This is a genomic window from Aeromonas sp. Y318-3 (assembly GCF_027706185.1).
Taxonomy (GTDB): Bacteria; Pseudomonadota; Gammaproteobacteria; order Enterobacterales; family Aeromonadaceae; genus Aeromonas; species Aeromonas veronii.
In genome coordinates this window covers 226,695-282,889 of sequence record NZ_JAPDCN010000004.1, presented here as the reverse complement: position 1 = coordinate 282,889, position 56,195 = coordinate 226,695, and the positions used below count along the sequence as shown (strand labels likewise).

The following is a 56,195-nucleotide window of genomic DNA, read 5'->3' as shown; positions in this document are numbered from 1 at the left end:
GTCACGCGGTATTTCCTTCAAATGGGTCAAAGCCGGGCCAATTTAGCTTACAGTTGTTCGCTAAACAACTCCGATCACTTCATCAGCGGCCAAACAGGCGCCCCAGCAGGGATTGCAGCAGTCCGACTTTGGCAGTGGAGCCGTTCAACTCGTCCAACCGCTCCTGAATACGGCCAAACAGGGTATCGGGCATATCAGGCTCACCGGCGACACAGCCAGTGAGCAACTCGATGGCCTCTTCCACATGATCCACCGGGTGGATGTGGAACTGGCCCGCTTCAACCGCTGCAATCACCTCGTCAGAGAGGTTCAATTGCTGAATGTTGGTGCCCGGCAAAATGATCCCTTGCTTGCCGGTGATGCCGTGGATTTTGCACACCCGGAAGAAGCCTTCAATCTTCTCGTTCACGCCACCCACGGCCTGCACATTGCCAAACTGATCGACCGCACCGGTCACGGCGAAGTGCTGATAGATAGGCTGGCGGGCGAGGGCAGAGAGCAGGGCACACAAGCCGGTCAGTGAGGCACTGTCGCCATCAATTTCGTGGTAAGACTGCTCGAACACCAGATTCGCCGACAGGGGGGAGGGGTTCTCTGCACCAAATTTGTTGGAGAGATAGCCGTGGATAATCATCATCGCTTTGGCGTGGATATGACCAGCCAGCTCCGCTTTGCGCTCGATATCCGCCACATCGCCATCGCCAAGGTGTACGGTAGCGGTGAGGCGCACCGGTTCACCGAAGTCATAGGGGTGACCGGAGACCTGAATGACCGACAGGCCGTTGATCTGGCCAATCTCTTCGCCATCGGTTTGCAGCAGGATCTGGCCGTCGATAACACCCTGATCGGACTGCTCAACCAGATAGTTGAGGCGGTAATCCTGCTCCTCCAGTGCGCCGCGGATATGCTCGTCAGTGACCACCTCGGATCCCAGCTCCCGGGCCAGACTGTCAGCCATCCGCATGATGGCGGAGAGTTGCACTTCGGAGAGCGACAGCCACTCCTGATGGTCACAGAGGCGGCTGGCATGACGACAAAGGGCGGCGAGGGCGGCTGGCGTGAAGTCCAGCAGGCTCCAGCGCTGGCGCAGCCAGGCCAGGTACTGCAGAAATTCCTGCAGATCCTCTTCAATATTCACCTCTGACACCAGATCCGCGCGCAGGAAGATGCGCTCGGACATATCCCGATCCAGCATCTGGAACTCGGCCACGTCCAGTCGGTCACCGACCAGGATCAGCTTTAGCTTGATAGGGGTTGCTTCAGGCGCGAAGAAGGGGGTCAGGGTTTTCCCTTCCTGATAGGCGTTCCAGTCCAGCTCGCCTTTTTGCATGGCATTTTTCAGTTTGAACCAGAGGTGCGGCTGATCCAGCAGCTCGTCCAGTTGCAAAATGAGGTAGCCGCCGTTGGCTTCGCGCAGCAAGCCAGGCTCCAGCAGGTGCTGGTTAGCATACACAGAGCCTTGCTCGGTCTGGTAGTTGATGGAGCCAAACAGGGTATCCCAGTTGAGATCACGGCCATAAATTACCGGCGCTTCCTGCGCTTCGTGGTGGATCAGCAAGTTGATCAGAATGGGGTGCTGGAATTCCAGACCCAATGCCACGTGAGCCGCCAGATCGGAGAGGAAATCATCGATTTTCGGATCATTGTTCTGCTTGCGCATGATGCGGGTCACGATGCGTTCGGCATCGAGATGGTGGCTCAACAGCTTGAGCAGCTCGCCAACCATTTCGCAAAACTCAACGCCGGTGCCTGGTTGCAGGCGCAGCCAGATAGGCTTGTAGGGGTTGTTCAGATTCTCGGTGTAGCAGAGATCAAACAGGTCACCATCCTTGCCATTGGAGTCGGCAATCAACGTTTGGCAAACGCCTTCGTAATCTGCGCCGGGAAACCCGTTGAGCAGCATGACTGGACAGTCACCATCAAAACTGGCAAGACGTTTGATGCCGGAAATGGCTCTGGGTTGCAGCGCAGCAAAGGGGATAGGTTCAAGCTCGCTGAGCTTGGGGAACTGTTCAATCGCAAAAGCGGGTTTTAATTGTTCTGATGTTAATTCAGCCACTTAAGACATCCGGTCGAAGATAGGATCAATTGTTGCCATTATACACAGTTCAATAAGTGGTGACAGGAAACAAGATACTTAATTTAACATAATATACATTATGCGCAGTGTTGGCAGGCTCTAAATTAGCGCTTCCCATCATCACGCAAGCCACGGCTAGAGCGGTTCCCGTGCTTGCGCAATACTTTTTTAGGATGTCATACCAAGTCGCTTTCATCTCTGGCGTCTTCGCTCTGACGGCGTTTAGTGAAATTATGACTTCCAGAGGATCTAGTCCGGCACCAATAGCTAGAATTTTTGCAGTCTCGTCAGTGAATTGCGCTCTTCCTTTGTTGATGCCTGCGATATATGCACTGCTAAAACCGAGGTCTTGGCACACTTGCGCGTAACTGGTGTAGTTTTTGGCCCTCATGTAGGCCTCCATCAGCGTTTTAGAGTCCATTTTTCTATCCTCATGTGTTTGTCAAACAAATCTTACCACAGCAATTCTGCTCACATTCCATACGTTGTAATAAGTTAGCGCGTCACTTATAAATCACTCGAACTTACCACTTAGTGAGCGAGTGCCATGGAAGCGCAGACCCTACAGCAACAAACCCCGATTTACCACGTTTGCCAAGAGTGCGGCGGCGAAGGTTGCGCCGCTTGTTCTGACCTGCTGATTCTGGATGGTGACATTCAACTTGACCCCGAATGGTCTGACGAGCACACCGTACAAGAGCAACTTGACTGGCTCGACGCTTTCTCCGAGCGCGTCCAGCTGCTCACCGCCATGGCGCCGATAAATGGGGTTATCGGCACCACTCCAGATTACCCGTTTTCCACCGAGGCCCGTCTTGCCAGTGTAAACAAGCTTGTGGCCCGTATGCCGTATCGCTCCGTTCGTTCTGAGGACAACCGCTCCTACCTTGAGGGCTGCGGTATCTGGGGTGACCAATGAGCGACACCATCAAAGCCATGTTTGGCCTGCTGTTCATCTTCGCCCTCGCCTTTCTTGGCTCTCACCTCACCGCCCCTATTCTGGAGGCCATGAAATGATGACCTATCAGACCCAGCCGCAACAGCAAGTTGCCCTCCCCCGCTGGTTTAACGAGGCCCAAGAACGCCGCGCTGCTCGCCGTGCACCCCGCGAAATGCACCAGAACTTCGCGCCGGTCACCAGCACGTCATGGAACAGCATCGTTAACCTGCGCCGTTCCCAGCCGTTCTCGCCGGAAACTGTAGCCGACAAGTTCGCCGCCCTGCCAATCGGCACGGCTGCCTGTGCAGTCTTCCGCGAGAAGATTGCCCTGCGTCACCCTGCCCTAATCGGATGGTTCACCCATGTCTATCAATCGCTATATGAAGCTCGGGGTCTACAAGCTGCTAATTCGGCCATACGGACCTTGGACCAGACTCTCTCTGTCAGCGGTGAGCTGGGGGTTTTCCGTTACTCTGCTGACGATCACGCTGTCGATACCTTTGCCCAGCGGTTCGCTGACCATACCGGAAAGCTGGTTGCTACTCGAAGTCACGTGGTTGCTCTGCAACTCGCTGTTGATCTGGCTTTCCATTACGGTCTTCGTCCGGTGGATACGCTCACCGAGGAACAAGAACTCAACCCTTATCCACTCCTTAATCGCTTGGCCGATATGGCGTGGATTCGTCGCCGCATTCGTCGCGTTTCAGCTACTCGTCTATACAACGCCGCACGACAGTTCTCTCTTATCAGCGGAAGACTGGCGCCTTATACAACGGACTTGTCTGTTGCTCGCCGCGCCTTTCGTCGCGCTAGTAACGACGAGACTCTTTCTGCGCTTGTTGCGCACAATGCGGATGATGTCTTTGATGCGGTGAGCATGAAGGATGCGGTCGATGCAAGCGTCAGCAACCTGAAAAACCGCCGTGCCGAGCTGATGGCCCGCCTTGCTGGCTTCTCACGCTGCGCCAAGGCCCAAGGCCATCACGCCATCTTCCTGACGTTCACCTGCCCAAGCCGGTTCCACTCCGTTCACCGTAACGGAAATCAAAACGAGAAGTGGATCGAGGCTGGCAAGCCGACCGTTCGTGATGCCCAGCTCTGGCTGGTCAAGACCTTCAATAACATCCGCAAGAAGGCCGACAAAGAAGGGATCAAACCCTACGGGTTCCGTTTTGCAGAGCCGCACCATGACGGCACCCCGCACTGGCACGCCGTGCTGTTCATGACGCTGGAAGACATCAAGACCTATATCAAGATCTGCCGGCACTACATGCTGGCCGACTCCGGCACCGAAGCCGGCGCACGTCAACACCGCTTCAAGGTGGTCTTCATCGACCCCCGCAAAGGCGATGCGGTGGCGTACTGCTCCAAGTACGTGGCGAAGAACATAGACGGCTACTGTGTGGGCGCCGACCACGAAGCCGGTAAACGTGCCAAATCCATTGAAACCGCTGCCCGCGTTGACGCTTGGAAATCTGATAACAGAATTCGACAGTTCCAGCAGCTCGGCGGCCCCTCCGTACAAGCATGGCGTGAGCTGCGCACCGTTCGCGCTCCCTTCGAACAGGATGACCAGATGCTTCAAGACCTCACCCCCGAGCAGCATTTCGCGCTCGAAAACGTCCGTCTGGCCGCCAACGCCGGAGACTGGGAGGCCTTCTGCTGCGCCATGGGTGGCGTACAGGTGCGCCGCAATGACCAGACCGTGCGCGTCACCTACGGCGTCCCCGAAGCCATGCAAATGCTGTGCGACGAATACGGCGTTCTCAAGCACAAGCCAGCAGGCCGCACCCAGTACGGCGACCCAGCATCAGCCCGCCCCATGGGTGTGATGTTCTCGCAAGTGTTCATCCTGACCCGAGTCAAAGACTGGCTGATCACCTCGAAAGAGAAGTGGGAAGCCGCTTGTCAGAAAACCATGGAGGGCATCAACGAGCAGTTCGAGGTGCTCAAGGAAGAGAAGGCATATGCCTTCATGGAGTACGAAGAATACGAGCGTACCCGCCAGCTCGCCATTTGTGACCACGAGCTCCGTGTGTGGCGGCTCTATCCCGATGCTTCGCGCCTCGCGGGGTCCCCTCAGGGGTGCGAGCCGCGAAGCGGCGGCTTGGACCCGTGTCACTAAGTGTCGTGGCTTTTTAAATCCCTTATCAATCGGAGAAGCAAAAATGGAAATCACCGGAACCATCATGGACGAAGCCGACATCATCCTGAACACCCGCAAACGTAACGGGCAGGACGTCAGAGTCGGTACGTTCAAGTTCACCACCACCAAGCCCACCGCCGTCATTGACGTGGCCCTCAGTGAGGATCAGGTCGCAGGCAACCAGCACGTTGAACTGCGCGGCATGGTTGGCAGTCGCATCACCCTGCAGATCGAGTACGTCGACAACTCCTATGCGGGTGAAGGTGGTCAGCACAAGTCCTTCAACGGCTTCCGCCTGTTCGCCCTGCCGAACAACACCAAGAAGGCTTAACCAATGCGCTGCGTCCAGGTCACTGCCGAGGGGTTCCTGCAAGCCGTTGATACGTCTGTTGGACAGTGCCAAGGTACGTACTTGGTCGAGCCCCAAGACCTTGCCACCATGGCCGCATGGTTAGACCCTGCGACCATTGGAGGGCAAGCAACACTCGTCGCGCTTTGCGGCGGGACGTTCACGGCAATCATCACCGTCTACTTCATGGCGTGGGGATATGCCAAGGCGTCTTCAATCGTAAGAATGAGATAAGGAATATCACATGAAAAAAATGACCATTATTGCCGCCATGCTGATGTCTGCTGGCGTTGCTCAGGCTGCTGGTGAAGGCTTCGACATCAGCGGGGTTCAAACTGCCGTTCTGGCCATCATCACAGCGCTGGGCGTGTTCCTCGCCGCTGTGGGTCTGGGTAAGACCTCGTTGAACGGGGCTATCTGGGGATGGAAGAAGATCTCCAGCATGGTATCGAGCCGCTAAGGCGCTGCAACTGGGGGCGGCTTCGGTCGCCCCTTTCTCTATAGGGGGCTCCCATGATTTGGGCACCGATAATGGTCATTCTAGGGATGGTACTGGCTTATGCGGTCATTGAAGGATTTAAGGGTCGGTGATGTCTTCCGGTTCCTCCGGTATATCTTCAACCCGTTCCGCTTGGTGAAGTGGTTCTTCTACTTCCTGTTCTTCAGCGTCATCTTGTCTCTCATGACGCTCACCCTTGTCGATAGCGCCCATGCTGCTGAGTGGACTCCAGCAACAAAAGAAAGGGTTGTTCCGCCTACTACTCTAGGTTCTTGTTTTTTGAACAACAATGGCTCATGGGGTTCTAAGACAAAATCAGAATGTGAGAACTCTTCTGGCCATCCCGGCTGGAAAGCTCCTGCTATATCTCAAGGTTGTTGGGTTTCAGGTACTGTTTATAAGTGTCAGTATAAAAATAACGGTGGTTGGTTAGGTGATAATCTTAATTGGCAGACTGCCTTGACCAATGTTCCTGAAACCTACGTTTGTAAAGACCCTAATTTTCCTGTTGGTCCCGTTCTAACCGCTGATGGGAACGTCTGCCAGAAGAAGCCGTTGACCTGTCTGACCGGCTCCATCAAGGAGACCAACGTCATCACCGGCAAGGAGTTCTGCCGCCCATACTGTCACGGCGTCGCCGGTAATACACTCGGTGCGCCAGGCGCCCTCGTCACTTTCTTCTCGGGCACGATTGGCTCGACCACCATATCCTGTTACGGCCAATGCTCCGTTGTTTCTCAAGGCGTATCTCTCAACTCGACCCAGAACCCTAATGTCTATAACGGGATCATCAAGTTCACCGGTGCAAACTGCCCGCTGCAAGTCAACGGCGAAGACGGCAACGAAACTGTCTCTGGTAACGTAGACCAAGCAACTTCTTCAGAGGGCACCAACAACGCCCAGAACGACCTGAACAACGCTACCAACAACGCTACGAACAACCCTGTCTCCGGCGCAACCGGCACCGCTAATCTGAACACAGTGGTCGATAAGCTGGCCGAGACCAGCAACGCCGAGATCAAGGCCAGCTCCGAGCAGAACGCCGCCCTTGGCAAAGTGGTTGAGAACGTGGGTAAGGATATCCAGCAGGCAATCAAAGATGCTCAGGCCGTTGGCGGCTCGGGTGCCAGCATCGGCCATATGCAGACAGCCAACGCCATCAAAGAAGGCAATCAGGCCATAGCAGACGGCAACGCCCAGCTCGGCGGCAAACTGGATGCGATCAAGGACGCCATTGAGAAGCAGGACGACACCAACGAGCCGTTCCCGCAGGTGCCGACCAAGATTGATGCCGACCCAGCGACCATCAACCCGAACCCCAACAATTGGGCCGAGCACAACTATGCAACCGTGCTCCAGAACCATGCCAAAAAGTTGCAGGAGCTGCCCTTGTACTCCGGTATCAGCGGCTTCTTCAACGTCAATATCAATGGCGGCAAGTGCCCAGAGTTCACGGCTGATATTCCCTCCGTGAGCATGCCCGTTGTCGGCACGTTCGGCGGCGGTAAGGTCGAGTACTCGTTCTGCGAAACCAGCATGGACTTGGTGCTTAACATCATCAAAAGCGTGGTGATGGTCCTCTCAACCTTCTTCGCTGTGCGATACGCACTGGAGTAATCACTATGCTGGGCGACTTCACCAATTGGCTCAAAGACATCATCAACAGCTTTGCAGCGTGGATCCTCTCCATCGTTCTGGCGATCATCCAGTTCGTTAATGACTTCCTGCTTGCGCTGTTCGAGACCCTGCTGGCGGCCATGCGAGCGGCCATCAGCCTGATACCGATGCCCGATATCTTGGCCTATAGCCTCAATGACCTGTTCATCGGGCTACCTGACCAGATCGTCTACTTCCTCGACAAGACGGGCTTCTCGTATGCCATCGGCGTCTTCGCCTCTGCGCTGCTGTTTCGCATCGTCCGTAAGTTCGTGACGCTGTTCCAGTGGTAAGGTGACCGATCATGTTTATCTTCCACGAAGGGATGCCTGGATCAGGCAAGAGTTATGAGGCGGTGGTGTTCGTCATCATCCCCGCCCTCAAGACCGGCAGGCGCGTTATTGCGCGTATCAACGGCCTCAACCATGCCCAGATAGCCGACCTTGCCGAGATACCAGAGGAGGAGTGCAGGAGGCTCTTGATTGAGCTCACAGACGAAGAGGTCATGCGCATTCAGGAGGTCGCGCAAGACAAGGATTTGATAGTCGTTGACGAAATTCACAAGTACTGGCGAGCAGCACAGCGCAAACTGGGCGATGAGATCACCGACTTCGTATCCGAACACCGGCACCGCGGTATCGACATCATCGGCATGGGGCAGAACCTCAACGACCTGCACTCCATCTGGCGCTATCGCTGCAACCGTAAGCTCGTCTTCAAGAAGCTGGATGCTGTTGGTCAGGTCAACCGGTACACGTGGACCTCCTACAGCGGCGAACTGCTGGCCGCCGGTCGTCGCACTCAGGTCGAGTTCACCAAGGTGCAATCTGGTATCCGATCATACGAAACCAAGTACTTCGGCACCTACGCCTCGACCACTGCCGACGATAACAACATGGGGACGTATTCTGATGACCGGTCAAACGCTCTCAAGGGGTGGAAGATCAGGTTTGGCGTCCCGCTCTCCATCCTGTGCTTCTTGGCGTCCTGCTATGCGATCTACTACATCATCTCGGACTTCAACGCGCCGGTGAACGAGGTTGTTGAGCAACAAACACCCGCCCCCAGTGCAGCCACTGGCACCAGTGCACCGGCTCAGGCCGCCCCAGTTCCCAAGGCCAAGCCCAAGCTGGATGACTTCTTTCTCGACTCGGTGGGCGAGAACAGAACCGCGCTCACGTATCTCGTGACAGTCGATGGCAACTTGTTGGACTTCTGGGTTGATGTCTGGGATCAGAATGATGTCAGCCTCGCTACATGGCGCATGGCGGACTTGCAGGATTTGGGCTGGACTCTCACTCTCAAGTCTTACGGCGTAGTGGCCCAGAAGGGCGATACCAAGATGCTCTTTCGGGAGCAGACTGCCAAGCCGAAGGACACCCCGCCAGACCGTAGGGAAATTCCATCCGAGGTCGCCAAGGCCAGCACCTCCTCCATATTCTGATGCTGAGAAATTGCCGCAGACATTTGACGCTCTCCTGTTTGAATTCTGTTGACAGAAATCAGGTCTTTGCCTACACTGAATTATGTAAACATAAATCAATAAAAGGGGTTCGCGAAAATGGCTAAGGTAAATTTCGAGTACGCCAGCGGAATACTGGAGGGGTACTGCCCTAAGACAGGGTTTGAATTCTCTTGGTTCAAGGGAGACCGCCGTGTTGATGTCTGCCACGAAGGCGCAGATGTCGCTGAACTGCCAGTACCAGAAGGCTTGTCAGTGGTACAGGTCAAGGCCCTGATCAGGGAGTCACGCTATGTCTAGGGGCGGCGTTCGTGAAGGTGCCGGAAGGCCCAAGGGTGAAGAAACAACAATGGTCCGTGTCCCTAACGGATGTCTTGAAGCGGTGCGGGCATTGATAACCGATCACAGAAATGGTCTCCCTCCATCGCTTCAAGCTCAGGTCTACGACTGGCGGCCATTGACCGAGCGACCGGAGCCAGGTCGAAAGATTGTGGTCTGGCATGGTGACGACTACCAGTTCGCCGAACATGCGCTTAACTCCGAGTGGCTGTTGCATAATCTCGACAACAACAAGATCAGGCACATCAAAGCGTGGTGCTACCAGCACCCAATTACACCCCCTGATTTCGGTTAACGATCACCGTAATACTCGCCCTGTCATCCCCCGCCAGAGTCAGCCCCTCAAGGTCTCACCACCATAGAACAGGGGCGGTAGCCCCTATAAGGCGCCCGATTACGTCAAATTGAAATGACGTAGCCGAGCGCCGAAACGCGCCCATCTAGACCCGAGGCGCGATCCCCCTCCTCCCTGCAAAACAGGCTTTTAAGGCTTTCACTTGACTGAGGTCGTCGAACGCCGCAGCGCCGCACCGGCTCTCAAGGTTTGAAGGTCTTCTGACCCAAAGGATTCAATGATTTCGAGCCGCTGCCGTGACAAATAGGTGCCCGCAGGGGTGATCAGGTGATGGCCTGCCATGCGCCATCCATCCCAGTATCGTGTAAAAACGGTTGGCAGCTCCCGTCCAACTGCCATCCTCATGACTCTTTTGCATACAGGCGGTATCGCTTTCCCCTCGTCCCAGAGTGTGACCTCTGTCACGGAAACAAAACAAAGTTTTGCTGTTTCCTCTGGACTCAAACCGCACTCAAACCACCGAAATATAAAGTTTTTTGTTATGTTACGTTCCATTCCACTTGTACCGCTCGAATCTGGCAAAGTTGCCAAGCGGGGAAATGGGGGCGCTTTTAACGTAACCATTAATTATGCGCAATCACCCAGTTGTCCTGGCTGATGCCGATAAAGCTAGTTATCGGCGTTAATTCTGGTAACGGTTACCTAGTGACGGGTGCTGCGCACCTGGGCAAACAGCCAAGTGCCGGCGAGCAAAAACGAAGTGGATCCACCGAACAAGATGGCGTGGAATTAAAAAACCCGTCCACACCCCCTAAACGGGGGTATGAACGGGCTGTTCGAAACCACGCACCATAAGAGCATGGGGATACAGCAAAGTAAAACCAGTGCGGCCTTAGGTGGATGGCCAGAAGGAAGCGAACCGTTAGAGGTAACAGTTACCGATAAAGTCCGCTGGGCCTACTATCAGTGTGACTCGTCAGAGCTGGAAGGAATAGCCAGCAAGCTAAGACATTGAGTGATTTCTTCGGATTGGGAATACAGGGTCTCAAGCACATGAGAGAAGCTATCAAGCTGAAAACCATGCTGAGACATAGAAATTAAGCCCGAGAGCAATTCGGTATGAGACTCGACCCTATCTTTCATCATCTGAAGCAATTCAGAGATGCCTTCGGATGATTTTTTTTCATGCGAAACATGGGTAGCAATCAAGGCAACGATATCCTGAGTTTCTGAGGTGTTAGAATGTTCAAGCATTTGATTTTCTCCGTAGATGATAATGCAAGCCGGAGTTGCAGCTCCGGCATTTTTATAGGTAACAGTTACCCATAAATCGGGTTTTGAACCAGCTTGGGCTGGTTGCCAGGAAACATATCTTTCAAATCGAGCCCTGTCTTTTCGAGGATCTCTTTTTTGTGACGGTAATAGGTCGAGGGAGGAACTACATCAAAAAGCTGTATATCCCTATCCCAGCGGCGATTATCGGTAACAGTTGCTAAATAAAGACAGCTGTAATAAGTCGAACGAGCCCCAAAACTGAGCCCCCTTATTTGAGCTGGACTAAGAAACCAGTACTGTGACATGGCACCCCCTTAACTACCATAGTGAAACTTACAACTGCCAATATAGCAAAGAATGTAGCCATTGCAAGAGTGATTTATCTCACTATGGCAAACCCATACCAAAAGTCCGCCCCTAAAGAGTTGTTTTTAAAAGAAAAACAAAAAGGAAGTACGGGTTTCCATACCAAAGTCCGGGTGTTACTGGCCCCCGGACTCGACAGAGGGGCAAGCAGGAGTTCACCGAAACGAAAAGATGTTTCGCCTCACCCCTGCCCCATCAGCAAAGAAAAGAACCCTGCGAGAGCGGGGTTTTTTGTTGAGCAAAGAAAAGAGGTGCAAGACCTAGAGTGTCTTTTGTCTACGACACGCAGCGATATTTGTCACCACACGCGCTCTATGGCCTACAAGGTCTCGTCCTCGCTGCGCTCCTTCCTCAACCTTTCCGACCGAGCACTCTATCGTGGCCTTAAAGACAGGTTTTGCAGGAAGGGGGGGTTTTACAGCGGAAAGGCCCGCCGCTGATTAGCATTCGAGGGGGCAGATGCTTGGGGGGCATACGTCCTCGGGACGCAAGCGCCCTGCGGAAAAGAAGTTTTATCATGTTTCGCGCTGCTCAACATATGCAGGGAGGCAGCGCGGGGGGCGGATAGGTCGGGAACTACTTGAGCGCCGCATCAAACACAGATTTAGCCAGGCTGTCCAGTTCGCCGGAAGGCAAGCCGAGGGATTGGGGGGCATTGGCAAGCAAGGTCTTGAGTGTGGCCAAGTGAGCGCGATTAAAGGTAACAGTGACCGTTTTTTCAGCTTGGCGGGCGCGATAGCGGGCCTGCTTTTCAGCTGGGGAAAGAGCCTTGCCAGTTTTGGGGCGACCCACTGGGCGCTTTTTGGGGATTAGGTCAAGCTGGGTTTCGGTAACTGTTACCAGCCCAAAGGAGGGGCCATTCTTGGGGGCTCCAGCAAAAAGCCCAGTCGATTTAGTGACCTTCTTTTCCATCTGGCCGATGACGATCACCCAAGCAAGCTTGTTCTCTGAGAGAACGGGATACTGGGTGCCAGCTTCAATTCCAAGTCCTGATTTGGTGCAAGTGAGTTTCATGGTCATTCCCTTGTTTGTGGTAACTGTTACCGTATTTACATTATCGGTCACTGTTACCATAATTGCAAGGTTATTTCGGTCACTGTTACCATTATTTTCTGACTGCGCCAAATGCGGGTTATATTAAAAATCCTGCGGAGCCCCCTGCCCCGCTGGGATTTTCGCAGGGGGCCAAGTTTTCAACATAACCCCGAACATTATGCGCAATCACCCAGTTGTCCTGGCTGATGCCGATAAAGCTAGTTATCGGCGTTAATTCTGGTAACGGTTACCTAGTGACGGGTGCTGCGCACCTGGGCAAACAGCCAAGTGCCGGCGAGCAAAAACGAAGTGGATCCACCGAACAAGATGGCGTGGAATTAAAAAACCCGTCCACACCCCCTAAACGGGGGTATGAACGGGCTGTTCGAAACCACGCACCATAAGAGCATGGGGATACAGCAAAGTAAAACCAGTGCGGCCTTAGGTGGATGGCCAGAAGGAAGCGAACCGTTAGAGGTAACAGTTACCGATAAAGTCCGCTGGGCCTACTATCAGTGTGACTCGTCAGAGCTGGAAGGAATAGCCAGCAAGCTAAGACATTGAGTGATTTCTTCGGATTGGGAATACAGGGTCTCAAGCACATGAGAGAAGCTATCAAGCTGAAAACCATGCTGAGACATAGAAATTAAGCCCGAGAGCAATTCGGTATGAGACTCGACCCTATCTTTCATCATCTGAAGCAATTCAGAGATGCCTTCGGATGATTTTTTTTCATGCGAAACATGGGTAGCAATCAAGGCAACGATATCCTGAGTTTCTGAGGTGTTAGAATGTTCAAGCATTTGATTTTCTCCGTAGATGATAATGCAAGCCGGAGTTGCAGCTCCGGCATTTTTATAGGTAACAGTTACCCATAAATCGGGTTTTGAACCAGCTTGGGCTGGTTGCCAGGAAACATATCTTTCAAATCGAGCCCTGTCTTTTCGAGGATCTCTTTTTTGTGACGGTAATAGGTCGAGGGAGGAACTACATCAAAAAGCTGTATATCCCTATCCCAGCGGCGATTATCGGTAACAGTTGCTAAATAAAGACAGCTGTAATAAGTCGAACGAGCCCCAAAACTGAGCCCCCTTATTTGAGCTGGACTAAGAAACCAGTACTGTGACATGGCACCCCCTTAACTACCATAGTGAAACTTACAACTGCCAATATAGCAAAGAATGTAGCCATTGCAAGAGTGATTTATCTCACTATGGCAAACCCATACCAAAAGTCCGCCCCTAAAGAGTTGTTTTTAAAAGAAAAACAAAAAGGAAGTACGGGTTTCCATACCAAAGTCCGGGTGTTACTGGCCCCCGGACTCCGAGAGGCCCCAAAAGACCCCTGCCCCATGGCTGGGGTTTTTTAATGCCTAAAGAGGTGCAAGAAGTCGACAGTCTTTTGTCTACGACACGAGGACGCGAGGGTGGCCTACGTTCCCGGGCATTAAAGACCGGTTTAGCAGGAAGGGGGGTGTCCCAGTCTCTGGGACAGATGGGCGTGTTCCGCCGCGAAACGGTGATGGCCAACACGGGCAGTAGTGGGCGGCTTGTAGGGGCTTGCGCCCCTGATTACGTAACCGTTATGCATCGGTGGATGACGTAGCATCAGAAACAAGCTGACCAACCCAAGCCGACTGACAGGCATCACGGAGCCGCGTAGCCAGTTGTTTATCAAGGGGAAAAGTGATGCCACTTGCAACAGCGGTCAGATAGGTCAGAAGCTCATCAGCATCAGAACGGTCAAAGGTGACAGTTACTTTTTTCATCTTATGGCGGGCACGATAAGCGGCCTGCTTTTCAGCTGAAGTCATGGGGCGATCACCTAAAGTAGGTCTCCCCCGGGGGCGTTTCGGCTTGGCCTGCTCGGGTTGAGGCTCAACTTGTGTAACTGTTACCAATTCAACAGGCTCGACGGGTTGCGATTCTTGGATTGTTTCGGTAACTGTTGCCAAAGCTTCCTGCTTGGGCTTTTTAGTGGGCGCTTTTCTTTTAGTCACTGTTACCTCTGTTTGTGGCTCGGCCAGCGCGGTTACTGGTGCGAGAGATGAACGACGGGCCAACGTATCGGCAATCATCTTGTCGTTCTTGGCGTTGATCTGTTTGATGCCATCAGACAAAACCTTGGCCGAATCCGGGACTGAAATAAGTGAAGGTTTCTTGGATGGCTTGGGCGGCAAAGAGACCAATTCCTTCTCCAGCTTATCGGCTTCCATGTCGGCCTCAATCATAAGGGCCTCAATGGCACGACGCAGAGGAATCGCTCTGGAAGGCCACACAGGCTCATCAAGAGGCAAATCAGCTGGTGTCATACCAAGAGCCTCCAGAGACTCAATAATACCGTAGAGGTCTGGCTGCTTAATAGCGGCAAGGAGGCTGTTGTAACGGGCGCGAAGGTCTGCGATGTGCTGCTTGTAGTCCATGACGAAGTTCCTTTTTGTCACTGTTGCTTTAATGAGTATAGCAACGGTTACAAAATGCACAAGCATTAAAGTAACTTAGACAAAAAGATTTCGCATAATGCGGGTTATATTAAACATCCCTTCGGGAGCCCCCTGCCCCTGCGGGATTATTGCAGGGGGCCGAGTCTTCAACATAACCACCAGACATTATGCGCAATGACGGGTGCAGGAGGACGGAATGAAGAGAACTGAACAATGGAGCCGCTTTGATGCGGTTGACTGCTTGGCCACCAAGGCCGATATGGTTGCCTATCTGTAAGCAGCTCTTGAAGATGGCGATCCGGCGCTGCTGACTGCGGCGTTTGATGATGTGGAGCGCGCTCGCGCCAATCTGCGTGGCCAGCCGCGCTACACGCTGGAAGAACTGTTGGCTCAGTGTGATCCCAATGCTGGTACATTTGATGAGCTTGATAGGATGTTGAATTCAGGGTCAGAGATTTGATCTTTTATTCTCGTATGCCGTTCAACTTGTCCATGGGAATGTATTGTGCGATAAAAATGAGGCCTCTCATGAGGCTGCGCTAATCAACTATAGAGGATCCTTGAATGGCAAAGAAGCCTGCACCTAAGTACCGTGACGCAGAAACAGGACAGTATGTTCCAAAGAAATATGCAGATAAGCACCCCAGTACAACGGTGAAAGAAACTGATAAACCGAAGAAAAAGTAAATGAGAGCTACTTGTAATTAATGCCGATAATCCCATTTATCGGCATCATCGTGAGAGATAATAAGTCTTTATTCAGCCGGTTCCCCTGCTGTTTTGCAATGTAGAGGTCGGCCAACTTGGCCAACTGATCCGCCAAAGCCCCCTCGCCCACAACATCTACTCGCTCAACCAGGAAGTCAGGCGGTGCCTTTTCCTGGTTGAAGTAGTCATCCTAATGATCAGATATACCCCCTCCCCTTAGTCGATATTCTGAAATCACAAATGTCCCATTTTGAGACAAGAGTTCACTATTAAATCAATACGTTGTGCGGAATCCCCCTCACTTATTGAGCGTTATGTTTGATTTTCACCGTTATAACTATCGTCATTACCGTGAATATTCTTGGAAATCTCTGTCCCCTACTTGAGAGGTCTCTCTCTGGAAATATTGATACTCCTTCTTGTAAAACAGCCATAAAAAAATGTCGACTATCGCGATAGATTCCCCTCCCCTTAATCCTCACGGCTTATTGTTGTGGCTGGCATGATTGCGACTTTTTGGAAGTCGGGTCAATTCATATTCAAGGCACGTTTGGCGATGGCCAATGTGGGTGGCTGGCAGGTCAAGTAGAGGTTGCTGTTGAACTGCTGCAATATACGTTTGAGCTCGTTCATATCATCGGGATGGAGGGTTAAGGACCAGAGTGCTCTGGGCTGGCCGTGATGGAGGCCATTGGTATAGATAATGGTGCAATCTTCGATACGCAACTCTTTGCAGTGGGCCTCCATCTGCAGGCCCACATCCGGAAACCAGATATGCAGCGTGTCAGAAGATATAAAGGTGAACTGGGCTATGAGAGACCCTTTGCCAACGATCCTGAAGGTCTTTTCCACCACTGCCACTTGCATACCCGCTCCTTGGTATTTCGTTAATATTGATATCAATATCACCAATGATGACTGGATATGCAAGTGTGATAACAAGGCGCTGTTCAACCGAATATGACTGCTTCCGGCATGTTACTTAGCTTTCGGCATCGGGTGTTCTCGTTGTTTCAGCAAGCAATTCTGTTTTTTGCTTCTCTGCTACGGGATAAATATGTATGCCGCAGATGGCAAGGAGCCTGTTCGGAATCATCCATGTGAGCCAAAAATATTCCCTGAACCGATTGCCATCCAGAGACGTACAACATTGCCGCGCCAACTTCTATGACACCCCAAACAAGCCATTATGTGTTCTAAGAGCAGTCAATACAAATCAGGGTCACGTCACATTGTTCGTTAGCTTTTGTGAACGTTATCTCTCACCTGTTGATTCAGTCGGTCCAGCGGCTTTTGCTGGGCGCTCTCATGTCGTTCACTGTTGCTGGTGTGCAGGTATTTCGAAGTGGTGTCGATGCTGTCATGTCCTGCATCGGCCTGTACGTGGGAGAGCGGCCGCCCATGCAGGTTGATGTCATGGGTGATCCCGGTGTGGCGGATCGCATGGGGAGAGAGTTGCAGCATTTCGGCCGCATCCTGGACAAATCCATCCTGCTCTGCCAATTCTGCCCCTTTACCGATGATCACCATGATCAAATCCCGTAGCTGGCGAATTCCAAGGTTGGCGTTGAGTTCCCCCTGATCGCGACCATGTGCTGCCGCTTTATGGCGAACGAACAGTGGTGTCTGTTCATCCGGTGTCGGCAAGGGAGAGAGACCGAGGAAGCGGCGGTAGCGTTCGAGTGCCGCCAGCAGCGCTTGGGATACCGCTACGGTACGCCGTTTACCCCCTTTGCTTTGCGGAATAAAGTAGCCCCAGACGCCGGTTTTGCGATCCCGCCTGAACTGCCCCATCACTGGGGTAAAGCCCGGCCGGGCTGCAACCTCAGAGATCCGCAGATAGCAGGCGTACATCAGAATGGTGAGAAAACGGCTGCGCTCGTGTTGCTCCGGATGGTCGTTGGCAAGGGTATCGGCAGCCTGCATCACGTATGACCACTGCAACTCGCTGAAGGCCTGCACCTGATCATCGGCCTCCAGCTGTTGCGGCCGTTTGACCCGCTGCAGTAGCAGAGCGGGATTCCTGTCCATGTACTCCTCCTGGATCAGAAACTGGAAGAAGGCCGACAAGATGGCGAGTTTGGTCTTCATCGCCTGCTCGCTCAGGCGATAGGGCAAGGTGCGGCCCAGCTCCCGCTTGCCGAGAAACGGTCGCCATTGCGGATTGGGCAACCGCTCTCCCCACTCCTTGTCGAGGACAAACTGCGCCACGTTGCGATAGGCGATCAACTCGTCAGGGGGGGACTGACAGTAGTCGAGATAGCGGATCATGATGCGGCGAGTGAGATCTTTCGGGCTGATGGCCGCCTCGCGAAAGCACCAGTGCAAAAAAGTGGTCAGTTCGCTGCGATAGGTTTTGTAGTTGTTTTCGCTGTTGCGCTGCTCCAGCAGCCAATCGACCGCCAGTTCGTAAACCAGACCGGCATCGGGTACATCGTTGAGGCTGAGGTTGGCAAGGTACTGATTGACCTGTGGGTTACCGGCCTCCAGATAGATAAGGCTGTCAAACAGCGGCATGGCTGGCGGCAAGGATAATGGTTGTTGAGTCATGGTGTTGCTTGTTGATGATGAGATGAATCGATATGAGCCTGTGAGCCGAGACGATAGAAAAGGGCTCGTGATAGATGAATGCGGCTTCTATTGGGATTGGTACTGCCTCTTGTTGTTGCTGATTAAGGTAACCGGGAGCGATCTGGATAACGTTCTCTCCACTGTTTGCTCATTATTTCCTCATAGATCTGGCTGATGTCGCTCAGTGGTGCACGCTATTCAGTTATGCATAGGATATGCAGCATGGTTAAAAAATTCTCGGGGTAAATAGCCGTGAAAATGGTTTTAAATGCAAATAAAGTGAATGCGTTGAACCATTTATCCCGAGAAATAAGGTCTGTGCCATCAGGCCACCTGTTTGAGTGGCTTCTCCTTGCGCTTGGCTGCTGGAGCCTCTTCCTCTTTCGTGCCTGCCTGAACCTTGCCGCCGCGCAGCAGGGTTTGCAGCACATCACGCTGCTCTGCCAGGTAGAATGCCAGACTCTCTTGCTGCTCTGGTGCCAGCTCGATCGGGGCGCCAGCCAACAGGGTCATCAACTCATCGGCCGTATCCAGCAGCTTGTCATAGGCATCGGCCTCTTTTTTGCTGGCAAAGGTCATTTTTTCCACTCCCCCACGAACAACCACATATTTGATCTCGACAGCCATGATGGCCTCCTCTTGGTGATGACGGATAGAGTATATGTATGGATATACAGCATTGCAAATAACCTCACCGGAAAAGAGTTCGCTGGGGTGTAGCGACAAAAGCCGCGCTGGATCAAGCTGTCTCAAAGTGCCATTTGACGTCCACGCCTGACTGGTCGGATCATGGCCTTATGACGATCGTACGACACCTGTTTATTCTGCTGATGGTAGAGGTGCTGCTCCTCGGGAGTATCGCCCATTTGGTCGTGGGACTCCCCTGGTTGCTGACCCTGCTGTTTGTCGTGTTTGCCCTGCTTGGGTTGCGTTGTCTGGTGGTGCTCGGCAGCTGGCTGTTTACCCGCTTCTACCCCTCCCCGGCTATCGGCCCTTGGCGCAGGGTGAAGATGATGGCGCAGGAGATGCTGGCCTACCTCTATACCTTCACCTTGTTGCTACCGTTCGAGCCTTTGCTGATGGCACCCGATCGGCTGCGTTCATGCCAGCGCCCTGTATTGTTGGTGCATGGTTACGGTTGCAGTCGCGGGATCTGGCGTACCCAGCGCACCCGACTGGAGACCGCAGGCCATGTGGTCGCCACCATTACCTTGATGCCACCATTTGGTCATATCGATGAGATGGTGCCGCTATTGGCCAAGCGAATTGACGATGTGCTGGCGCAAACCGGGGCTGACAAGCTGGTGCTGGTCGGTCACAGTATGGGCGGGCTGGTCTGCCGCGACTATCTGGCTATCCATGGTGGTGACAAGGTAGAGTGCCTGATCACCCTGGCCACCCCCCATCAGGGCAGTCAGCTTGCCGCCCTTGGGCTTGGGGCCAATGCCCGTGAGATGGAGCCCGGTTCCGGCTGGTTGCAGCGTTTTGCCTCTGTGCCGCTTTGCGTGCCCGGCATCTCGGTGCGCACCAGTCACGACAATGTGGTGATGCCGCAGGAGCGGCAACGATTGGCGGGAATGGAAGATATCGAGTTGCCCGCCATTGGCCATCTCTCTCTGCTCTACTCCCGTCGCACCACTGATCTGCTACTTGATCTGCTGTCCGAGTCTGACCCGCCTTGATCGTTCTTCAACTGCTATTCCAAATAAAACAGGGGCCTGATTGCTCAGGCCCCTGTTGATCTCTTTATCGTATCACCCGGTTAGAAGTGGATACCCTTGATCAGGGTCGACACGGCAACCTGATCTGCGGTCGCCTTGGACTTGTCGCCATCCTTGGGATCGGCAAAGGTGCGGAAGCTGGTATTCATGATCACCTGCGCAACACGAGGTGCCAGGGCATGCACCACCTGACCAAACACCCCGAGGCGTGTGGCCAGTCGCACATGCTTGTTGATGATGGTATCGCACACCAGATCGGCGGCCTCTTCCGGCGTCATCATAGGTACCTGCTCATAGACCTTGGTCGGCGCGACCATCGGCGTTTTCACCAGCGGCATATTGATGATGGAGAAGCTCACCCCTTTATCGGCAAACTCGGAGGCGGCGGTACGCACCCAGGCATCGAGGGCCGACTTGGAGGCAACATAGGCGGAGAAGCGCGGTGCATTGGTCAACACCCCGATGGAGGAGATGTTGATGATGTGGCCTTTTTTCTTCTCGATCATGGTGGGTAGTACCCCCATGATCACCTTGAGCGCACCAAAGTAGTTGAGCTGCATGGTGCGCTCCAGATCGTGGAAGCGATCGAAGGAGTCCTCGATGGAGCGGCGGATGGAGCGGCCGGCATTGTTGACCAGAATATCGACGCCGCCGTGATCGGCCACGATGCGAGCGGTGATCTCCTCGGCCTGCGCCAGATTTGAGAGATCCCCCTGATAGATCTCGATGGTCAGCCCCAGCTCGGCAAACTCGGCTTTAGTCTCGGCAATCTTCTGCTCGTCGCGAGCGATGGTCACGACGTTGGCCCCCGCACCCGCCAGCTTGCGCGCGGTTGCACGGCCGATACCAGAGGTTGCCCCGGTCACCAGCACCACCTTGCCCTCTACCCGACCACGCAGGGAGCGATCGATGAAGAGCTCTGGGTCGAGGTGACGCTCCCAGTAATCCCACAACCGCCAGGCGTAGCTGTGCAGCGGCGGCACTTCGATGCCTGTCCCTTTCAGTACCCGCTGGGTTTCGCGACTGTCGAAACGGGTGGGATAACTGATCAGGCGGAACACATCCTTGGGTAGACCCAGATCGGCGATGGCGGCATCGCGGATACGGCGCACTGGCGCCATGGTCATCAGCATGGCGGTCAGGTGGCGGGGAATGAAATTAAAGAGAGAGGCATTGATGCGGATCGCAGGCTCTGGCGCATGGGCGGCGCGGGAGAAGGTGCTCAGCATATCGCCAACCCGCATCGGGTTGGGGTCGGTCAGGTGGAAGGTTCTGTTCTCCTCTCCCTCCTGATGGGCGATATGCACCATGGCATCGACCACAAAGTTGACAGGCACTATGTTGATGCGCCCGCCCTCAACCCCGATGGCGGGCATCCAGGGCGGCAGCAGACGGCGCAGCTTCTGGATGGTCTTGAAGAAGTAGTAAGGACCGTCGATCTTGTCCATCTCGCCGGTGTTGGAGTCACCGACAACGATCCCCGGTCGATAGACTCGCCACGGAACTGTGCACTCGTTTCGCACAATCCCTTCCGCTTCGTGCTTGGTCTGGAAGTAAGGCATGTCGAGGTGCTCGGCTTCATCAAACATATCCTCGCGAAACAGACCATCGAACAGGCCCGCTGCAGCGATGGAGCTGCAGTGGTGGAACTGTCCAGCCCCCAGCCGCTCGGCAAGTTGAACAGCCTGACGGGTCCCTTCGGTGTTGACCTGCTGCTGGATCCCGGCCTTGGCGTTCAGATCATAGATGGCAGCCAGATGGAAGAAGTGGTCTATCTTGCCGATCAACTGCTCCTGCATCTCGACCGATACCCCCAGCAGCGGTTGCGTCATGTCGCCAAAAACCGGGACTGCGCGCGATTCATCCACATTCCAGAATGCAAATAACTCCGGCAATTTATCCTGATGAGAGGCGCGCATCAGAAAATAGACGATACAGTCAGGATGCTGTTGGAATAACTTTTTGATCAATCGACGCCCGATAAAACCACTACCGCCAGTAATGAAATAGTTCATAAAGAGAATCCTGCTACTGATTAGGGTGTTACTAGGTTGTTAGATATATCACGATTCATATGGGAATCCGCAATTTGATTGTCGGTTCGTGAGCAAACCCTAATTTCGGTGGTGTGCCTGTTCCGTTATTAGGTAGAACCCTCTATTTTTTGTCCCTAGACTGAAGTTGAAAAATCAGTAATGCCACAACTCGATTGCAGTTTCGTTGTCGCCATTACATTTATCTGTCGTTATTCAAGGAGAAGATCATGGCTAAGAAATTGAAAGCGCTGGCAGGGTCAGTGACCGACAACCAACTCACCTCCACCATCAAAGAGTCCACCCAGCAGATCTGGTTGGCAGGTCTGGGTGCCTATGCCAAGGCGCAGGAAGAGGGTGGCAAGATCTTTGAAGCGCTGGTGCAGGAAGGGGAAGCATTACAGGCCAAAACCCGTCAGAGCGCAGACGAGAAGATTGCCGCTGTGACCGACAAGACCGCCAATACCTGGGGCCGTCTGGAGCAGGTGTTCGAAGATCGCGTGGCCCGCGCTGTGGCCAGCCTCGGCATCCCGACCCGTAAGGATATCGACAAGCTCTCCAAGCGCATGGCCGAGCTGACCGACGTGGTCCAGCAACTGCTGGATGCGCAGGAAGAGGAAGCCCCTGCCGCAGAAGCCAAACCGGCTGCAGCCAAAAAGCCCGCTGCCCGCAAGCCTCCGGTAAAGAAGGCACCGGTAGCCAAGGCTAAAGAGGCCGTGGTTGAGCAGGCCGCCGATCTCCTCTCCGCCGCCGAAGACGCGGTGAAAGAGGTGAAGGCCAAAGCAGAGAGCGTCCTGCCCTGATCCCTCGTGGTGACGGAAGGTGATTGATACCGGCCCATGCCCTGCGCTGGGCCGGTCTTGTCATGGTGAATATCATGGATAGAGAGGCGACGCTATGAGTACCATCGCAATTGCCCTTGCTGGCGGCGGGCCGCTCGGCGGCATCTACGAGATCGGTGCCTGCGCTGCCCTCTCTGACAGCATCAGTGGCTTGCGCCTTGACCATGCCGATATCTATGTTGGCGTCAGTTCGGGGGCCGTGGTGGCATCGGCGCTGGCCAACGGCATTTCGCCGGCTAAGCTGGTGCGGATCCTGCTCAGCGATGATTCGGGAGAGATGTTTGACCCGGCCACCTTGCTGCGCCCCGCCTTTCGTGAATATGCTGACCGCCTGACCTCGATTCCGCCGTTGGCTTGGCAGAGCCTGACCTACTATCTGGCGGCGCCCTGGAAGCGCAGCCTGTTTGAATCGCTGCAGGGACTCTCCAAGGCCATTCCGACCGGACTGTTCGACAACCGCGGGGTGGATCGCACCCTGACCCAGTTTTTTTCTCGTCCCGGCCGCAGCAACGATTTTCGCCAGCTGCGCAGTCGACTGTTTGTGGTCGCCACCGAACTCGATACCGGCCATCCGGTCGCCTTCGGCAGCCCGGGGCTCGATGACGTGCCTATCTCGGCGGCGGTACAGGCGTCGGCCGCCCTGCCCGGCCTCTTTCCCCCTTCATTGATCAACGGTCGTTACTATGTGGACGGGGCGCTGATCAAGACTCTGCACGCTTCGGTAGCGCTGGAAGAGGGGGCGGATCTGGTGTTCTGCATCAATCCGCTGGTTCCCTATGATGCGGACATGGCCGCCGGCGCGCCGACCAATCTGGTGGACAGCGGTCTGCCGGTGGTACTGGCCCAAACCTTTCGCGCCATCATCCACTCCCGCATGCATGTGGGGATGGATCGCTACAAACACCAATATCCCGACGCTGACGCCCTGCTGTTTGAGCCCTCTTCTGCCGATGGCGAGATGTTCTTCACCAATGTGTTCAGTTATCGGTATCGCCGCCGTCTCTGCGAGCACGCTTACCAGCATACCCGCCGCGATCTCTGGCAGCGTCGTAACGAGCTGGCGCCGGTGCTGGCCAAGCATGGCCTCGAGCTCAATCTGGCCGCGCTGGCCGATGAAGATCGCACCCTGCTGGCCCCCGGCATTGGCTCGGTCGCCGCCCTCGACAAGTCGCTGGAGCAGTTGCAGCACTGGCTTGCCAAACGCTATCGCCACGGCGTGCGCCGTTCATCACCAAAGGAGTAGCATGGATCGCAAACCCAAACGTCGTACCCGGGAGCGGATCCTGACCACTGCCCTCGCCTGCTTCAATCGACAAGGGGAACCCAGCGTCACCACCTCGGCCATTGCGGCCGAGATGGAGATCAGCCAGGGCAATCTCTACTACCACTTCCACAACAAGGAGGAGATCGTCAACGCCCTGTTCTGCGAATTTGAACAGCAGATGGATCGCCTGCTGGAGGCGGTCAGCACCCCGTCCGATGAGCCCGAAGATATCTGGCTCTTTCTCCACCTGATGTTTGAAGCCATCTGGCAGTACCGTTTCCTCTACTACGATATCGCGACCCTGATGAGTGGTTATCATCAGGTGGAACAGCGCTTTTCCGCCCTGCTGCGCCGCAAGGAGCAGACCGCCATCGCCATTTGCAACCATCTGCAAACGGTCGGGCTGATGGAGGGCACGACGCAACAGATGCGCACGCTGGCGGCCAATGTGGCGCTGGTGGGCACATTCTGGATCTCTTACCAGCGGGCACTGTACCCCAAGGCGGACGCCGATATCGCCCTCGGCGTCTTTCAGGTGATGCAACTGGTCGCACCCTATTTGCGGGCCGATGCCCGCGCTCATCTGGGCGCCCTCGCCCACCACTACACCGACAAGGTTTGATTCACATGCTACAGGGAGAACAAGCATGACCACTTCACAACTCGAATTTGTCCCCTTCCCCTACGCGGATGCGGCCTATGAGTATGCTGGCCAGAAGCTGGCGGACAACTGGGAGCGTCTCCATCAGGGGGATGCCGAACCCTGGCCCGAGGATGAGCAGGTACAGGATGCCTGGCGGGCCTATCATGCCGGGGATTTTGCCCGGGCCGTCGCCCTTGGCGAAGCGGCCGGTGAGGCGGGCCTCAATGTGGCAAACAAGGCGCTGGTGATCCACGCCAGCTATCTGCTGGAAGACAAGTATGCCAAGCGCGCCGCCTTCGAGCGGGCGGCCAGCCATGCCGAGAAGCTGCAAAAGCGCCAACCCAAGAACGCCAACGCCTGGTATTTCCACGCTCTGGCCCTCGGGCGCTACAGCCAGGTGATCTCCATCTCCAAGGCCCTCTCGCAAGGAATTGGCGACAAGATCAAGGCAAGCCTTGAGAAGGCGCTGGAGCTGGCGCCACATCACGCCGAGGCCCATATTGCCTTTGGCGCCTGGCACGCCGAGATCGTCGACAAGTTGGGGGGCATGATCGGCGGCCTCACCTATGGCGCCAAGAAGGAGGAGTCCGAGCGTCATTTCAAGGAGGCGCTGGCGCTGATCCCCGAATCGGCTATCGCTCGCATGGAGTACGCCAACGCTCAGGTGATGCTGCACGGCAAGAGCCGCCTGAAAGCAGCCGAAGCCCTCTATGCTGAAGCGGCCGAGTGCGAACCCATGGATGCCATGGAGCGCCTCGATGTGGAGGCGGCGCGGGAAGAGCTGGAGGATTAACCGCCACTCCTGCCACTAAGAGGTAGTAAAACAAGAGGCCAACCCGCGGGTTGGCCTCTTTTATGATGGGGGCTGACCGGTTGGCTACGTCGTCACCGGTCGCTCAAGTGCACGCTCAACCCAGCAGCGCATCAAGGCCGTTCGGGTCGAACAACAGCTCCGGCTCCATCAGCACCAGCAACAGCAGTTGCTCGAACTCCACTGCAAACCGCTCGACCACCCGATCCGGATCCGGAACCAGCTTCTTGTCGGTGATAAGGCCCAGCTGCACCTTGTGATCGTAAGAGAGGATGGAGACGCCGACTCCTATATCTCCCGATTGCGGCACCCAGAACAGTGGTTGGCGTAGTTTTGCACCGGCCAGATAGAGGGTCTGCTGCGGGCCGGGTACATTGGTGATCACTGCACTGGCCTTGGCTGTGAGCAGCTCGACTGCCTGCTGCTGCACCGCATTGGGTGCCATGCCAAGGGCATGTAACAGGTTGAGCACCACCACGGGTTGCAGCGAGGTGCGCAGCGCCTGCATCCGGTCACGTACGGTATAGAGCCGCTGCAACGGGTGTTCAACATCAAGTGGCAAGTCCAGGGCCACCAGCCCGAAGCGGTTGCCAAGTGCCCCCTCATCGTCCGGTGCACGCATATTGACCGGCACCAGGGCGCGGATCTTGACCTTGTTGGCATCATCCCCCTTCTCCTGCAGGTAGTGGCGAAACGCCCCTGCGGTGGCGGCGATCAGCAGATCGTTGACCGAGCAGCCCAGTACCTTGCCCACGGCCTTGATATCCGGCAGATCAATTTGCTCCGACCAGGCTACCCGCTTGGTGCTGGTGGTCTTACCCCGCAGGCGGCAGGGGGAGTCATCACCGAGGGTGGCGATATTGCACAGCTCGCTCGCCAGATCGCGCCCGGTCTTGAGGTAATCCACCGCCTTGGTGGGATGGGTGACCACTTCGACATATTTGGACCAGAGGCTACCGGTCAGCTTGAGACCGGCTCGCACCAGACGGCTGCCCTGGTGGCAATCCTCATCATCCTCGTCATCGCTGTCATCCAGTGGCTCCGGTGACGGTGGTCGCGGCGCCCCTTCCGGTGTGTTATCCATCATGGTCAGCATGGCTCGCACCAGCGAGAAGCCATCGCCCATAGCGTGGTGAATGCGCACCACCAGCGCTTGCCCACCCAGCGAAGTGTCCGTCAGGTGCATATCCCACAGGGGGCGCTGGTGGTTGAGCGGCGTCGAGGCGAGATCGGCCACCAGCTTCTCCAGCTCCAGCTTGCCCGCTTCACCCGGCAGGATCACTCGCTTGAGATGCTGATCGAGATCGAAATCGGGATCATGGCGCCAGTAGTAGGAGCCCCCCTCCAGCAGGGCCCGCTGGTGGAAGCGGGGTTGCACCGAAATGGTGTGGCGCAATCCGGCACGCAGACGCGCTTCATCAAGCTCCCCTTCAAACATCAGGACACCGATGATCTGCATCAGGTTGTTGGGTCTGTCCATGCGTAACCAGGCGGTATCGACGCAGGAGATAAATTCACTCAGTGGCATGGTTGTTTCCCTACAAAATGAATTTACCGAGACGGCAAATTGATCCTGCCCTCATATACGGATGAAGACTTGATGCAATCAGAATGACTTTAATGAGTGCCGACTCGAAATATGAAATAAAGATGAAAGATTACTGACAAATAGAATCAAGAACCTCGCTGGATAATAAATCTGACAAACCATATGGCTTGCCAACTTATTTCAAACAGCCATCGTTTACAGCTGGTTTATTTAAAACCAGTGCAACGAAGAGTTTCAAACACGTTTGGGGCAAGGTAAGCGATTGTCGACATAATCGAGGATCTCTTGCTCCAGTACGCTGCGTACTGGCAACAGCATCAAACCAAGATGCACTTCCAGTTCCAGGGTATCTTCGTCCAGGGTGAGAGTGCCATGTACCCCTGAGCTGCGAAAGCGTAGCTCGGTCTCCTCTTCATCCGCCCATTCGCAATCGAGTTGATAGCTCTCGCTCATGTCCGCAGCGATGGCTTCGGCCGCGATCCGGGCGGCGGCCAGTCCCAGCGGATGCTGACGGCTGATCTGAATGATAGAGAGTGCTCTGCTGCCAGCGAGCGAGTTGAAGAACATGGTCGTTACTCTGGGTCATAAGTTAGTTATTGATATTAAACACATGTTCACAACAAATGAAAGGATGGTTCACATAAATGGGACTCACTTAACAGAGTCGAGAGGGATGCAGGCCATCAGCGGGGCATAGCATTTATTCCCTCCCCCGCGCGCGCTACACTTGTCACGGAACGGTCAGCAAAAGCTGCTTGTTTTTCATTCACTTGTATCTTCGTATCACCGAATTCCCATCAATGGGCCCAAGGCCAGAGAGCTGTAGATGACGCATCAAGAACATGCCCACGACGACGATAGCACCCTGGGTCGGCTCTACCGCCAGCTCAATCGGGTTGCAGCCTTGCGCGAGCAGATGCGTGCTCACCAGGAGGATCTGCAGGATCGGGATCGGCTACGCCAGTGGCAGGCCGACCGGTTGGGGCGGACCCATCGAGATCTGCTGGAGAGTGACCGCTATGGCCCTGCCGCCGAGTTTTTCCTGACCGATCTCTATGGCCCCGGGGATTGCGCCCGCCGCGATGCGGACGTGATGCGGGTGATGCCAACCGCCGAGCGGCTGTTGCCGGAGTCCGGCCTCAAGGTGCTGGCCCAAGCGATCGAGCTCGACGCTCTCTCCGAAGAGCTGGACTATCTGATGGTGGTGGCGCTGCGGCGCATTGATGGCATTGATCCCATCACGCCGGATCATTACACCATCGCCTATCGTGCCGTTGGCGAGCAGGTGCGCCGGGAACATCAGATTGCGTTGGTGAGCGAGCTTGGCATGACGCTGGACAGGCTGGCGAGAAAGCCGCTGCTGGGGGCAACCCTCAAGCTGGTGTCAGGGCCCGCCCATCTGGCGGGGCTTGGCGAGCTCTTCTCCTTTGTCGAGCGTGGTTATCAGGTGTGTCATCAGATGGGGCGTGCCAACGAGTTTCTCGAAACCATCGCCAGTCGCGAGACGGCGCTCATGACGGCGCTCTTTAGCGGCGACAGCAGTGCGCTTGGGTAAGGCTTATCTAGGGATAAGCCGCCAGAATAACAAAGCGGGCCGATGAGCCCGCTTTTCGTTTATCACTGTTTGCCGATATGTTGGCCAATGCAAGAGCGATCAGATCACCAACAGATCCATAAAGGCGTGCACCGGGGTGGCGGCAAGGCGCGGCCCATCCTGACAGAGGGCCAGAATGTCGCTGACCCGTTTGGCCGGGAAGCGGGTGGCCAGATTGTGCTGGAATTTCTCCACCAGCAGCGGGATCCCCTCCTCCCGGCGACGGCGATGGCCGACCGGATACTCCACCGCCACCTTGGCGGTGTGAGTACCGTCCTTGAAGAAGATCTGGATGGCGTTGGCAATGGAGCGCTTGTCTGCCTCCAGATACTCGCGGCTGTAGCGTTTATCCTCCTGCACCACCATCTTGCCGCGTAACGCGTCGATGCGGGGATCGGCGGCAACATCGTCCTCGTAATCCTCGGCGATCAGGCGACCGAAGATGAGTGGCACCGCCACCATGTACTGCAGGCAGTGATCTCGATCGGCCGGGTTGTTGAGGGCGCCGACCTTGCTGATGATGCGAATGGCCGACTCATGGGTGGTGAGTTCGATGCGGTCGATCTCCTCCAGCCGTCCCTTCACCTGCCCATGCAGCTTCATGGCGCACTCTACCGCAGTCTGGGCGTGGAACTCGGCGGGATAGGAGATCTTGAACAGCACGTTCTCCATCACATAGCTGCCGTACCCCTGATGCAGAGCGAACTGATTGCCCTTGAACAGCACATCGTAGAAACCCCACTTGGGCGCGCTCAGTACGCCGGGATAGCCCATCTCGCCGCTCATGGTGATAAGGGCGAGGCGCACCGCGCGCGAGGTGGCATCCCCCGCCGCCCAGCTCTTGCGGGAACCCGCATTGGGGGCATGGCGGTAGGTACGCAGGCTCTGACCATCGACCCAGGCCTGGGAGACCGCATCGATCACCTGATCGCGGGTGCCACCCAGCATGTGAGCCACCACGGCGGTGCTGGCGACCTTGACCAGCACCACGTGATCGAGACCGACCCGGTTGAAGGAGTTCTCCAGAGCCAATACCCCCTGAATTTCGTGGGCTTTGACCATGGCCACCAGCACATCGCTCATGGTGAGCGGCGCCTTGCCCTCGGCCACGCGAGTACGGGAGAGCCAGTCGGCGGTGGCCAGAATGCCCCCCAGATTGTCGGATGGGTGACCCCACTCGGCGGCCAGCCAGGTGTCGTTGTAATCGAGCCAGCGGATGATGGCGCCGATATCCCAGGCCGCCTTGACCGGATCGAGGCAGAGCTGGGTACCGGGCACCCGGGCGCCGTGGGGTACCAGTGTACCGGGGACTATGGGGCCAAGGTGCTTGGTGCACTCGGGGAAGCGCAGGGCCAAGAGGCCACAGCCAAGGGTGTCCATCAGGCAGTAGCGGGCGGTGTCGAGGGACGCTTCGCTGGTAATGGGGTGGTTGCAGACATAATCGGCAATATCGACCAGCACCTGATCAGGGTCTGGTCTGTGGTTGACGTCAACGTTGGCGGACATCGTGACTTCCTTATCGTTGTTGTAGAGAGACAAAGTGACGGGGGGCCGGGCCGACATAATCGGCGCTCGGGCGGATGATCCGGTTGTGCTCGCGCTGCTCCATCACGTGGGCGCACCAGCCGGTGACCCGCGAGCAGACGAAGATAGGCGTGAACAGCTTGGTCGGGATCCCCATGTAGTGATAAGCGCTGGCATGGAAGAAGTCGGCATTGGGAAAGAGCTCTTTTTCTTCCCACATCACCTTCTCCGCCTCGCAGGAGACGCGATAGAGGCGATCATCACCCACCGCCTCGGCAAGCTTGGCCGACCACTCCTTGATGATGACGTTGCGCGGATCAGAAGTGCGGTAGATGGCGTGGCCAAAGCCCATGATCTTCTCCTTGGCCGCCAGCTTGGCCAGCAGTTCGCGCCTTGCCTGCGTTTCATCTTGCCAATGTTCGATCATCGCCATGGCCGCCTCGTTGGCGCCGCCGTGGAGCGGGCCGCGCAAGGTGCCGATGGCGGCAGTGATACAGGAGAACATGTCGGAAAGGGTTGAGGCGCAAACTCGCGCGGCAAAGGTGGAGGCGTTGAACTCATGCTCGGCGTAGAGGATGAGGGAGACATGCATCACCCGCCGCTCCAGCTCGCTCGGTGCCTTCTGGTGCAGCAGCGCCAGAAAGTGGCCACCGATACACTCTTCATCGGTATCGAGGGCGATGCGAACGCCCTCGTGACTGAACTTGTACCAGTAGATCAGAATGCCCGGAAAGGCGGCCAGCAGCCGATCCGCCACTTCATGCTCATGCTCGAAACCATCTTCCGGCTCCAGATCGCCGAGCATGGAACAGCCGGTGCGCAGCACATCCATGGGATGAGCATCGGCGGGAATCCGCTCCAGCACCTCCAGCAGAGCTGTCGGCAAAGTGCGCAGGCGACGCAGTTCGCGCTTGTACGCGTCAAGCTGCTGCTCACCGGGCAACTCCCCCTTGAGCAGCAGATAGGCGACCTCCTCGAACTGGGCGCTATCGGCCAGCTCCTTGATGTCATAGCCGCGATAAGTAAGACCGGTGCCGCTCTTGCCCACGGTGCAGATACTGGTCTCCCCCGCGCTCTGCCCGCGTAGACCGGCCCCGCCCAACGGTTTTTGCTGTCCCATAAGCTGCCTCCTATTCCTTGGCTGTAAACAGACGATCCAGTGTCTGCTCGTAGTGGTGATATCCGATGAAGTCGTAGAGCGACTCCCGGGTCTGCATGGTCTCCACGACGGCCCGTTGATGGCCATCCTGGCGAATATGTTGATAGACGTTGAGGGCGGCCTGATTGGCGGCCCGGTTGGCACTCAAGGGGTAGAGCACCATATCGACCCCGTGGGCGGCCAGTTGCTCTTTGTCAAACAGCGCGGTTTTGCCGAACTCGGTCATGTTGGCGAGGATCGGCACTTTGGCCGCCAGCTTGAACTGGTCGTACTGGGCCAGTTCGGTCACCGCCTCGGCGAAGATCATGTCTGCCCCAGCGGCCACATAGGCGGCGGTGCGCTCAAGAGCCGACTCCATCCCCTCCACCGCCAACGCATCGGTGCGAGCCATGATGACGAACTCGCCATTCTCGCGAGCATCTACTGCCGCCTTGATCCGATCACACATCTCCTCCAGAGACACCACCGCCTTGTTGGGGCGATGACCGCAACGCTTCTGGGCAACCTGATCTTCCATATGGACAGCGGCAACCCCGGTTCGCTCGAACGCGCGAATGGTGCGGGCGATATTGAATGCCCCGCCCCAGCCGGTGTCGATATCGACCAGTAGCGGCACACGGGTCGCCGCTGTGATCCGTTCGGCATCGATCAGCACGTCGTTGAGGGAGGTCATGCCGAGATCCGGCAAGCCGTAGGAGGCATTGGCCACTCCGGCGCCGGAGAGATAGATGGCTTGAAAACCGCTGCGCTCGGCCATCAGCGCCATATAGGCATTGATGGTGCCGACGATCTGCAGGGGATGTTCATTGGCAAGGGCGGTGCGAAAGCGCAGGCCTGCCGAGGGGGACAAACTGGACATCATGACTCCTTTCACCTGTCTAGTCTGGCTATCTAATATCACGTTTACGTTAACGTCAATTATACTTTCGTAACATTCCGGCCGCAGGCAAGACAGGAAACCGGTTTTAGGGTAAATTTCACCAATTCCTTCAACAGGTTGAATTGTATGATGGAGCCCGGTTCCGTGATTGTCTGTCCGGCGTGCGACTTGCTGATCCAGCGCAAAGCACTGCCGCTGCGTCGCCATGCCCACTGCCCGCGTTGTCACCAACATCTCTATGGCCGTTATGCCTTTCGTCCCTCCCAGTTGATGGCCCTGACCATCACCGGATTTCTGCTGCTGCCCTCCGCCTTTTTTGAGCCGCTGATCTATCTGCGGCTGGCTGGGGTCAACACCGACGCCGACCTGCTGCGCGGTATTCTGGTGCTGTTTGGCGAGGGCGAATGGTGGGTGGCCAGCCTGGTGCTCTGGTGCGCCGTGTTGGCGCCGGTGGGATTATTGGCGGGGATCTTTGTGCTGGCTTCGGGTCTGGCCAAACGTTGGCACATTCTTCCCGTCACCTTGAAGCTGGTCGAGGTGTTTCGCCACTGGGCCATGCTGGAGGTCTATATCGTCAGCCTGCTGGTTGCCCTGTTCAAACTGATCGACATCGCCGATGTGCGCCTCGGTGGCGGCTTGCTCAGTCTCGGTATTTTGATGCTGCTCAACATGACCCTGCTGATCCTGTTTGACCCCGCCCCCTACTGGGCGCGGATCCCGTTAAAGGAGCCGGAACATGACCAGCGCCCGTGAGATGGGACTCTGCCGCTGCCATACCTGTGGTTTGCTGGTGCGCTATCAAGCCGGGGCTGTCTGCCCCCGTTGCAGCAGCAAATTGCAGGTGCGCATTCCCCGCTCCCTCGCCTGGTCGTGGGGCTTGCTGGCGCTCGCCACCTTCATGTTGTTGCCTGCTAATCTGTTGCCCATAACCCATTTCTACAACAAGGGGTTGCTGCAGTCAGATACCATCTTCAGCGGTATCATGATGCTCTATCGCAGCAAAATGAGCGGGATTGCCACCATAGTCCTCACCGCCAGCATACTGGTGCCGGTGGGTAAAATATTGGGGCTGGGCTGGATCTGCTGGCAGTTGCAGCGGGCCAAACCGGTGCGGCGCAAGCGCCAGCTGGTGATGTATCGGGTGATCGATTTTATTGGTCGCTGGTCAATGCTGGACTTGTTCGTGATTTCGCTGATGGTGGCACTGGTCGATCGGGGTGTGCTGCTGAGTGTCCGCGCAGGCCCGGGGGCCACCGCCTTTGCCGGTGTGGTGGTGCTGACCATGATGTCGGCTCGCATGCTTGATACCCGTTTACTATGGGACAAGGCGGCCCGTTGATGATTTCTCTGTTTTTGTCTGATGTGCTGTTTAATCCAGCCAATAAGGAGTCACTATGATCGGGGCTGAACCCGTCATCGAAAAGCGTCGCTGGTTATCGCCGGTCTGGCTGTTACCCCTGATAGCCCTGCTGCTGGCAGGTGGCTTTCTCTATCAGCAGGTATTGAGCCGTGGCCAGCTTATCCAGATCAACTTCGCCCAGGGCAACGGCATCTTGCCGGGTAAAACCCAGGTTCGTTATCAGGGGGTGGCCATCGGCGTGGTGCAAGAGCTGGAGCTAGCTGAAGATGGCCGCAAGATTGCGGTGATGGCCAAGATTGACAGCCGTGCCAGACCGCTGATCCGCAAGGGATCCGACTTCTGGCTGGTGAGCCCCAAGGCGTCGCTCACCGAGATCTCCGGCCTCGATACCCTGGTCTCCGGCAACTACATCAACCTGCAACCGGGGCGTGAAAGCAATCCGCTGGAGGAGACCTTTGATGCACTGGAGGGCCCTCCCCCCGGCTATCAGGCTCAGGGGCGCATGCTGCACCTGACCGCCGATTCGCTGGGTTCGGTGGGGATTGGCGCCAAGCTCTATTTCCGCGGTATCGAGGTTGGCAGCGTCATCAATACGCGCCTGGGTCAAGACAACCAGAACGTCATTCTGGATCTGGTGATCGAGCCGCGTTTCGAACATCTGGTCAAAGCTGATACCCGCTTCTGGAACATCAGTGGCATCAAGGGCTCCTTCAGTCTGGCTGGCGTCAGCGTGGAGGCCGGCAGCCTCACCTCCATTCTGAGCGGCGGCATTGCCTTTGACTCGCCCAAAGATTCACCGGCACCGGAGAAGGGACAGACTTTCGTCCTCTACAAAGGGCTGGCGGAAGCAGCGCGCGGTGCGCGTATCGACATTGCGGCTGGCGATCTTCCGGTCAAGGAGGGGATGCCCATCCTCTATGAGGGGATCGAGATCGGTCGTATCGACCCCATTCGCCTCACCGACAAAGGCCGGATGGTCACAGCGCTGATCAACCCGGAGCAGGCTTATCGCATTACCGACAAGAGTCAACTGGTGTGGGAGAGCGTCTCTCTCTCCGCGACCGGCGTGCAGCATGCAGATCGCCTGCTCTCCGGCCCGGCCATTCGCCTCGACTATGTGGCGGGCAAACCGGTAGAGAAGATGACCCTGACCGATCGCGCCCCCCAGAGCGGCACCAAGGTGACGCTGCAGGCTGACGATCTGGCGGGGCTCAATCAGGATGCTCCTGTCTGGTACAAGGGATTGCAGGTGGGCCGTATCAGCCAGCTCACCCTGGATGCACGCGGCAATGCCAGCGTCGAGCTGGTGATGGCGCCGAACTATGGTCATCTGCTCAACCGTGCCCGCTTCTATCGCGCTTCCCCGCTGCAGATCGATGCCGATCTGAGCGGCATCAAGGTAGAAACCAGTCCGGCCAGTGCCTGGTTGGGAGGCGGGATCAAGCTGATACAAGCCAGAAGTGGCGAGCGGATTAACCGTCTCTACCCGAGTCAGGAGCTGGCACTGCTCGGTACCCGTGATGCCAAGCCGCAGCGCTGGTTGCTCAAGGCAGATCAGGCCGATGGCATTGGCATTGGCTCGCCTGTGCTCTATCTGGGGCTGGAAGCGGGCAGGGTCAAACAGCTGCGCGCCGCCAAAGAGGGGGTCGAGATCGAACTCGAGATTGATGGGGTCTATGCTCCCCTCCTCGCCCAGCAACCCCAGTTCTGGAAAAAACCGGCCATCGACACCAAGGTGCGGGTCGATGGGGTGCAGGTCAAGGTGGGCAACCTCGGTACCCTGCTACGGGGTGCCATCGAGTTTGATCGGTTGGCCAATGGCCGCAGCAGCCATCAACTGTTCGATTCCAGGGAGCAAGCCAAGGCCAAGGTGCGCCAACTGTCACTGGTAGCAGAGAGCAATCCGGGGCTCGGGATTGGCAGCCCGATCCGCTATCGTGGGGTCGATATCGGCAAAATTGAAGAGATCGAGCTGGAGCCGTCTCTGGGTCAGGTGATCTTTAAGGCGGAACTCGATGGCCACTATGCCGAGCGTTTCCTGCAGTCCGGCGCCCGCTTTACTCTGGTGCAGGCCAAGCTGGGGCTGGGCGGTGTCGCTCACCTCGATACCCTGATCAAGGGGGCGTTTGTAGAAGCACAACCCGGTAAAGGCGCAGGCAAAGATCGCTTCCCCTTGAGTCAGGTCGGCCCGGTGGGTCTGGCCCTGACCCTCAAGAGCCCCTCAGTCAATGGCCTGAGCATTGGCAGTCCGCTACTGTTTCGCAAGATGGTGGTGGGCAGTGTCACCAAGGTGGCGCTGGCTCGGGATGGCAGCGAGGTGGTGATCGACGTTAACGTAGATCAGGAGTATGCCCATCTGGTGCGGGCCAACTCCCGTTTCTGGAATGTCTCCGGGGTCAAGGCGGATATCGGGCTGACCGGCGGCACTATCGAAGTTGAGACGGTGCAGAGCCTGCTGGCCGGCGGCATTGCTTTCAATACGCCGGAGAGAGAGATGGGTCCAACAGTCAAGGCTGGCCACAGCTATCCGCTCTATGGCAAGGCCGAGAAAGAGTGGCTGGAGTGGAGTCCGCGTATCCAGCCCTGATCTCTTCCCTTTGTATCTCATCCAAGCCCGGCACAGTGCCGGGCTTTTTTATATTCCGGTGCCTGTTGATAGGGTTCAGATTCAGAATATTCTTAGCCTTGTGGTATGATATCGCCCCTCTTTTTCGGTCAACGAGACGGCACAGTGCACGACAACACCTTCCTTCCCGATTACTTTTTACGTCACATTGCGGCCATCATGCCGGCCCATCTCTCGATGGATGAGTTTGTGGCCAGTTGTCGACGTCCGCTGCGCCGCAGCATTCGGGTCAATACCTTGAAGGTCGCCGTCTCGGATTTCGTCGCCCTGATGGAGCCACTGGGTTGGCAGCTTGACCCTGTGCCCTGGTGTGATACCGGCTTCTGGCTGACCCGCAGCGATGAAACCGTCCCACTTGGCAACACCGCCGAGCACTTGAGCGGGCTCTTCTACATTCAGGAAGCGAGCTCCATGCTGCCGGTGACGGCGCTCTTTGCCAGCGACAAGATCAAAGCGGATGGTATGTTGCTGGATGCAGCGGCGGCCCCCGGCTCCAAGACCACCCAGATAGCCGCCCTGATGAACAATCAGGGGATGTTGGTTGCCAACGAGTTTTCCAGCAGCCGGTTGAAAGTGCTTAGCGCCAATATCCAGCGCTGCGGCGTGACCAATGTAGGTATGACCCATTTTGATGCCAAGGTATTTGGCCAGTGGTTGCCGGAGACCTTCGATGCCATCCTGCTCGATGCCCCCTGCTCCGGTGAAGGTACGGTGCGCAAGGATGAAGATGCGCTTCGCAACTGGAGTATCGAGAGCATCGACGAGATTGCGGCGGTGCAACAAGGGTTGCTGGAGAGCGCCTTCCATGCCTTGAAACCGGGTGGCGTACTGGTCTACTCCACCTGCACCTTGAGTGAGCAGGAGAACCAAGCGGTTTGCCAATCCTTGCTGGACAAGTTTGGCGATGCCTTGAGTTTTGACTCGCTGGCTGACCTGTTCCCCTATGCAGAGCAGGCCTGTACATCCGAAGGATACCTGCACGTTTGGCCCCAGATCTTCGACAGTGAGGGCTTTTTCGTCGCCAGATTGCGCAAGCATCACTCGGTGCCCAACACCATGTTCAAGCCGGGCAAGCTGGGTAAATTCCCCTTTGCGCCGCTTCCTGCCAAAGAGGCGGAACCCATATTGCGCGAGATCGAAGCCAACTTTGGGGTGGCACCGCAGGGTCAGCTGTTTGGCCGCAATGACGAGATCTGGCTCTTCCCCCAGCGGTTTGATCAGGTGCAGGGCAAGTTGCGTTTCGATCGCATCGGCATCAAGTTGGCCGAAACCTTCAAGAAAGGTTATCGCCTCACTCATGAGTGGGCACTGGCCTATGGCGATAAAGCGAGCAAGGGCGTGGTCGAGCTGGATAGCGCCAATGCGCGGGAATTCATGATGGGGCGGGATGTCTGGCCAGAACAGGATGCTGGCACTGGCGAGGTGATCGTCCGCTATCAGGGACATACCCTGGGGATGGGGAAATGGGTGGGTAGTCGGGTCAAAAATGCCCTCCCCCGCGAGCTGGTGCGTGACAACAATCTGTTCAATGCGTAGTGGGCCGTTCGGTGCATAAGCACTTGAACGAGTCTGAAATACCCACACTCTGGTTGAACTTTTCTTCGGATCTTGAAAAGCCTTGAGCCTTGTCTAAGCTTAAGGCAATCCGAACACCAGTTAGCGCACGGCTCTGCAAGGAGCCAATTCCCCTATGCCAGGTACAAGGAATTCGTACCTGGCTTTTTTTATCTCTTCACGTATCGCTGTTACTTCACTCTTGTGTCTATTCAACGGTCTCTTCGACCTGTGTGGCGACTCTGTTTTCAAACGGAGGTTCTCTACCCAGCTCATGTTGGTAGAGCAGATCGATCGCCTGCTCGATGAGTGATGCCTGACTGTCTTCGAGATGAAGACCCAGTGCGGCCAATCGTTCGGCGTGGCGATTGCTGATCCAGCATTGCAGCCGGGTATGGGTCTCCTGCTTGCGTTTTACATGTTGGCGCTGCCGCTCGGCATTGTTTTGGGGCACCGCCTCTTGCTCTTCACGCACTGTCATTTCTTGGCTCATATGTCCTTGCGATGTTCCATTTCCGGATTTGTTATCTCTCATCACATGCCATTATCCATAGGAAGATGGCCCTTCCCCTTTGGGCTGCTGGCTGCACGGCAAATATATCATCAGATCAACAAGATATCATTTAACATAAAAAACGAAGTGACGCAGTTATATCAGAGCAAGCCATCAAGGGCATGATCGGAGAATTTGTGGGCGTCATCGAAATACTCCTGCAGGGTTCGCATATCCTTGTGGCGAGTGACTTCAATGATCTTGTTCATCGGTTTGCCGGCAGTCACCGCCGAGGTGATAAATCCGCGCCGCAGGCTATGGCCACTGACGTAGAGATCGTCGATGGTTTGACCTGTTCGCCGCTTGATCATCAGATTGATGCCCTGGGGGCCGAGTGGTTCAGCCATCAGTTGCCCCCAGCGGTTCATACGCCGAAATAGCGGCCCCTCGCTGATGCGGCTTTTGTGTAGCCAGTTTTGCAGAGCCGACACAGGACAATAGTGCTTGCCCGGGATCAAGGCTATCTCGGTTTCATGGAGCTGATGCTTGCTCGGTTTGAGGCGAAGGCGGATCCCCTGCCCCACAAAATCGAGATCGCTCACCTCAATTCTGGCAGCTTCCGAACGGCGCAAGGCGCCACTGAACATCAGCAGTAGCAGGGTGTGATCACGCAAGCCCGCCAGATCATGGGTGTCGATGCCATCCAGCACCTGGGTCAGGGGTTGCAGAGTCAACGCCCCCGTTTTGCGCTTACGGTTATCACCCAACCTGACAATACCGCGCATCATCTCCTTGATTTCGGGATGCTCGGTGGGCATGGGATGGATGCCTTTCTGCTTGAAGGCATAACGGATCCCCGCCAGACGCCTTACCAGGGTTGCCGGTTTACGAGGTTCACCGTTACGCAGCTCCCCCTTCCCCTCCTCTTTATCCAGCCATACCCAGTCGGCCAATACGCCGTCGGCCTGATCAGCGAGAAAATTCATAATGACGTGATGGGTCGCTTGCAGCGGATCCAGCCCGTGCAATTGGCACCAGAAGACAAAAATACGGGTATCCGCCTGATAGGCATTGAGTGTGGAAACCGCTTTTGCACTGCGCAAAAAGCGGCGTGCCCGACTATTAAGCTGTGCATCGAAAACAGTCTGCAGTGACTGATGAGCTGGATTGGACGAGGATGGATATGCCACGGAACTCTATGATTCATATGAAGTTTGAGAGGATCTTACAGGATCCTCTCCATACATCAAGTATCGATAATGAATATTATCGATACTTAAAGACTGATGTTTTTATACCCTTTGGCCACATTAGATAAACGAAACATCGGAATATGATTCGACTCAGTTTATATGGATGAACAGGTTACATAGACTGGGAAGACGTGAGAGATAACACGGTTCGGTGTTGATATTCAGGTGGGTAATCAGCTTGGCATTTGAAATATAAAAAGCCCCGAGCAACGGGGCTTCTGTGTTATTTTTTCGCCAGTTTGAATAGTTCAAAGAAATTCCGGCTGGTGGCGTCCGCCAATTCATTAAGCGGAATCTGACGCAGATCGGCAATAAACTGGGCAACGTCTCGCACAAAGGCGGGTTCGTTCTCCCTCCCCCGATGCGGCACGGGTGCTAGATAGGGCGAGTCGGTTTCGACCAGCAATCTGTCAAGGGGAAGTGCCTTGACCACCTCTTGCAATGCAGACGCATTTTTGAAGGTGGCGATCCCGGAGATGGATATATAGAACCCCATCGCCATTGCTGCTTCTGCCATTTCGAGGGATTCGGTGAAGCAGTGCAGCACACCGCCAACCTGATCAGCTCCCTCTTCACGCATGATCTGCAAGGTATCTTGCTGGGCATCGCGGGTATGGATGATCAGTGGCTTGTTCAGTGCACGAGCGACCCGAATATGTTCACGAAAGGAGGCTTGCTGCACCTCTTTGTTCTCGGGGGAGTAGAAGTAGTCGAGCCCAGTTTCGCCGATGGCGATCACTCTTGCGTCAGCAGCCTGTGTCAGCAACAAGGCTGCATCCACCCCGGGTTCCTGATTGAGCGGATGTACCCCGCAAGAGGCAAATACCTGGGGATAGGGAGAGATCGCCTCGAGCATGGTCGGGAACTGTGCCTGAGTCACACTGACACAGAGAAAATATCCCACGTCCAGTTTCGCGGCCTTTGCCAGTACATCAGCCAAGCTGGTCTGCTTGCTGCCATAGCTGAGGCGATCGAGATGACAGTGGGAATCAACGAGTAACATATAAAACCTTTCTGCTTGTCGGTACTTATAACCAGCGACTGAGCCAGTTCATCAGATGGATGGTGGGATTGGAGAGCTGACCCGGCTGACATGCCGCTTTCAGGGCAACCAGATCTTGTTCTGCCTCCAGCAGTTTTTCGCTGGAGTGCTGCTCCGCCAACCGTTGACTCAAGATGGCCAGATCAGGCATTGCCAGCTGATGGTGACCACATCCGGCCTGGGTTTTCAGGGCATCGCACAAGAAGAGCTGCAACCAGTGCAACCTGACCTGCGTCTCCTGACCAAGCTGGCTGCACAATGCCGTCGCCTTGACCGGACTTTGACTCAGGGCGACAAACTGCTCCAGCAGTTCGCGGCGAGTACCGTCCTGTTGCTGCTCGATATAGTCGAGTACCCGCAGCGGGGCCCCCTGACAGATCCGCACCTGAGCCAGAGTGGCCTGATGACCCTGCTCGGCCAACCAGCGAACTGTTTCCCCTTCCGCAGGCAACTGACAGACATGTTTGTGACAGCGACTGAGAATGGTGGGAAGCAACCGGGAAACCTGGGAGGCAATCAGCAACAGCAAGCTGTCGCCGGCCGGCTCTTCCAGGGTTTTCAACAGGGCATTGGCTGCCGATTCGGTCATCCGCTCCGCATCAGGAATGATCACCACCTTGCCACGGCCGAGCTGGGCAGAGCCCTGCAGCCGGGTGCAGATCTCTCGAATGGCCTCGACCCCGATGGTCTTGCTGTCGCGCGTTATGGTGCCGAGATCCGGGTGGTTGCCCTTGTCAAACAGCTGGCAGGAGTGGCACTGACCACACGGCTCTCCACGATCCGGTTGTTGGCAAAGGTGCAAACGCGCCAGCCGCTCAGCCAGTTGATCCTTGCCAAGACCGGGATCGCCCAGCAACAACCAGGCGTGGCCGAGACGACCGGACTGGGCCGTCTGGCTCAGGGCATGCCAGTCGGGGATCAGCCAGGGATACATAGGTGCTCGTTCGACAGATAGTGATCCAATGCACGCTCGATGGCAGCTTTGACCTGTTCCGGCGTTTGCGCCGCATCGATCACCACAATGGAATCATCCTTGGCGGCCAGTTCGAGATAACGAGTTCGGGTACGCTCGAAGAAGCTCAGTTGCTCCAGTTCGATGCGATCCAGCTCGCCACGATGGCGCGCGCGCTGCAAGCCAAGGGCAGGATCGATATCGAGATAGAGGGTGAGATCCGGCTTGAAGTTGCCGAGCACTGCCTGCTTGATGGCTCCGATAAGCGGTGCATCGATACCACGGCCGCCACCCTGATAGGCCTGGGAGGAGAGATCGTGGCGATCCCCCACCACCCAGACACCGTCGGCCAGTGCGGGTTTGATGCGGGTCTCCACCAGTTGTACCCGGGAGGCATACATCAGCAGCAATTCCGCCTCGATGGTGAGGCGCTCGTCGTGCACCTCTTTGACGATGGCCCGCATCCGCTCGGCCAGCGGCGTACCACCTGGCTCGCGGGTGCACTCGATCCGGTTGATGCCGTGGCGCTGCAGATAGTCGGTCACATAACGCACGGCCGAGCTCTTCCCTGCCCCTTCCAATCCTTCGATCACAATAAATTTAGACATTAGGGTTTCTTCAATATGTATTCGCGAACCGCCCGATTGTGTTCATCGAGGGTCTTGGAGAAATAGTGGGCACCGCCCCCCTTGGCGACAAAGTAGAGATAGTCGGTCGATTTGGGGTTGAGCGCTGCTTCGATGGAGGCCTTGCCCGGCATGGCGATGGGCGTGGGCGGCAGACCGTCGATCACATAAGTGTTGTAGGGATTCTTGTCGGTCAGATCACTGCGGCGAATGTTGCCGTCGTAGCGATCCTTCACCCCGTAAATGACGGTGGGATCAGTCTGCAACTTCATGCCCAGACGCAGACGGTTGACGAATACGGAGGCGATCTGCGCCCGCTCGTCCGGCTGGCCGGTCTCTTTCTCGATGATGGAGGCCATGATCAACGCCTCGTAGGGGGTCTTGTAAGGCAGGTTGGCCTGACGTTTCTCCCAGCTCTGCTGCAGGAAAGTCTCCATATCCTGATGGGCACGACGCAGGATCGAGAGATCGCTGGCATGGGTGGTATAGGCGTAGGTTTCCGGCAGGAACCACCCCTCCAGCTTGCCATTCTCGATGCCGAGCTCCTGCGCCAGGTCGGCTTCGGATTGCTCGACGGTCAATCGCTCAAGGTATGGGGCGCTGGAGAGCTGCTTCTGCCAATCCTCGAAACGGGAACCTTCGACGAAGGTGAGGCTGAAGTGAAACTCCTTACCCGATGCGAACAGAGAAAGGGTCTCCTTGAGAGGGGCCCCTTCCTTGATTTCGTAGGTGCCCGATTTGATGGCCACCAGTTCGGGGTGGCTGCGCAGCCAAAGCCGCACCGCCCAAGGGCTGGTTTCCCCCTCACCCAGTTCGGCGATGAGGCGCGCCGCATGGGCGCCCTTCTCCACCGTAAAGAGCCGGGTCGGCCCCTTGTTGGTGAGCGTCTCTACCTGTTGCCATTTGTAATGTACATAGCCCCCGGCAGCGGCTACCGTCAGTGCCGCCCCCGCGAGCAGGGTGTAAAGCCGATTAAACTTCAATGACCAAACGCTCCTGTAAACGGCGACTCAATACCGCTGGGGGATAGTGAATATCCTCTATGCCATTGACCGGCACGATCCCCATCAGGGTATTGGTGAGCCACACCTCTTCAGCCTGCCATAGTGACTCCAGCGGAGCCTCTACCACACGCAACTCAATACTCATCTGTTTCAGCATCGCCATCACCTGGCGGCGCATGATGCCATCGACACCACCGCGGGCGAGATCGGGCGTAAACACCGTCTTGCCCCGACGCCAAAACAGATTGGCACTGACCCCTTCAATGAGAAAACCGCGACTGTTAAGCACTATCCCTTCGACTGCATTTCGACTGACAAGTTCGCTTTTCAGCAATACCTGCTCCAGACGATTCAAAGTTTTAAGCCCGGCCAGCATGGGCGCATCGCCGATCCGCTGGCGGCACACCACTATATCGATCCCCTCCTGTTGCCACTGGCCATAGTGAGTGGGAAATGGCGCCAGAGTGACAATCCGGGTTGTGTGCTGACATCCGCTGCCATCATAGCCCCGCCCCCCTTCGCCGCGGGTCAGGATCACCTTGGCCACGCATTGTGGCTGCTCGGCCACCATCTCTTCAACCTCCCGGGTCAAGAGATCCCAGTCCGGTTCAACCAATCCCAACCGGTTGTTCGCCTGCTGCAACCGTGCCAGATGGGCAGGCCACTGCAACACGCGCCCCTCCCTGACCGCCATGGTGGTGAAATGACCGTCACCATAAGCCAACCCCCGATCATGGGCCGAGATGGTATCAAGCTTCATTCCATTGATAAGCAAAGGGATCCCTCCGATAAAAAAGGCCCGATACCGGCAGTATCGGGCCTGTGTCTTTGCCCTGCGGCAAATTATACGCGTTTGAAGATCAGTGAGCCATTGGTGCCGCCAAAACCAAACGAGTTGGAAAGGGCGTACTCGAAGCTACCTGGCTTGGCCACATGGGGTACCAGATCCAGATCGCACTCATCATCCGGGTTGTCCAGGTTGATGGTGGGCGGAGCCACCTGATCACGCAGGGCCAACACTGTGATGATCGCCTCGATGGCACCGGCGGCGCCCAACAGGTGACCGGTCATGGACTTGGTGGAGCTGACCATCAGGGATTTGGCGTGCTCACCAAACACCGACTTCATGCCACGCAGTTCAGCCACATCACCCAGCGGGGTGGAGGTACCGTGCGCGTTGATGTAACCAATCTGCTCGGGGGCAATGCCGGCATCCTTGATTGCATTTTTCATGGCACGAGCGCCACCGTTGCCATCTGCAGGAGGCGCAGTCATGTGGTACGCGTCACCGCTCATGCCAAAACCGACCAGCTCGGCGTAGATCTTGGCGCCACGGGCCTTGGCGTGCTCGTACTCTTCCAGTACCAGTACACCGGCACCGTCACCCAGCACGAAACCATCGCGATCTTTATCCCACGGACGGCTCGCTTTTTGCGGCTCGTCGTTGCGGTTGGAGAGTGCCTTGGCGGCAGCAAAACCACCCATCCCCATCGCGGTGGAGGCTTTCTCCGCACCGCCAGCGACCATCACGTCGGCATCACCGTAAGCAATCATCCGGCCCGCCATGCCGATGGCATGGGTACCAGTGGTACAGGCGGTAGTCACGGCGATGTTCGGCCCTTGCAGACCTTTCATGATGGAGAGATGACCGGACACCATATTGATGATGGTGGACGGAACGAAGAAGGGACTGATCTTGCGCGGGCCGCCGTTGACCAAGCTTTCGTGGTTCTGTTCAATCAGACCCAGACCGCCGATACCGGAGCCAATCGCCACGCCGACACGTTCGGCATTCTCTTCATTGATGGTCAGGCCGGAATCATCCAGCGCCTGCATACCGGCCGCGATGCCGTATTGAATGAAGAGATCCATCTTGCGAGCGTCTTTACGGTTGATACCGTACTGCTCGGGATCGAAATCCTTGACCAGACCTGCGAAGCGGGTTGCAAACTCGCTGGCATCAAAATGTTCGATAAGGGAAATGCCGCTCTGCCCGTTGAGCAGTGCTTGCCAGCTGGATTCGGCAGTGTTACCCACCGGGGAAAGCATCCCCAAGCCGGTCACCACGACTCTGCGTTTTGACACTGAGGTAGTCTCCGAGAGGTGTTTTGAAAGGGAACAAATACAAAAGAAGCGGCCCTTGGGCCGCTTCTCTTAGAACAGGAACTTATTCCTGATTAGCGGTGATGTAGTCGATAGCCGCTTGAACAGTGGTGATCTTCTCGGCTTCTTCATCAGGAATTTCGGTATCGAATTCTTCTTCCAGCGCCATTACCAGTTCAACGGTATCCAAAGAGTCAGCGCCCAGGTCGTCGACGAAGGAGGCAGCGTTCTTAACGTCTTCCTCTTTAACACCCAGTTGTTCGATGATGATTTTCTTTACGCGTTCTTCGATGTTGCTCATGACCTGAATTTTCCTTTAAAAATACGCTATTTGCGTCTGGTTGGGGTAGTTTATTCAATTGACGTGAGTTTGCAAGTAGCTTGCCGCTGGTCAAACCACGAAATGTGCCAAACTTCGGCGTACTATCGCAAATTTGAACAGATCTTACGACAAATTGATTACACCATGTACATCCCGCCATTAACATGCAGGGTTTCGCCGGTGATATAGGCTGCTTCATCAGAAGCCAAGAATACCACAGCTGCGGCAATTTCTTTTGGATCACCCAAACGGGCGGCAGGCACCTGACTCATGATGCCGGCACGTTGATCGTCATTCAGGGCACGGGTCATGTCGGTTTCGATGAAACCGGGAGCAACCGCGTTCACTGTGATACCACGGGATGCCACTTCCCGCGCCAACGATTTGGTAAAACCAACCAGACCGGCCTTGGCGGCAGCATAGTTGACCTGACCAGCATTGCCCATGGTTCCCACCACGGAGCCAATGCTGATGATGCGACCGTGACGTTTCTTCATCATGGCACGCAACACCGGTTTGCTCAGACGATAAAGCGAGGTCAGATTGGTATCGATGATCTCGTTCCACTCGTCATCTTTCATCCGCATCAACAGGTTGTCACGGGTGATCCCCGCGTTGTTGATCAGGATGTCGATGTCGCCAAAGCGCGCCTTGATGGCGGCGAAGACGGCTTCGATGGATTCCTGGCTGGTCACGTTCAGTGCCATGCCGCAACCATTGTCACCCAGATAGGCGCTGATCGCCTCGGCACCGCTCTCGCTGGTCGCGGTACCGACCACTTTCGCGCCACGGGCCACGAATGTTTCGGCAATCGCACGGCCGATGCCACGACTGGCACCGGTCACCAACACAACCTTATCGGTAAAGCTCATCACTTGCTCCTGTTTACTTGATCTGGGCCAGCGCCTGCTCGAAAGAGGCGGCATCGTTGGCGTGAATACCTTCCACGCGCTTGTCGATGCGCTTGGCGAGCCCGGTCAGCACTTTGCCCGGTCCCATCTCGATCTCGAGGGTAACACCCTCATTGGCCATCCGCTCGACAGTCTCGGTCCAACGAACCGGGCTGAACAGCTGACGTACCAGCGCTTGCTTGATGGCGGCCGGATCCTGTTCACAGGATACGTCGACATTATTGATGACCGCGATGGTTGGAACCTTGATCTCGATCCCGTCCAGCGCAGCTGCCAGTTTTTCTGCGGCAGGTTTCATCAGCGCGCAATGAGACGGCACGGAGACTGGCAGCGGCAACGCACGCTTGGCGCCAGACTCTTTCATCAGCACATTGGCGCGCTCAACGGCCTCTTTGTGACCGGCGATAACCACCTGGCCCGGGGAGTTGAAGTTGACCGGAGAGACCACCTGCCCTTGTGCCGCTTTTTCGCAGTTGGCGGCGATGGATTCGTTATCCAGACCGATGATAGCAGCCATGGCGCCGGTGCCTTCGGGTACCGCTTCCTGCATGGCCAGACCACGCAGCTCGACCAGTTTGACCGCATCGGCAAAATCAAGTGCGCCACTGCAAACCAGCGCGGAGTACTCACCCAGGCTGTGACCCGCCATGACGGCGGGGGTTGCCCCACCCAGCTGTTGCCACAGGCGCCACAGGGCGACAGAGGCCGTCAGCAGCGCAGGCTGGGTGTGCCAGGTTTTGTTCAGATCTTCAACCGGACCATTCATCACCAGGGCAAACAGGTCATAACCCAGCACCTGACTCGCCTCGGCGAAGGTCTCCTTGATCACGGCATGTTGTTCGGCCAGCTCGGCCAGCATGCCAACGGACTGGGAACCTTGTCCCGGGAAGGCAATGGCAAATTGGGTCATCATTGATTCCTTTTAGATAAGACAAAAATGAAATCGGTGACGGGATGATGGGCGCACCATCCCGCCGAAGATCAGAGGCGAACCAGCGCCGAGCCCCAGGCAAAACCGCCACCAAAGGCTTCCAGCAGTACCAGCTGACCCGGTTTGATCCGGCCATCCCGCACCCCTTCGTCGAAGGCGACCGGAACAGAAGCGGCAGAGGTATTGCCGTGCTTGTCGAGGGTCAGCACCACTTTATCGAGGCTCATACCGAGCTTCTTGGCGGTGGCACTGATGATGCGGAAGTTGGCTTGATGCGGCACCAGCCAGTCCAGCTCGCTCGGCTCGATACCTGCAGCGGCCAACGTTTCGGTGACGATCTCACTCAGACGGGTGACCGCGACCTTGAAGACATCGTTGCCTTTCATGTACATGTAGGCTTCGAGCTCGGCACCCGGCATGCCGCGACGAGGGTGCGGCAGCTTGAGCAGCTCGCCATAACGGCCATCGGCATGAAGATGGGTAGAGAGGATACCCGGCGTCTCGCTGGCACCGACAATCACAGCCCCTGCCCCGTCACCAAACAGGATGATGGTGCCGCGATCTTGTGGATCGCACATGCGGGAGAGTACATCGGCCCCGACGACCAGCACATGGCGGGCGGCGCCCGATTTGACGAACTGATCGGCAATAGAGAGTGCGTAGGTGAAACCGGCACAGGCAGCAGCCACGTCAAAGGCAGGAATGCTCGGTACGCCGAGCAGCCCCTGCAGCTCGCAGGCAGCAGCCGGGAAGGCATTTTCAGCACTGGTAGTGGCCAGCACTATCATATCGAGATCGGCAGCGGTCAGACCGGCTGCTTCCAGGGCCCGCAGGGCGGCCTGGTAAGAGAGGGTGGCAACGGTTTCGTCAGCCCCGGCAATACGGCGCTCACGGATACCGGTGCGTTCCACGATCCACTCATCACTGGTCTCAACCATCTGCTCAAGATCGGCGTTGGTACGCACTGAACTCGGCAGGTAGCTGCCAGTACCCAGAATTTTGCTATGCATAGAGTTCTTATAGATCCCTGTCAGAGAAGACAGCTTCAAGGCGATCTGCTATTTGCAGTGGAAGTTGATGTTTGGCCTCTTGTGCGGCCAGCAGGATCGCATTACACAGGGCGCGCCGTTCGGCCCGCCCATGACTTTTTACCACAATGCCGCGCAATCCTAACAGACTTGCCCCGTTATACTGGTCGGGGTTCAGGTAAGAAAAACGCCGTTTGAACATAAATCCGGCGATCCGACCAAGAAAAGTGCGTTTCTTGCGGGGATATCCGGCCAGCTGGGCCATCATCCGCACCACCCCTTCTGCCGTCTTGAGGGCGACATTGCCGACAAAACCGTCACAGACAATCACATCGCTGTCACCGCTGAAGATGCGATCCCCTTCGACGAACCCGACATAATTGAGCGCGTGGCACTGACGCAACAATTCGGCGCTGTGGCGCACCAGATCGTTGCCCTTGATCTCCTCCTCGCCGATGTTGAGCAAGGCAACACGGGGGGATGCAATGCCTTCTACCTTTTCGGCCACGACGGAGCCCATCACGGCAAACTGCAGCAAGGTATCCGCATCGCAACTGACGTTGGCGCCTAGATCCAGCATCACGGTGCGTTTGCCGCTCAATGTCGGCAGCGCCTTGATAAGTGCCGGCCGATCGACCCCGGGCAGGGATTTGAGCACGCACTTGGCCATCGCCATCAACGCACCGGTATTGCCGGCACTGACGCAGGCATCGGCCTCACCGGCTTTCACCAGATTGAGTACCACCCGCATGGAGGAGTCTTTCAGAGTACGCAGCGCCACGATCGGTTTATCGCCCATGCCAACCACTTGGGATGCATGTACGAAACGGACTCGGGGATGATTCAGCAAACCATGTTGCTGCAGCAGAGAGGAGGTCTGGTGCTGGTCGCCGACCAGGATCAGTTTTAGCTGGGGTAAAAGAGACAGTGCCTGCACGGCGGCAGGCACTGTTTCCGAGGGGCCAATATCTCCCCCCATGATGTCTAGCGCGACAGTTTGCGTAGACAAAGGCAATCCTTAAGCGATTACCTTTTTACCGCGGTAGAAACCATCGGCAGTCACGTGGTGACGACGATGAATTTCGCCACTGGTCTGATCAACAGTCAGGGCAGCGGTGGTCAGCGCATCGTGGGAACGACGCATGCCACGCTTGGCACGGGTTTTACGGTTCTGTTGTACGGCCATTGTAGGCTAACTCCTAAATTCACTTACGTTTAAGCTCTTCAAGAACTGCAAAGGGATTCGGCCGCTCATCAGCAGGTTCGATTTCACCCCAGGTCATCTCCATGTTTCCTCTCGGGCATGCATCCAGAGAATGCATTGCGACTTGAGGCAACGAGAGGATGAGTTCATCCTCCAGGATTTGATGAAGATCTATCTCGCCGTTTTCGTCCAACTCAATGGGCTCATAAGCTTCCGGCAGTTCTTCCTCGTTTGTTCTTTCGAACAGCGGAGTGTAGATAAATTCAGCTTCACAGAGGTGTTCGAATGTCTCTCCGCAACGTTGGCAAACCAGATCAACCTTGGCATGGGCAGTGCCTTTCATAACGGTCAACTTCTGGACATCTTTGCCAAAGTGCAGTGATACATCGATATCACTCTGCAAGCCAGCGGTTGATTCCTCCAGCCTGGGCATCTGCGACTTTTCCACTATCCCGATGTAATCGAGCAGCTTCAAGGCACTACGGACTGGATCAACCTTAACGGGCAACTTCACCTTTTGCATAGGGCGCGAATAATATAGGTCCAACAACTGATAGTCAAAGGAAAAAGTCCTTACCGCCGATGATTTTAACGTCACAAGTCCCTAGAATGCCGGTACCTGCTTTCATCGGTAACTCGATTATGCCACAGAATCTGATCCTCGCCTCAACTTCTCGCTATCGCAAAGCCCTGCTGGAGAAGCTCGGTCTCCCTTTTGAATGTGCCGCCCCCGATGTGGATGAGCGACCACTGGCTGGCGAATCCGCCGAGACGCTGGTGGCCAGACTGGCTCGTGCCAAGGCTGATGCCATCGCCGGGCAACGTGATCACGGTTTGATCATCGGATCTGATCAGGTGTGTGTCTGCGATAATCACATCCTCGGCAAACCGGGCACCATCGACAATGCCATCGCCCAGCTGATGGCGGCTCAAGGTCGCAGCGTCACCTTCTACACCGGCCTGTGCGTGGTGAATGCCGCAACCGGTGAGGCTCATCAACTGGTGGAGTCTTTCACCGTCCATTTTCGCAACCTCGATGAAGCCGCCATTCGCCGCTATGTAGAGGCAGAATTGCCCCTCGATTGTGCGGGCAGCTTCAAATGTGAAGGAATGGGGATCGTGCTGTTCAAGGGGCTGGAGGGGCGCGACCCTAACGCATTGATCGGTCTGCCACTGATCGGCCTGATCGAGCTGCTGGAGCGCCACGGTATTGCCCTGCCCTGATTGCGGACGAATAGATAAGCTAGATCGAGCATATAAAAAGCCCGGTCAATAGACCGGGCTTCTGTTATCAATCAGATTGATGTCTCTTAAAAGAAAGGCGTCTACAACAGCGCGTGAAGAGCCGTCATGGAGTCCACCACCGCTACAGGTCCGTGACGACTGAGAGCATCACTACTATCCACACCCCAGGTAACGCCAATGCGCGGCATGGCAATTGCCTCGGCCATCGCCATATCGTGAACAGAGTCGCCGATCATTACCGCCTGCCGGGGTAAAAGCTCCAACTCGTCCAGGATCTGCTCAAGCATCAGCGGATCAGGCTTGGAGCGAGCCTCATCGGCCCCTCGGCTGGTCACAAACAACGGGCGCAGCCCGGTCTCATCCAATACCCGATCCAGCCCACGGCGCGATTTGCCGGTAGCGACGGCCAGTTGCAGCCCTCGTGACTGCCAGTCATGCAGCAGCTCCCCCACCCCGGCAAACAGCGGGCTGGGGGTGGTGTCGTGCAGATAGTGATGACGATAGCGATCGATGAGCATGGCAATCTGGCGCTCATCAATGGCGGTGCCACTGTCGCTACGTAAAGGGAACAGGCGGGACATGGCAACATCAAGGCTCAATCCGATGATCTGCCGGATCTGGGCTGGTGCAGGTACCGCCAGCTCACAATCTCTAGCGGCCCCTTGCACACAGGCCACAATCCGGCCCACCGAATCCATCAGGGTACCGTCCCAATCGAAAATGGCGAGCCGGATATCCTGCATCAGCGTGGCAAGCCGTTGAGGAAGTTGTCGAGTTCAGATGCAAGCGGCGCTTCGACCTGCATCTCGCGACCATCGGCCGGATGGGTGAAGCTGAGCTTCCAGGCATGCAAAAAGAGCCGTTTCAGCCCTTGGCTGCGCATTTTCTCGTCAAACGCCGCTTCACCGTACTTATCGTCACAGGCGATCGGGTGACCGGCATGCAGGGTGTGCACGCGGATCTGGTGAGTTCGGCCTGTGATGGGGCTGCACTCAACCAGAGTCGCTTCGGCAAATTGACGCACGATGCGGAACCGGGTTTCGGAGGGCTTGCCATCGGCACTGACCCGTACCACCCGTTCACCGGATTGCAGATCGTTCTTGCGTAGCGGCGCATTGACCACCTTGACGTGAGCCTGCCACTTGCCACGCACCAGCGCCAGATACTGCTTGCGCATGGTCTTGACGCGCAACTGCTCATGCAGGCTGCGCAGGGCGCTGCGTTTTTTGGCAACCAGCAATACCCCAGAGGTGTCGCGATCCAGTCGATGAACCAATTCGAGGAAGCGGGCTTTCGGACGCAGGGCGCGCAGCCCTTCAATCACGCCAAAGCTCAGACCGCTGCCACCGTGTACTGCCATGCCGGAGGGCTTGTTCAGCACGATCATGGCATCGTCTTCGAACAGGATCTGGCTCTCCAGACGCTGGATAACCCCGAGGTTGGCTGAAGGCAGCTCATTCTTCTCGGCAACGCGCACGGGGGGTACCCGCACCTCGTCACCTGCGCAGAGTTTGTACTCCGGTTTGATGCGCTTTTTGTTTACTCGCACTTCGCCTTTACGAAGGATGCGATAGATCAGGCTCTTGGGGACGCCCTTTAGCTGAGTCTTGAGAAAATTGTCGATGCGCTGCCCGTCATGCTCAGCTTCGATGGTGAGCAGCTGCACTTGTTGTTGTATCTGTGTCATGGCGCGGATTTTAACACTGCCAGCGCCCCTTGGCTGCATGGTTTGTTGAAAAATGGCGCCTTGCTATAAAAGAGGTTTAAATGGGATAATAAACAAGGTTTTGTCATTGTGTTCAAGCCTTGTACTAAGTGGCCAAAAAGTATGCCACCCAATCCCGAAACACCGTGTATACAAGAACATGACGGTTCCCGGGTGCGAGGTACAACGCATGGAGAACACAAACATCACCGTTTATTTGTCTCCATTTCGGCATCCTTATTCATTCCTTCTCGAGAAGTGATGACCAGAACGCCCTTAGTTTGCGCCTCATGCATACCCCAACCGGGAGGTTGCCCCAGTATGCTGAAGACCCGAGGCCGGCGCTGGCAGGACCCAGATGGAGGAAATCAAAATGACACAATAATGAGAACTCAATGAAAAGAATGCTTATCAACGCAACTCAAGAAGAGGAGTTGCGCGTAGCGCTGGTTGACGGACAACAGCTCTACGATTTGGATATTGAAAGTCCGGGACACGAGCAGAAGAAAGCGAACATTTACAAGGGTAAGATCACCCGCGTAGAACCCAGCCTTGAAGCTGCTTTTGTTGACTACGGCGCCGAGCGCCACGGTTTCCTGCCGTTGAAGGAGATCGCCCGCAATTACTTCCCCTCCGGTTACTCCTATCAGGGTCGTCCTAACATCAAAGAAGTGGTCCGCGAAGGTCAGGAAGTTATCGTCCAGATCGACAAGGAAGAGCGTGGCACCAAGGGTGCAGCCCTCACCACCTTTATCAGCCTGGCAGGTAGCTACCTGGTACTGATGCCCAACAACCCCCGTGCCGGTGGTATCTCCCGCCGCATCGAGGGTGATGAGCGGACTGAACTGAAAGAAGCCCTGAGTGGTTTGACCGTGCCGGAAGGCATGGGCCTGATCGTGCGCACCGCCGGTGTGGGCAAGTCGCCAGAAGAGCTGGAATGGGATCTGAATGTTCTGCTCAACCACTGGGACTCCATCCACAAAGCCTCTCAGGAGCGCGCCGCGCCGGTACTGATCCACCAGGAAAGCAACGTCATCGTGCGTGCCATCCGTGACTATCTGCGTCGCGATGTGGGCGAGATCCTGATCGACAATCCGGTGATTTTCGAACGCGCCAAGGCCCATATCGAGCTGGTACGTCCCGATTTCCTCAACCGCGTGAAGCTGTACAAGGGTGAAGTTGCCCTGTTCAACCACTTCCAGATTGAGAGCCAGATCGAATCAGCCTTCCAGCGTGAAGTGCGCCTCCCCTCCGGCGGCAGTATCGTTATCGATCCGACCGAAGCACTGACCTCCATCGATATCAACTCCTCCCGCGCCACCAAGGGCGGCGATATCGAAGAGACGGCGCTGCAAACCAACCTGGAAGCCGCCGACGAAATTGCCCGTCAATTGCGTCTGCGCGACCTGGGTGGCCTGATCGTAATCGACTTCATCGACATGACGCCGGTTCGCCATCAGCGCGAAGTGGAAAACCGTCTGCGTGAAGCGGTTCATCAGGATCGTGCCCGCATCCAGCTGGGCCGGATCTCCCGTTTCGGTCTGCTGGAGATGTCTCGCCAGCGTCTGCGCCCCTCCCTCAATGAATCCAGCAGCCATATCTGCCCCCGTTGCCAGGGTCAGGGCGTGATCCGTGACAACGAATCTCTCGCCCTGTCCATCCTGCGTCTCATCGAAGAAGAGGCCATGAAGGACAACACCGAGCAGGTTCACGGTCAGGTGCCGGTGGATGTTGCCGCCTATCTGCTCAACGAGAAGCGTGCCGCCATCGCCAGTCTGGAGCAGCGCAATGATGTGCGTGTTTACATCATTCCGAACCAGCATCTGGAAACCCCGCACTACGAAGTGACTCGCATTCGTCAGAACGAGATCCCGGAAGCGGCCAGCTACGAGCTGAAAACCGAGATAGCCAAGCCGGTCTACCAACCGAAGCAAGCTCAGGTGATCGAGCGTGAGCAACCGCTGCTGCAAGGCTTTGCCCAACCGGCACAACCGGCCCCTGTTGCACCGCAACAGCCGGCGGCTCCCGTTGCTGCGGCCCCTGCCGAAGTCGGCTTCTTCAGCAAGCTGATCAAAGGCATTACCGGCCTGTTCAGCAGCGATGCAGCCCCTGCCGACGTGAAAGCAACCGCCGAGAAACCTGCTGCTCGTGAAGCACGCAAGGATGAAGGTCAGCGTCACCAGCGCGAAGAAGGTCGTGGCCGTGGTCAGCGTCCTCGTCGTGACGACAATCGTGGCAACCGCAATAATGCGGAAGCTGGAGAGAAGCGTGAAGGTGGCAACCGCGAAGCTGGTGAAAACCGCAATCGCCGTCCCCGCAAAGAGCGCGAGCCTCGTCAGGAGCGTGAAGCTCGTGGCGAAGTGCGCAGCGAACAGCGCATGGAACGTGAACCGCGCCAGGAACGTGCGCCACGTCCGGCCCGTGAACCTCGTGCTCCCCGTGAGCCGCGCGCCGAAGTCGTTGTTGATGCAGTAGATACCGTCGATGCAGCTGCTGCCCAGCCACGTCAGGAGAAAGAGCAGAAAGTGGCCGAGCGCCGCGAACGTCGTCAACTGCGCAAGCAGATCCGCGTCGATGTCGCCGCTGCTGACACCCCTGCCCTGCCGGTTGACGAAGTACCAACGCAACAAGCTGAAGTGATCGATGCTACCGTGGGTAACGAGCAGGAAGAGCAGAGTGAAGGCCAGCGCCGTTCACGCCGCACTCCTCGCAGCCAGCGTATCGAAGGTCAGCGCCGCAAGCGTATTAATGAAGAAGCACGTAGCCAGCGTGACGAAGAACAGCAAGAGACCACCACTCTGACCACCGCAGCCCAGGCAGATATTGCCAAAGCGCAGGTTGAAGAGCCGGTAGTGCCCGTTGTTACCATCCCGAGCGCTGAAGCCGTCGCAGCTGCCCTGCAAGCCTCTGCCGCACTGACCGAGCATGTGGTTGTCGAAACCGTTGCAGAAGAAGCTGCCGAACAGGCTGCTGCCCAGGTTGAAGCAACTCAAGCCGATGTGAGCGCTAGCCCGGTTGTTGACGCTGTCGCTGAGGTCGTGGTGCCAGCAGAGCCGGAAGTTGCCGTTGTCGCCGCTCCGGCTATCGACGTGGCGGCAGCTGAAGTCGTTGAAACTGCTCCGGTGGTTGAAGAAGCCCCTGCTGTCAGCACTCCTGTCGTGGAAGCTGTACCGGCTGCAGTCGAAATGCCAGTTGCGGTTGTCGAAGCCCCGGCTCCTGTCGCTGCAGTTGTGGTGGAAGAGACTCCGGTCGTCACCAAACAGGTAGCTCACGGTGCCGGCCTGCTGGCTCGTGCCCGCAAAGCATCAGCCCCGATGGCAACCCCTGCCGAAGCCCCTGCCCTGCCTGCTCGTGAGCCGGTTAACTACCCGCCGCTGGTACGTAACGAGGTGAGCACATCAGGTCGTCATGGTGGTAGCACTGCCGCCGTCAACGTGGCCACCTGCCCGGCCGGTCGCCCCTAAGCAACCCGGGTTGACCTCCTAAACAAAAGCCACACCAACCGGTGTGGCTTTTTTATTTCCCGTGCACTCACAGACACATTAATCCCCATGCTCTGCAAAGCAGCTTTGTCTGTTATCTCTCTATCATTGAACACTGCGTTAACTCATGTTTACTTTTTCACGTAACAGAGAAACCAGTTTTTCAGCGC

Annotated in this window: 57 protein-coding genes (1 of these 57 only partly in view); 21 read left to right on the top strand and 36 right to left on the bottom strand. The window is 56.3% G+C overall.

Translation table 11 applies throughout. The features are described 5' to 3' along the window. The 3 genes from fabA to OKB77_RS07955 form a co-directional block, all read right to left on the bottom strand. Positions 1-5 carry the start of a 3-hydroxyacyl-[acyl-carrier-protein] dehydratase FabA gene (gene fabA, locus OKB77_RS07965; protein ID WP_005336586.1) on the bottom strand. Its footprint begins 556 nt before the window's first position, so the window shows 5 of its 561 coding nt (coding positions 1-5); the start codon lies at positions 3-5; its stop codon lies beyond the left edge, outside the window. 77 nt (positions 6-82) lie between these two features. Next, on the bottom strand, positions 83-2,059 hold the full coding sequence (locus OKB77_RS07960) for a Lon protease family protein (protein ID WP_204379783.1): 1,977 nt from the start codon (positions 2,057-2,059) through the stop codon (positions 83-85). Positions 2,060-2,108: 49 nt separating this feature from the next. Beyond that, positions 2,109-2,501 carry a DUF3693 domain-containing protein gene (locus tag OKB77_RS07955; protein WP_270817350.1) on the bottom strand — a complete coding sequence of 131 codons (393 nt, stop codon included), beginning with the start codon at positions 2,499-2,501 and terminating at the stop codon, positions 2,109-2,111. A gap of 126 nt (positions 2,502-2,627) precedes the next feature. Between OKB77_RS07955 and OKB77_RS07950 the strand changes: the two genes are divergently transcribed. From OKB77_RS07950 to OKB77_RS07915, 8 genes are all read left to right on the top strand, one after another. Next, positions 2,628-2,999, top strand: a complete 372-nt coding sequence (locus tag OKB77_RS07950) for a hypothetical protein (RefSeq protein ID WP_270817349.1) — start codon at positions 2,628-2,630, stop codon at positions 2,997-2,999. Between the two features lie 94 nt (positions 3,000-3,093). Further along, positions 3,094-5,145: a replication endonuclease gene (locus tag OKB77_RS07945; protein ID WP_270817348.1), complete on the top strand. Its 2,052-nt coding sequence runs from the start codon at positions 3,094-3,096 to the stop codon at positions 5,143-5,145. A gap of 43 nt (positions 5,146-5,188) precedes the next feature. After that, positions 5,189-5,497, top strand: a complete 309-nt coding sequence (locus tag OKB77_RS07940; RefSeq protein ID WP_270817347.1) for a hypothetical protein — start codon at positions 5,189-5,191, stop codon at positions 5,495-5,497. Between the two features lie 262 nt (positions 5,498-5,759). After that, positions 5,760-5,975, top strand: coding sequence for a hypothetical protein (locus tag OKB77_RS07935; RefSeq protein ID WP_265760259.1), 216 nt, complete (start codon positions 5,760-5,762; stop codon positions 5,973-5,975). Positions 5,976-6,074: 99 nt separating this feature from the next. Beyond that, positions 6,075-7,631 carry a hypothetical protein gene (locus OKB77_RS07930; RefSeq protein ID WP_270817346.1) on the top strand — a complete coding sequence of 519 codons (1,557 nt, stop codon included), beginning with the start codon at positions 6,075-6,077 and terminating at the stop codon, positions 7,629-7,631. A 5-nt stretch (positions 7,632-7,636) separates the two neighbouring features. Then, a complete protein-coding gene (locus OKB77_RS07925) occupies positions 7,637-7,963 on the top strand; it encodes a hypothetical protein (RefSeq protein ID WP_100645858.1) in 327 nt (108 codons plus the stop codon). 11 nt (positions 7,964-7,974) lie between these two features. Continuing rightward, positions 7,975-9,114, top strand: coding sequence for a zonular occludens toxin domain-containing protein (locus tag OKB77_RS07920; RefSeq protein ID WP_100645859.1), 1,140 nt, complete (start codon positions 7,975-7,977; stop codon positions 9,112-9,114). Between the two features lie 310 nt (positions 9,115-9,424). Next, on the top strand, positions 9,425-9,766 hold the full coding sequence (locus tag OKB77_RS07915; RefSeq protein ID WP_100645861.1) for a hypothetical protein: 342 nt from the start codon (positions 9,425-9,427) through the stop codon (positions 9,764-9,766). Positions 9,767-9,964: 198 nt separating this feature from the next. Here OKB77_RS07915 and OKB77_RS07910 read toward each other — a convergent pair whose 3' ends face one another. The 7 genes from OKB77_RS07910 to OKB77_RS07880 form a co-directional block, all read right to left on the bottom strand. After that, positions 9,965-10,165, bottom strand: coding sequence for a DUF3653 domain-containing protein (locus OKB77_RS07910; protein WP_265760375.1), 201 nt, complete (start codon positions 10,163-10,165; stop codon positions 9,965-9,967). A gap of 564 nt (positions 10,166-10,729) precedes the next feature. Then, positions 10,730-11,020: a hypothetical protein gene (locus tag OKB77_RS07905; RefSeq protein WP_270817344.1), complete on the bottom strand. Its 291-nt coding sequence runs from the start codon at positions 11,018-11,020 to the stop codon at positions 10,730-10,732. Positions 11,021-11,085: 65 nt separating this feature from the next. Then, positions 11,086-11,346, bottom strand: a complete 261-nt coding sequence (locus OKB77_RS07900; RefSeq protein ID WP_270817343.1) for a hypothetical protein — start codon at positions 11,344-11,346, stop codon at positions 11,086-11,088. Between the two features lie 637 nt (positions 11,347-11,983). Next, positions 11,984-12,421, bottom strand: coding sequence for a hypothetical protein (locus tag OKB77_RS07895; RefSeq protein ID WP_270817345.1), 438 nt, complete (start codon positions 12,419-12,421; stop codon positions 11,984-11,986). 533 nt (positions 12,422-12,954) lie between these two features. Further along, positions 12,955-13,245, bottom strand: a complete 291-nt coding sequence (locus tag OKB77_RS07890) for a hypothetical protein (RefSeq protein ID WP_270817344.1) — start codon at positions 13,243-13,245, stop codon at positions 12,955-12,957. A 65-nt stretch (positions 13,246-13,310) separates the two neighbouring features. Continuing rightward, on the bottom strand, positions 13,311-13,571 hold the full coding sequence (locus OKB77_RS07885; RefSeq protein ID WP_270817343.1) for a hypothetical protein: 261 nt from the start codon (positions 13,569-13,571) through the stop codon (positions 13,311-13,313). A gap of 453 nt (positions 13,572-14,024) precedes the next feature. Beyond that, entirely contained in the window at positions 14,025-14,864 is an 840-nt protein-coding gene (locus OKB77_RS07880) for a hypothetical protein (protein WP_270817342.1), read from the bottom strand. Between the two features lie 585 nt (positions 14,865-15,449). Here OKB77_RS07880 and OKB77_RS07875 point away from each other — a divergent pair. Beyond that, the gene (locus tag OKB77_RS07875) at positions 15,450-15,572 is read left to right on the top strand and encodes a multidrug transporter (RefSeq protein ID WP_108540654.1); all 123 of its coding nucleotides are present in this window, start codon (positions 15,450-15,452) and stop codon (positions 15,570-15,572) included. A 549-nt stretch (positions 15,573-16,121) separates the two neighbouring features. On the opposite strand, the gene OKB77_RS07870 is transcribed toward OKB77_RS07875, so the two are convergent. The 3 genes from OKB77_RS07870 to OKB77_RS07860 form a co-directional block, all read right to left on the bottom strand. Next, a complete protein-coding gene (locus tag OKB77_RS07870; RefSeq protein ID WP_270817341.1) occupies positions 16,122-16,460 on the bottom strand; it encodes a hypothetical protein in 339 nt (112 codons plus the stop codon). A gap of 372 nt (positions 16,461-16,832) precedes the next feature. Continuing rightward, positions 16,833-18,110 carry a tyrosine-type recombinase/integrase gene (locus tag OKB77_RS07865; RefSeq protein ID WP_270817360.1) on the bottom strand — a complete coding sequence of 426 codons (1,278 nt, stop codon included), beginning with the start codon at positions 18,108-18,110 and terminating at the stop codon, positions 16,833-16,835. A 378-nt stretch (positions 18,111-18,488) separates the two neighbouring features. Next, positions 18,489-18,791, bottom strand: coding sequence for a YebG family protein (locus OKB77_RS07860; protein WP_005333111.1), 303 nt, complete (start codon positions 18,789-18,791; stop codon positions 18,489-18,491). A gap of 170 nt (positions 18,792-18,961) precedes the next feature. Between OKB77_RS07860 and OKB77_RS07855 the strand changes: the two genes are divergently transcribed. Beyond that, a complete protein-coding gene (locus OKB77_RS07855; RefSeq protein ID WP_265775553.1) occupies positions 18,962-19,846 on the top strand; it encodes an esterase/lipase family protein in 885 nt (294 codons plus the stop codon). A gap of 80 nt (positions 19,847-19,926) precedes the next feature. Here OKB77_RS07855 and OKB77_RS07850 read toward each other — a convergent pair whose 3' ends face one another. Then, entirely contained in the window at positions 19,927-21,900 is a 1,974-nt protein-coding gene (locus tag OKB77_RS07850) for an SDR family oxidoreductase (protein WP_236353214.1), read from the bottom strand. A gap of 248 nt (positions 21,901-22,148) precedes the next feature. On the opposite strand from OKB77_RS07850, the gene OKB77_RS07845 reads away from it, so the two are divergent. The 4 genes from OKB77_RS07845 to OKB77_RS07830 all read left to right on the top strand — a co-directional run bounded on the left by OKB77_RS07845 (position 22,149) and on the right by OKB77_RS07830 (position 25,460). Further along, complete coding sequence (locus OKB77_RS07845; RefSeq protein ID WP_005333118.1) at positions 22,149-22,721, top strand: phasin family protein; 573 nt, start codon at positions 22,149-22,151, stop codon at positions 22,719-22,721. Positions 22,722-22,815: 94 nt separating this feature from the next. After that, the gene (locus tag OKB77_RS07840) at positions 22,816-24,003 is read left to right on the top strand and encodes a patatin-like phospholipase family protein (RefSeq protein ID WP_270817340.1); all 1,188 of its coding nucleotides are present in this window, start codon (positions 22,816-22,818) and stop codon (positions 24,001-24,003) included. Between the two features lies 1 nt (position 24,004). After that, positions 24,005-24,646 carry a TetR/AcrR family transcriptional regulator gene (locus tag OKB77_RS07835; protein WP_204381932.1) on the top strand — a complete coding sequence of 214 codons (642 nt, stop codon included), beginning with the start codon at positions 24,005-24,007 and terminating at the stop codon, positions 24,644-24,646. Positions 24,647-24,671: 25 nt separating this feature from the next. Next, positions 24,672-25,460, top strand: coding sequence for a hypothetical protein (locus OKB77_RS07830; RefSeq protein ID WP_199415864.1), 789 nt, complete (start codon positions 24,672-24,674; stop codon positions 25,458-25,460). A gap of 115 nt (positions 25,461-25,575) precedes the next feature. On the opposite strand, the gene OKB77_RS07825 is transcribed toward OKB77_RS07830, so the two are convergent. Together OKB77_RS07825 and OKB77_RS07820 are read right to left on the bottom strand one after the other, a co-directional pair. Next, positions 25,576-27,006 carry a wax ester/triacylglycerol synthase family O-acyltransferase gene (locus OKB77_RS07825; RefSeq protein ID WP_150389113.1) on the bottom strand — a complete coding sequence of 477 codons (1,431 nt, stop codon included), beginning with the start codon at positions 27,004-27,006 and terminating at the stop codon, positions 25,576-25,578. Positions 27,007-27,261: 255 nt separating this feature from the next. Next, positions 27,262-27,594, bottom strand: coding sequence for a polyhydroxyalkanoic acid system family protein (locus OKB77_RS07820; protein WP_270817337.1), 333 nt, complete (start codon positions 27,592-27,594; stop codon positions 27,262-27,264). Between the two features lie 259 nt (positions 27,595-27,853). On the opposite strand from OKB77_RS07820, the gene OKB77_RS07815 reads away from it, so the two are divergent. After that, on the top strand, positions 27,854-28,582 hold the full coding sequence (locus OKB77_RS07815; RefSeq protein WP_150389115.1) for an FFLEELY motif protein: 729 nt from the start codon (positions 27,854-27,856) through the stop codon (positions 28,580-28,582). 99 nt (positions 28,583-28,681) lie between these two features. On the opposite strand, the gene OKB77_RS07810 is transcribed toward OKB77_RS07815, so the two are convergent. From OKB77_RS07810 to prpB, 3 genes are read right to left on the bottom strand one after another with little or no spacing between them, the layout of a single operon-like run. Further along, a complete protein-coding gene (locus tag OKB77_RS07810) occupies positions 28,682-30,127 on the bottom strand; it encodes a bifunctional 2-methylcitrate dehydratase/aconitate hydratase (RefSeq protein WP_150389116.1) in 1,446 nt (481 codons plus the stop codon). 10 nt (positions 30,128-30,137) lie between these two features. Further along, positions 30,138-31,265, bottom strand: coding sequence for a bifunctional 2-methylcitrate synthase/citrate synthase (prpC, locus tag OKB77_RS07805; protein ID WP_150389117.1), 1,128 nt, complete (start codon positions 31,263-31,265; stop codon positions 30,138-30,140). 10 nt (positions 31,266-31,275) lie between these two features. Next, entirely contained in the window at positions 31,276-32,163 is an 888-nt protein-coding gene (gene prpB, locus OKB77_RS07800) for a methylisocitrate lyase (RefSeq protein WP_150390524.1), read from the bottom strand. Between the two features lie 147 nt (positions 32,164-32,310). On the opposite strand from prpB, the gene OKB77_RS07795 reads away from it, so the two are divergent. The 4 genes from OKB77_RS07795 to rsmF all read left to right on the top strand — a co-directional run bounded on the left by OKB77_RS07795 (position 32,311) and on the right by rsmF (position 37,706). After that, positions 32,311-32,937, top strand: a complete 627-nt coding sequence (locus OKB77_RS07795; RefSeq protein ID WP_005345516.1) for a paraquat-inducible protein A — start codon at positions 32,311-32,313, stop codon at positions 32,935-32,937. Beyond that, positions 32,921-33,523, top strand: coding sequence for a paraquat-inducible protein A (locus OKB77_RS07790; protein ID WP_005333132.1), 603 nt, complete (start codon positions 32,921-32,923; stop codon positions 33,521-33,523). Before OKB77_RS07795 ends, OKB77_RS07790 begins: the two co-directional genes overlap by 17 nt. A 55-nt stretch (positions 33,524-33,578) precedes the next feature. After that, positions 33,579-36,131 carry an MlaD family protein gene (locus tag OKB77_RS07785; RefSeq protein WP_150389118.1) on the top strand — a complete coding sequence of 851 codons (2,553 nt, stop codon included), beginning with the start codon at positions 33,579-33,581 and terminating at the stop codon, positions 36,129-36,131. Positions 36,132-36,275: 144 nt separating this feature from the next. After that, a complete protein-coding gene (rsmF, locus tag OKB77_RS07780; protein WP_150389119.1) occupies positions 36,276-37,706 on the top strand; it encodes a 16S rRNA (cytosine(1407)-C(5))-methyltransferase RsmF in 1,431 nt (476 codons plus the stop codon). Positions 37,707-37,932: 226 nt separating this feature from the next. Here rsmF and OKB77_RS07775 read toward each other — a convergent pair whose 3' ends face one another. The 15 genes from OKB77_RS07775 to yceD form a co-directional block, all read right to left on the bottom strand. Then, the gene (locus OKB77_RS07775; RefSeq protein WP_100653771.1) at positions 37,933-38,217 is read right to left on the bottom strand and encodes a RepB family protein; all 285 of its coding nucleotides are present in this window, start codon (positions 38,215-38,217) and stop codon (positions 37,933-37,935) included. Positions 38,218-38,378: 161 nt separating this feature from the next. Further along, positions 38,379-39,320: a tyrosine-type recombinase/integrase gene (locus OKB77_RS07770; protein WP_223849302.1), complete on the bottom strand. Its 942-nt coding sequence runs from the start codon at positions 39,318-39,320 to the stop codon at positions 38,379-38,381. A gap of 373 nt (positions 39,321-39,693) precedes the next feature. Next, positions 39,694-40,473 carry a TatD family hydrolase gene (locus OKB77_RS07765; protein WP_150389121.1) on the bottom strand — a complete coding sequence of 260 codons (780 nt, stop codon included), beginning with the start codon at positions 40,471-40,473 and terminating at the stop codon, positions 39,694-39,696. Between the two features lie 25 nt (positions 40,474-40,498). Further along, the gene (holB, locus tag OKB77_RS07760; protein WP_150389122.1) at positions 40,499-41,446 is read right to left on the bottom strand and encodes a DNA polymerase III subunit delta'; all 948 of its coding nucleotides are present in this window, start codon (positions 41,444-41,446) and stop codon (positions 40,499-40,501) included. Further along, positions 41,431-42,072: a dTMP kinase gene (tmk, locus tag OKB77_RS07755; RefSeq protein ID WP_150389123.1), complete on the bottom strand. Its 642-nt coding sequence runs from the start codon at positions 42,070-42,072 to the stop codon at positions 41,431-41,433. Before tmk ends, holB begins: the two co-directional genes overlap by 16 nt. Then, positions 42,072-43,073 (bottom strand): endolytic transglycosylase MltG, encoded by a 1,002-nt coding sequence (gene mltG, locus OKB77_RS07750; protein WP_005333156.1) that lies wholly within the window; start codon positions 43,071-43,073, stop codon positions 42,072-42,074. Before mltG ends, tmk begins: the two co-directional genes overlap by 1 nt. After that, positions 43,063-43,869, bottom strand: coding sequence for an aminodeoxychorismate lyase (pabC, locus tag OKB77_RS07745; RefSeq protein ID WP_150389124.1), 807 nt, complete (start codon positions 43,867-43,869; stop codon positions 43,063-43,065). Before pabC ends, mltG begins: the two co-directional genes overlap by 11 nt. A gap of 68 nt (positions 43,870-43,937) precedes the next feature. After that, positions 43,938-45,179, bottom strand: coding sequence for a beta-ketoacyl-ACP synthase II (fabF, locus tag OKB77_RS07740; protein WP_005360452.1), 1,242 nt, complete (start codon positions 45,177-45,179; stop codon positions 43,938-43,940). A gap of 82 nt (positions 45,180-45,261) precedes the next feature. Further along, the gene (gene acpP, locus OKB77_RS07735; protein ID WP_005300909.1) at positions 45,262-45,498 is read right to left on the bottom strand and encodes an acyl carrier protein; all 237 of its coding nucleotides are present in this window, start codon (positions 45,496-45,498) and stop codon (positions 45,262-45,264) included. A gap of 158 nt (positions 45,499-45,656) precedes the next feature. After that, positions 45,657-46,391 (bottom strand): 3-oxoacyl-ACP reductase FabG, encoded by a 735-nt coding sequence (gene fabG / locus OKB77_RS07730; RefSeq protein WP_005351850.1) that lies wholly within the window; start codon positions 46,389-46,391, stop codon positions 45,657-45,659. A 13-nt stretch (positions 46,392-46,404) separates the two neighbouring features. Beyond that, the gene (fabD, locus tag OKB77_RS07725) at positions 46,405-47,340 is read right to left on the bottom strand and encodes an ACP S-malonyltransferase (protein WP_150390525.1); all 936 of its coding nucleotides are present in this window, start codon (positions 47,338-47,340) and stop codon (positions 46,405-46,407) included. A 71-nt stretch (positions 47,341-47,411) separates the two neighbouring features. Continuing rightward, the gene (locus OKB77_RS07720; RefSeq protein ID WP_064337923.1) at positions 47,412-48,371 is read right to left on the bottom strand and encodes a beta-ketoacyl-ACP synthase III; all 960 of its coding nucleotides are present in this window, start codon (positions 48,369-48,371) and stop codon (positions 47,412-47,414) included. 7 nt (positions 48,372-48,378) lie between these two features. Continuing rightward, positions 48,379-49,398: a phosphate acyltransferase PlsX gene (gene plsX / locus OKB77_RS07715; RefSeq protein WP_005351844.1), complete on the bottom strand. Its 1,020-nt coding sequence runs from the start codon at positions 49,396-49,398 to the stop codon at positions 48,379-48,381. Positions 49,399-49,407: 9 nt separating this feature from the next. Then, positions 49,408-49,575 carry a 50S ribosomal protein L32 gene (gene rpmF / locus OKB77_RS07710; RefSeq protein WP_005300935.1) on the bottom strand — a complete coding sequence of 56 codons (168 nt, stop codon included), beginning with the start codon at positions 49,573-49,575 and terminating at the stop codon, positions 49,408-49,410. A gap of 19 nt (positions 49,576-49,594) precedes the next feature. Continuing rightward, complete coding sequence (yceD, locus tag OKB77_RS07705) at positions 49,595-50,116, bottom strand: 23S rRNA accumulation protein YceD (protein WP_013723766.1); 522 nt, start codon at positions 50,114-50,116, stop codon at positions 49,595-49,597. A 119-nt stretch (positions 50,117-50,235) separates the two neighbouring features. Here yceD and OKB77_RS07700 point away from each other — a divergent pair, with 119 nt between their 5' ends. Further along, complete coding sequence (locus OKB77_RS07700; protein ID WP_103252017.1) at positions 50,236-50,817, top strand: Maf family protein; 582 nt, start codon at positions 50,236-50,238, stop codon at positions 50,815-50,817. Positions 50,818-50,918: 101 nt separating this feature from the next. Here OKB77_RS07700 and OKB77_RS07695 read toward each other — a convergent pair whose 3' ends face one another. After that, entirely contained in the window at positions 50,919-51,581 is a 663-nt protein-coding gene (locus OKB77_RS07695) for an HAD-IA family hydrolase (protein ID WP_270817333.1), read from the bottom strand. Then, positions 51,581-52,525, bottom strand: a complete 945-nt coding sequence (gene rluC, locus OKB77_RS07690) for a 23S rRNA pseudouridine(955/2504/2580) synthase RluC (RefSeq protein WP_270817332.1) — start codon at positions 52,523-52,525, stop codon at positions 51,581-51,583. Before rluC ends, OKB77_RS07695 begins: the two co-directional genes overlap by 1 nt. 413 nt (positions 52,526-52,938) lie before the next feature. On the opposite strand from rluC, the gene rne reads away from it, so the two are divergent. Continuing rightward, complete coding sequence (gene rne, locus OKB77_RS07685; RefSeq protein WP_270817331.1) at positions 52,939-56,007, top strand: ribonuclease E; 3,069 nt, start codon at positions 52,939-52,941, stop codon at positions 56,005-56,007. Positions 56,008-56,195: the final 188 nt, after the last annotated feature.

What these genes read in the sequence shown, in the direction of transcription:
- OKB77_RS07955 (WP_270817350.1), bottom strand. Translation starts at nt 2,501, where the DNA reads ATGGACTCTAAAACGCTGATGGAGGCCTACATGAGGGCCAAAAACTAC.
- OKB77_RS07950 (WP_270817349.1), top strand. Translation starts at nt 2,628, where the DNA reads ATGGAAGCGCAGACCCTACAGCAACAAACCCCGATTTACCACGTTTGC.
- OKB77_RS07945 (WP_270817348.1), top strand. Translation starts at nt 3,094, where the DNA reads ATGATGACCTATCAGACCCAGCCGCAACAGCAAGTTGCCCTCCCCCGC.
- OKB77_RS07940 (WP_270817347.1), top strand. Translation starts at nt 5,189, where the DNA reads ATGGAAATCACCGGAACCATCATGGACGAAGCCGACATCATCCTGAAC.
- OKB77_RS07935 (WP_265760259.1), top strand. Translation starts at nt 5,760, where the DNA reads ATGAAAAAAATGACCATTATTGCCGCCATGCTGATGTCTGCTGGCGTT.
- OKB77_RS07930 (WP_270817346.1), top strand. Translation starts at nt 6,075, where the DNA reads ATGCGGTCATTGAAGGATTTAAGGGTCGGTGATGTCTTCCGGTTCCTC.
- OKB77_RS07925 (WP_100645858.1), top strand. Translation starts at nt 7,637, where the DNA reads ATGCTGGGCGACTTCACCAATTGGCTCAAAGACATCATCAACAGCTTT.
- OKB77_RS07920 (WP_100645859.1), top strand. Translation starts at nt 7,975, where the DNA reads ATGTTTATCTTCCACGAAGGGATGCCTGGATCAGGCAAGAGTTATGAG.
- OKB77_RS07915 (WP_100645861.1), top strand. Translation starts at nt 9,425, where the DNA reads ATGTCTAGGGGCGGCGTTCGTGAAGGTGCCGGAAGGCCCAAGGGTGAA.
- OKB77_RS07910 (WP_265760375.1), bottom strand. Translation starts at nt 10,165, where the DNA reads ATGGCAGTTGGACGGGAGCTGCCAACCGTTTTTACACGATACTGGGAT.
- OKB77_RS07905 (WP_270817344.1), bottom strand. Translation starts at nt 11,020, where the DNA reads ATGCTTGAACATTCTAACACCTCAGAAACTCAGGATATCGTTGCCTTG.
- OKB77_RS07900 (WP_270817343.1), bottom strand. Translation starts at nt 11,346, where the DNA reads ATGTCACAGTACTGGTTTCTTAGTCCAGCTCAAATAAGGGGGCTCAGT.
- OKB77_RS07895 (WP_270817345.1), bottom strand. Translation starts at nt 12,421, where the DNA reads ATGAAACTCACTTGCACCAAATCAGGACTTGGAATTGAAGCTGGCACC.
- OKB77_RS07890 (WP_270817344.1), bottom strand. Translation starts at nt 13,245, where the DNA reads ATGCTTGAACATTCTAACACCTCAGAAACTCAGGATATCGTTGCCTTG.
- OKB77_RS07885 (WP_270817343.1), bottom strand. Translation starts at nt 13,571, where the DNA reads ATGTCACAGTACTGGTTTCTTAGTCCAGCTCAAATAAGGGGGCTCAGT.
- OKB77_RS07880 (WP_270817342.1), bottom strand. Translation starts at nt 14,864, where the DNA reads ATGGACTACAAGCAGCACATCGCAGACCTTCGCGCCCGTTACAACAGC.
- OKB77_RS07875 (WP_108540654.1), top strand. Translation starts at nt 15,450, where the DNA reads ATGGCAAAGAAGCCTGCACCTAAGTACCGTGACGCAGAAACAGGACAG.
- OKB77_RS07870 (WP_270817341.1), bottom strand. Translation starts at nt 16,460, where the DNA reads ATGCAAGTGGCAGTGGTGGAAAAGACCTTCAGGATCGTTGGCAAAGGG.
- OKB77_RS07865 (WP_270817360.1), bottom strand. Translation starts at nt 18,110, where the DNA reads ATGCCGCTGTTTGACAGCCTTATCTATCTGGAGGCCGGTAACCCACAG.
- OKB77_RS07860 (WP_005333111.1), bottom strand. Translation starts at nt 18,791, where the DNA reads ATGGCTGTCGAGATCAAATATGTGGTTGTTCGTGGGGGAGTGGAAAAA.
- OKB77_RS07855 (WP_265775553.1), top strand. Translation starts at nt 18,962, where the DNA reads ATGACGATCGTACGACACCTGTTTATTCTGCTGATGGTAGAGGTGCTG.
- OKB77_RS07850 (WP_236353214.1), bottom strand. Translation starts at nt 21,900, where the DNA reads ATGAACTATTTCATTACTGGCGGTAGTGGTTTTATCGGGCGTCGATTG.
- OKB77_RS07845 (WP_005333118.1), top strand. Translation starts at nt 22,149, where the DNA reads ATGGCTAAGAAATTGAAAGCGCTGGCAGGGTCAGTGACCGACAACCAA.
- OKB77_RS07840 (WP_270817340.1), top strand. Translation starts at nt 22,816, where the DNA reads ATGAGTACCATCGCAATTGCCCTTGCTGGCGGCGGGCCGCTCGGCGGC.
- OKB77_RS07835 (WP_204381932.1), top strand. Translation starts at nt 24,005, where the DNA reads ATGGATCGCAAACCCAAACGTCGTACCCGGGAGCGGATCCTGACCACT.
- OKB77_RS07830 (WP_199415864.1), top strand. Translation starts at nt 24,672, where the DNA reads ATGACCACTTCACAACTCGAATTTGTCCCCTTCCCCTACGCGGATGCG.
- OKB77_RS07825 (WP_150389113.1), bottom strand. Translation starts at nt 27,006, where the DNA reads ATGCCACTGAGTGAATTTATCTCCTGCGTCGATACCGCCTGGTTACGC.
- OKB77_RS07820 (WP_270817337.1), bottom strand. Translation starts at nt 27,594, where the DNA reads ATGTTCTTCAACTCGCTCGCTGGCAGCAGAGCACTCTCTATCATTCAG.
- OKB77_RS07815 (WP_150389115.1), top strand. Translation starts at nt 27,854, where the DNA reads ATGACGCATCAAGAACATGCCCACGACGACGATAGCACCCTGGGTCGG.
- OKB77_RS07810 (WP_150389116.1), bottom strand. Translation starts at nt 30,127, where the DNA reads ATGTCCGCCAACGTTGACGTCAACCACAGACCAGACCCTGATCAGGTG.
- prpC (WP_150389117.1), bottom strand. Translation starts at nt 31,265, where the DNA reads ATGGGACAGCAAAAACCGTTGGGCGGGGCCGGTCTACGCGGGCAGAGC.
- prpB (WP_150390524.1), bottom strand. Translation starts at nt 32,163, where the DNA reads ATGTCCAGTTTGTCCCCCTCGGCAGGCCTGCGCTTTCGCACCGCCCTT.
- OKB77_RS07795 (WP_005345516.1), top strand. Translation starts at nt 32,311, where the DNA reads ATGATGGAGCCCGGTTCCGTGATTGTCTGTCCGGCGTGCGACTTGCTG.
- OKB77_RS07790 (WP_005333132.1), top strand. Translation starts at nt 32,921, where the DNA reads ATGACCAGCGCCCGTGAGATGGGACTCTGCCGCTGCCATACCTGTGGT.
- OKB77_RS07785 (WP_150389118.1), top strand. Translation starts at nt 33,579, where the DNA reads ATGATCGGGGCTGAACCCGTCATCGAAAAGCGTCGCTGGTTATCGCCG.
- OKB77_RS07775 (WP_100653771.1), bottom strand. Translation starts at nt 38,217, where the DNA reads ATGAGCCAAGAAATGACAGTGCGTGAAGAGCAAGAGGCGGTGCCCCAA.
- OKB77_RS07765 (WP_150389121.1), bottom strand. Translation starts at nt 40,473, where the DNA reads ATGTTACTCGTTGATTCCCACTGTCATCTCGATCGCCTCAGCTATGGC.
- holB (WP_150389122.1), bottom strand. Translation starts at nt 41,446, where the DNA reads ATGTATCCCTGGCTGATCCCCGACTGGCATGCCCTGAGCCAGACGGCC.
- tmk (WP_150389123.1), bottom strand. Translation starts at nt 42,072, where the DNA reads ATGTCTAAATTTATTGTGATCGAAGGATTGGAAGGGGCAGGGAAGAGC.
- acpP (WP_005300909.1), bottom strand. Translation starts at nt 45,498, where the DNA reads ATGAGCAACATCGAAGAACGCGTAAAGAAAATCATCATCGAACAACTG.
- fabG (WP_005351850.1), bottom strand. Translation starts at nt 46,391, where the DNA reads ATGAGCTTTACCGATAAGGTTGTGTTGGTGACCGGTGCCAGTCGTGGC.
- fabD (WP_150390525.1), bottom strand. Translation starts at nt 47,340, where the DNA reads ATGACCCAATTTGCCATTGCCTTCCCGGGACAAGGTTCCCAGTCCGTT.
- OKB77_RS07720 (WP_064337923.1), bottom strand. Translation starts at nt 48,371, where the DNA reads ATGCATAGCAAAATTCTGGGTACTGGCAGCTACCTGCCGAGTTCAGTG.
- rpmF (WP_005300935.1), bottom strand. Translation starts at nt 49,575, where the DNA reads ATGGCCGTACAACAGAACCGTAAAACCCGTGCCAAGCGTGGCATGCGT.
- yceD (WP_013723766.1), bottom strand. Translation starts at nt 50,116, where the DNA reads ATGCAAAAGGTGAAGTTGCCCGTTAAGGTTGATCCAGTCCGTAGTGCC.
- OKB77_RS07700 (WP_103252017.1), top strand. Translation starts at nt 50,236, where the DNA reads ATGCCACAGAATCTGATCCTCGCCTCAACTTCTCGCTATCGCAAAGCC.
- OKB77_RS07695 (WP_270817333.1), bottom strand. Translation starts at nt 51,581, where the DNA reads ATGCAGGATATCCGGCTCGCCATTTTCGATTGGGACGGTACCCTGATG.
- rluC (WP_270817332.1), bottom strand. Translation starts at nt 52,525, where the DNA reads ATGACACAGATACAACAACAAGTGCAGCTGCTCACCATCGAAGCTGAG.
- rne (WP_270817331.1), top strand. Translation starts at nt 52,939, where the DNA reads ATGAAAAGAATGCTTATCAACGCAACTCAAGAAGAGGAGTTGCGCGTA.